Here is a 57671-nt window from a genome sequence, read left to right as displayed (position 1 = left end):
GCAAGCTTCGCTCCAACAACGGGGCCAGAGGAAGTATCCGTTTGAATCAAATATCTCCTCTGGCCCTGAGGTTTCACCGATTCGCTGGAAGAGCGGAAATTTCGCAATGTGAGTGAATATCGGGCGATATTCGGTTGCAATGCCATTCCATCGACCACTATTGATGAGGTGCTCCATGCTGCCTGCCGCATTGCCGTCCGTGTCGCCTAGAGCGAGAACGCAGGAGATAGATTTAGAAAGCGGTATTGAGTTGACAGAAAGCAATGACGCGCCTTCGCCGCAACGCGCCGACGCGCCGACGCGCAAATCGATGCGCGCTTGCAAGATCTGCAACAACGGCCAGCTCGTACTGCGCCTCGCAGAGCCCAGCCCGCGTTAACGCGTCAGCGGATTGCAAGCTGTGTAGCAGATGTCGCTGGCGTAACTGCAGCGTTAACTGGAATCGCCTCCGTTGCCCCACCCCTGATCGGATTCTTCGGCTATCTCGGCGAAAACGACCAAATGGCAAAATTTGGTGGAATCGCCACATTGGCAGGGGTCGCCACGACCGGGACACTGTCTGCAATTCAACGTCTGGCGTCCTTATATGCGTATGGACACAACATAACCGATAGGGCGAGCGCGTTGGGAATAAGCGCAGAGAACCTGCGTAGAGCCGTTGACCTGGTGACTATACCTGAGGAGAACGAACGCCACGCCCATCCGATGAGCGAAGAAGAGAGCAACGTGCTGGCCGTTGACCTCATGCATCTGTCAACGACGCCTTTTTTCAGATTGGATACTGATCTTTGGAACGCTGCCCGCAGGGCTGGCGATAGCGCTGACGCGCTGATTGAGGCATTGCTTGCGCTTAGAAGGCAGCCCGCGCCTGATTCGCATGCAGCCGCTGCATCGTCCTCTGCGTAACGGACCTTCAAGAAGGACACGCTGAGGACCGAATGCCCGCATGCGTGGAGTCCCTCGGGTAAGCGTAGCAGTGCACAATGAAGCGCCTCGGTCTGACCGCTATCGCCTGCATCGCTGCGTCGATGTCGCGATGGCGCTATTTGCGTAATGTGCCCCAGGGCTAGTCAACAAGGCACAATCCATGGGCTGTTTCGGCTCTACCAAGAACATGCGCTTACGGCGCCGCGGCGCGCGATCCAGCCTTCATCGCGATTGGTCACCAGTCACAAGACGCTGCCGTGCAACGCGTCAACGGCGCGCCTTGATGCGTTGCTCAACCGCGCGCGGGTTTCGCCGGAAGAGCGGAATTTTCGGGTGTCGGCGCAGCACTCATGATGTTCGGTTGAAATACTGGCGCATCTCCCCCCATGACGAGGTGCTCCATGCGGCCTGCCGCATTGCCGCCCGTGTCGCCTAGAGCGACAGGTCAAGAAACAGATTTGGAAAGCGCCCTTCTGCAGAGAGAACCGGACCGCGCGCCTTCGCCGCGACACGCCAACGCGCAAATCGATGCTCAGTTGCAAGGCCTGCCGCAGCGGCCGGTAGCGCCTCCGCCAGCTGGAGGCCCAACCATGTCGACCGGCCAGCGGATCGCGCACGGTATAGCAGCCGTCGCGGGCGCCGCGGCCACTGCAACTGGAGTCGCCTCCGTTTCCCCGATCATCGTCGGCTCATGCGGCCTTGCGTTCGGGAACGCGGAGATGAAACGATTCGGCGGAATGGCCTCATTGGCAGGGATCGCCACAACCGGGACACTCCTTGCACTCCAACGCCTGGCGTCCGCTTACGCACATGGATCCAACATAGAAGCCAGGGCGAGCGCGCTGGGAACAACTGAAGCGTGCCTGCGTAGAGCCGTTGACCTGGTCACGGTGCCTCAGGAGCACGAACGCAGCAGCCATCTCATGAGTGAAGCGGAGAGTAACGCGCTTGCTGAACAACTCATGCATCTGGCAACGCGAGAACCCTCCATATTGGATCCGAGACTCGTGCAGGTTGTCGGCAATGCTGGCGACAATGCGGAAGCGCTGATTGCAGGATTGCTTGAATTGAATAGGCAGTCTGCGCCTGAGCCGCATGCCGCCGCAGCGTCCTGTGTGTAACGGACCTGCAGGACGGACACGCCGCGGGCCGATGGCCGCCTGCGTGGAATCCCTGCGATAGGTGCCGCAGTGCATACACAATGAAGCGAAACCTCAGGGCCAGAGGAAATATCCATTTCAAGCAGACAGTCCCTCTGCCACGCGACTCCGCATTGCCGGCAGTGCGCCACGCCGGCGCACTGCCGGCAGACGAAGTCCCGCGGCCAAGGCGTCGCTCGCAAATCCACCGATGCTTCGCACAGGCCGATGGCCTGTCAGCGCGTTCCAGCCGGCACCAGATCGATGACCTGTTCGGTCGCTGCGTCGATCGCCGCACGCGTGTACAACAGCGGGAAATACCTGCCCTGCAACCATAATGGTGCAAGATCGCGGTAATGCTGGCCAGCAGGGTCGCCTGACTGGCCTGGATAGTTCACCGCACGCGAGTTGTCCCAATTGCCCAAGTCGATGATCAATCGTGCTGAGGGTCCAATGGTCTGGCGAAAATTCTTGGGGTCGTAACTGGACTGATTGGGCGTGTATGGACTGCCGCCTTTGGCGAATGGGCCGATGTCCAATAGAGCACGGTCGGCGCCAGCCGCCGCACTCAGAGGATGGGCGATGGCGTTGACGTGCAGCTTGCCCCATTGCCATTGGCTGTTGTCAGACCCTTGCAGTTCGGCAAGCGCCTCATACGCTTCCTTCAAGGTCTGCAGCAGCAGTTGGTCCCGTGCAGCAATGGGGTTTTGGCCGAAAGCGGAATCGGGACGTTCCAGCGCGTTCAACACTACTTCCGTGTCGGGCGCCCCAAAACTGGCGGCCTGCGTCGGCGTGAGCACCAACGCCTTGTAGGCATTGCCGAGATATCGACTGAACCAGACTTCTTCGAGCGCGGCGGCGGGCGATGTCGCCGCAACCTTGCCATTCCATGGCTTGAGCAATGCAAGCGCCGCAGCCGTGGTGACGTCCTGCGACTGCAACGGCGCCAGTAGCGCGACCAAGCGCTGTGCCGGCAATGACACCTGATCGTTCTGCAGCGCTTGCGAATCCTCCAACGTCACCTTCGGCAATTGCGCCAATACCTGGGTAATGCGTGCGTGGCGCGCGCCGTTTGCCCACTCAAAACCGATCTTGCGCTCGGCCACCGGATAGCCTGGCGGCAGATTCATGTCATTGGAGGTGGTGATAAAGCCCTGCTGTGGATTCTCCGACGAAGGCAGGACATCGCCATTCCAAAACCCGTGCCATTCGTAGCGACCATCCCCCGGTACCGGCATCAGGCCGTCCCAGTTATCGCGCCTTGGGGTCATGCCAGCCGTAACCCAACCGATATTCCCACTTGTGTCTGCGTACACCTGGTTCACCGATGGCGCCCCCCAGTGGGCGAGTGCGGTCTTGAACTGCGCATACGACGTGGCGGACTGATAGTTCAGCGAACCCATGTAGGGGGCGGTGCCGGGCCGATTCCAGACCGAGCGTACCGCATAGGCCGTGTGGGTACCTGCATCGATGTAGATGACCGGACCATGCCGGGTGAACTGCAACGTCACCGCCTGCGCATCGCCGCCGCGCACAGCGATCTTTTCGCGCTGCGTGGTCATCGGCTCCCAAGCACCGTGGTACCAATACTGTGATGCGTCGTTCGGGTTGAGACGATAGACGTAAAGATCTTCCTGGTCGATATTGAAGATGGTGAGCCCGAACGCGATCTGAGCGTTATGGCCGATTGCCACGCCCGGAGCCGCAGGCTCGCCGGCGCCGATGATGTTCAGGCCAGGGCTATTGAGATGCACGAAATAGCGCAGGCTGGGCACGGTATACGCGCGGTGCGGGTCATCGGCCAGCACCGCGTGACCAGTGGCCGATTTTTTTGGCGCGATCACCCAGTTGTTGCTGCCCTCGGCAAGTGCTTCCTCGCCAGGCGCCAGCGGCGCGGACGTGGCATTGGCCAACGGCTGGCCGGGGGTGAGCTTCGGGCTCTGCGTCGCCAGCTCGTAGACCTTCAACACGTCGTCCGGCAGGCACGGATCCAGGCCGTCCGGCACGACCGTGGTCCACGCAGGTTTCAATTGCAGGCGCAGTGCATCCACACCCAGCGATGCCTTGCACGCCACCTTGGCGCGAGCGACTTCGCTCTTGACGTTTCGGTTCAGCCCCGTGCTGCGGATACGCACGACGTCGTCCGGCGACCAGGACTCCGGTCGATAGCCGAAGGTGCGGAATTCATAAGGAAGCGCGCCTGGGTTGCTCCCCAGCCAAGCGATGTAGGCGTTGATGCCCGCAACGAAACGGGTGACATTGCGTTGCGCCGTCGGTCCGTAGCGGGCCCATTCCTCGCGCATGCTGCCGCGGTAAAGGAACAAGCGCGAGGCGCGATCCTGTTCTACGTACGACGGGCCAAACGCCTCGGCCAGATGTCCCAGTCCTTTGCGATGCAGTAAATCGAGCTGGAACACTCTGTCGCGCGCCACATTGAAGCCTTGCACAAAGAAGACATCGTCATCGCTCTCGGCATAGATGTGTGCAACGCCCCAGTGGTCCACCCGGATCTGTGCCGGCTGTTGCAAACCAGCGACGGTCAGCCTGACATTGCTGGCCTGGGCAGCGATCGCATGAGAGTGAATGAACACGCTCATGGTGAGGCCAAGCAGCAAACGCGTTGTCATCGAGATCACTTGGAACATCCTGTGCTGTGCAATACCTGAGCGTGTCACTCATGGCGAAATCAAATTAGGCGAAAAGCAGACGCGTGAAGCGAATCATTGCTCAAATGTCCGGGATTTCCGCACCGTCGGTGCATGCCATTGCAGCGTTGCCACAAGCACGCGAAGTGCCATCCTAGCCCAAGGGCGGCAGGCCACACGTAGACAACCAAAGCGCTCAGCGACATCGTGTCTGTGCTGCGCACCGGCATCGCGGGAGGATCTGCCGCGGAAGCTGGGCGAAGGCAGCCGCATGACGGATGGTGCCGATCGCGTGACCGGCATGCCGCTGGCGCGTGGCACCGGGACTACCTGAAGCGATGAGCCCCCCGCATCGCCCACAAGGAAGTCGAATGCAACGATCGCCTGGGTCGACACCGCCGGGTGGTTGAGCGCATGCATGTCCGGTTTGCCTGCATGGGTACACGGCGGACCCAGTTCGAATGCCCGCTCGACATCCATCTGGCACTGCCGGCCGCGGCCTACCGGGTCTTCTGCACATGGCGATTTCCCATCGTTTTGCCAGATGCTCTTAGTGCGAGGCAGATTCCCAGCTGCGCGGCGTAGCATTTGTCGTAGACCTCGAGGTCGGCGTTCCTGAGTGCGTGGCGGTCCCAGGGCGACAGGTAGATGCCCAGGCCCTCCTTGCACGCCGCCTCGCTGACCTTCTTCACCAGCTCGCCCTTGCCGCCCAGCCATGGGCTGTTCTTCAGCGAGCACTCGCTCTCGGCAGTCGGCACAGCGAGAAAGCGTCGCGATGTTTTTTGGCGACCCGATCAGGCAGTTGGCGATCGCGGCACTGGAGGCGCGCGTCCGCTACCCGGATTCCACCTGGTCCGGATCGAACACCTTGGGACTGGGGGTGCCGTCGCCCCATTCGCGATGCAGACAGGGAGTGCTGCCGACATGGCCAGCATGTGGTATTTAATTGATAATAAAAAGGTATCTTCCAAACCAGCACAGGACCGGACCACCATGATGCGCCCCTCGCTGCTCCCCCTGCTGTCGCTGTTCGCTGTGCGCGCAATCGCCGCACCGGCACCTGCGCCGGCCATGCCGGCGGCAGGCTTGCCGTCGCCGATCGTCTACAGCGAATTCGTCAACGCCGACGCGCCGACCGCGCAATGCCATGCCTCGACCCTCCTGGAAACCCGCGACGGGCTGCTCGCCGCCTGGTTCGGCGGGCGCCACGAGGGCGCCGACGACGTCGGCATCTGGGTCGCGCGCCGCAGCGCGCACGGCTGGCAACCGGCGCAACGCGTGGCCGACGGCAAGCAGCCGCAGGGCGCGCCGTTGCCGGCCTGGAATCCGGTGCTGTTCCAGCCGGCAAAGGGACCCTTGCGGCTGTTCTACAAGGTCGGCCCGGACCCGAAGCATTGGTGGGGCATGCAGATCACCTCCCGCGATGGCGGCGCGCACTGGTCCGCGCCCGAGCGCCTGCCCGACGGCATCCTCGGCCCGATCAAGAACAAGCCGGTACAACTGGCCGACGGCCGCATCCTCAGCCCCAGCAGCAGCGAGGACGCCGGCTGGGTCGCGCACATGGACTGGTCCGACGACAACGGCGCGCACTGGACCCGCGGCCCGGCATTGAACGACCCGGCGCGGATCGGCGCGATCCAGCCAAGCGTACTGGTGCACACGGACGGCCGCGTGCAGGCGATCGGCCGCAGCCAGCAGAACCACGTGTTCAGCACCTGGTCGCACGACCACGGCCGCAGCTGGGGACCGATGACCTTGCTCGACCTGGCCAACCCCAACTCCGGCACCGACGCCGTAGTGCTGGCCGACGGCCGCTCGCTGCTGGTCTACAACCCCACCGAAGCCGGCAAGGACTGGTGGGACGGCCGCGGCACCCTGGCGGTGGCCCTGTCCGAAGATGGGAGCCACTGGACCCGCGTGCTGACCCTGGAAGACAGCGCCAAGGACGAGTTCTCCTATCCGGCGGTGATCCAGACCCGCGACGGGCTGGTGCACATCAGCTACACCTGGAAGCGCACCCGCATCAAACACGTGGTGCTGAACCCGGCGCGGCTTGGCCGCGGCGCGACCACGCCTGCGGCGCACTGAATGCCGCGACCGGCTGGCGCTGCACGCCACGCTAGACGAGCAAACGGTTCGCCTCGACCATGCAGGCCGCCACAACCGCATCGCCCGCAGCAACTTCTCCGGTGCAACGCGGCGGCGGCGGCCCTTGGCGCTGGAGGCACCAATACCGACGAACAGTCCGTCCGACAGGACCAACGCTTCATTGACCATCAGCCGAATCGGACGCAGCGGATGATCGGCCGGCACGACATCCTCAAGCCGCTTCAGCGAACAACTGCTCCATGAACGCAGCGCTTCCGCGCGGCGAATGGACGCGTCCTCGCCGCCCAACGCTAGCGAGGATGCGGTTCTTCAGCAGCCTGCCAGGCGCCAATGGAAGGGATGTGTTCACTGTACCGAATAGCGCGCGAATGTTGCTTGGCCTTGCTTGATTTACGCGACCCGTTCATCTGTCTAGAAGTCATCGAAACGGTGCGGATCTTCCATCATCGCAGGGAGGTCGTCCGCGGCCGATTGGGGGTTGCTCCTTCCGTCACGCTTGTCCAGTCTGCTGATCGCAGATCCGCCCTGCGGCGACGCAGTTTTCAGGCGGCGTACTGCCTCCGGCGTGAATTGCCCCTCTGAGACGCGCATGGACAGAGGACGCAATGCGTTCGCTGCACGAGGGCGGGAGGGCATCTGCAGGAACCGAAACGGCGCGCGTAACGGCGAGGACGGTCCTGGGCTGAACAGGCTGGCGCCCGATCCGCGTGCTGGCGTGGATGCGCCTGCTACAGCTTGCGTCGTGCGCCGCCGCGCTGGTGCTGGAGGTAAACCCTGCTGAAACCGCGCGTGGCAATGAGACGCTGAAGGGCCGGCCGACGAAGGCTCCTGAGCAATCTTTTGAGCATGTTGAATGGGGCCGGTGTGAGAGCGTCCAAGGGACGCCTTCATCTTCGTCACATTCGCAATCATGTTGGAGCCGGGGACTGGTTCCACCTCGGTCTCGATCGCGCAGACCGGCAATTCGGTTGAAAGCACATCGTTACGGGATCGTGCAATTGGGGATCAGATAAGCGACGTTGATGCGTACCCGGCGAACTGCGCCTACCAGGCCGCACATCGCCACTGAAGCATCCACAGTGTCAGCACTGCCGTGCATATCGCTTGATCAGGTGTCCTGCTTGCGATCGGGCCCGTTGCATCCGGCGCCTGGGCTGGATCCGGCGTGGCGCGAACACGCCCGCCCTGCGCTGCATATCGCCACGGTATGACGCCGCACGCACCTGTCGGCAAACAGACATTTCGCCTACGGCACGAGCAATTCGTCGTAACGCGTGAAAACACCGCGCCGATATCGGATGATCGTGCAATTGCGCTCAGGGAGAACCGCCCATGCACCCCATCAATCGCAACAGCGCGCGCTCGGACAGAGAAGGCAGCAGTGCCGATACCCGCGGATCGGCTACGCCGAGCCGCGCGCCGGCGCCCCCTGCCGAAGCGGCCTCCTATCCTGGGGCAGCCGCAGCGATGCAAAACGCGGGCCTATCCGCGCATGCGCCGAACCGGCAGCAGAGCCAGCCGCACTCCGGCGCTTGGTCCTCGGCCGCGCCAGGTCAGGGTAGAGCGCTGACCAGGATGACGGCCCATATCGACAGGAACCGAATGGTGCGCCTCCCACCCGAGGTGGTGGACTCTGCGTCCGCTGCCGCGCCCTCCCAGCCGAGCCTGAGAGACATCGAACGCGGGCGACTCCATGTCAACGCTGGCGATTCTTCGCATCCGGTGGCAAACCGCTTACTGCATTTACAGCTGGAGCAATGGGTACGTAGGTGCCTGGAACATTCCACCTCATGGCGGCAAGATTGGGAAGATGCCAACAGAAATATTCAGGGTATTGCAAAGGACCCACTCGAGTCTCTGCAGGCTACGGCAAACGCACTCAAAACAGCGGCCAAGCCACACATTCATTCATTGAAAATCGAATCCAGTGGGTTTCCGTATTTTCCCACCGATTTATCCCATTTCACCCACCTGAAGAAGATCGACATCAACGCCGCTGGACTCCAATCGCTACCGGAATCGATTGGAGTAATGCGCGACCTTCAAGAACTGAACATCATCAACAACCCAGTGACGGAGCTGCCTGAGTCGCTTCGCGATCTTAGCCAACTGCAATCCCTCGAAATCGTGGGATGCAAGCGGCTCGAAAGGCTCCCCGCCTCGTTGATAACCCTCGATTACCGTGGATTGAACGGATTGACCGGACTCAAAAATCTGAGCTTGCGCCGGAGCGGCGTGAGGCGCTTTCCCGACTGTGTGACGCACATGTATCAACTTGAGCGACTGGATCTCGGAGGATCGCCTTTAACGGGCCTTCCTGATGAGATAAACAACCTGAAAAAATTGCAGGAACTGAATCTGGAAGGGACCAATATCCAGGAACCGCAATCGACAGTTTGCGAGTTGCGGGGCCTGAAAAAGCTCAAGTTGGCGAACTGCGCGCAGTTGCGTGCGCTTCCACCAAACCTGGGGCAGCTTCAGGAACTGAAGGAACTCGACCTGCGCGGTTGCAACAATCTGCACACGCTTCCTGAATCAATCAGCCAACTGCGCGGTGATTGCACCATCTCGGTCCCGGACCATCTCAAGGCTCGGCTCGCCGCGTTGCGACCACAAGTGACACGCCCAGCAAGGCCGAGGGCACACTATGCCGCATCCTCTTCGACGAGCGCTGCTGGCCCAAGTCGGCCACAAGACCTCGGCCAACAGGCCATAAACAAACTAAAGGAAGAATGAACGCCCATGCACACGCTGCATGTGGGCTAATCGAGGACGACAAGAACCCATTCATAGAGACAAACCCCCCATCGGTCAGAAATCCGAAACCACAGGCGAACGAATGACGCTAGGCGAAATCCCCGCCATCAAGCGGATGCTTAGGAAAGCGGCGATAAAGAAATACAGAAGCCATTCAAAAGACAAGACGAATTTTTCATAAAAAACCATGAAGACATATGATCAAGAAAGTCGTACCACCGTAAACGCTGACAACCTCTACAAAGCCGTGAGCATGTGGCGATCACGCGAGAGAATCGTCGCCGCCGACCCGGGGGCTCGTGACCGCTTCCCAGAGTTGGACCTTCATCTCCCCAAGCAAACGCAAACGGACGCGCATGCCGATCCACAGCAGGCACGGGACTAGATCAGCGCCCGCGACGCGGGCGCTGTTCCGAGGACCGGCCATGGCGGTCCTGCACGGTGCCTGATGTCGGGCATGGCCTCGGAGCGATTTGCCGGCGCCCACCTCGCGGCCCGGCGCCGGGCCGCTACGGTTCCTGCAACGCCGCCACGATGCGGCGCACGCGCGCAACGTCGGTGCGCTGATAATCGCCGCCCAGATCGCGAATGTACGCATGCCGGGTATGCACCTGCGCGACGACCGGACTGCGCGCCGAGGCATGGAACTCACGCGCCCCGGTCCCCACCCGCAAGGCACGCACATTCTGCTCGGACACACCGGCCCCCGGCATCACGCCGATGCGCCCGTCGGCCTGGTGCAGCAGCGCGGCGATGGTGCCGATGCCGTCCAGTGCGGTCGCCCGCGCACCCGAGGTCAGCACCCGCTCGCACCCAAGCGCGATCGCATCCTCCAGCGCCCGCGACGGATCGGCACTGACATCGATCGCCCGATGGAAGGTCACGCCCAAGCCGCCGGCCGCCGCGATCAGCACCCGCATCGTCGCCATATCCACTTCCCCGGCCGGATCCAGCGCGCCCAGCACCACCCCGTCGCAGCCCAGCCGTACGCACTGCTCCACGTCGCGCCGCATCGCCTCCACCTCCGCGGCGTCGAACACGAAATCGCCCACGCGCGGGCGGATCAGCACGTACAGCGGAATGGTCAGGCGATCGCGCAGCACCGCCAGCGTGCCGAACGACGGGGTCAGCCCGCCGCCGTCCAGGCCGCCGCACAGTTCCACCCGCATCGCCCCGCCGGCCTGCGCCGCCAGCGCCGAACCGATCGAATCGGCGGCCACTTCCAGCCCCATCGGCACCACCCGGCTCATGCGGCCGACGTCGCGAAATGGCTCTGCCCCGGCAGCAACAGATCCTGCCGCTGCGCGTCGCAGACCGCGTAACTGAAACCGGGCTGGATCGCGAACGCACCGACCTCGCCGCGCCTGTTCATGGCCAGAAAGCCGACCTGCAGGTCGCGGGTCAACTGCGGCTTGCGTCGCACGATGCGCATCACCACCTCGCGGCAGGCCTCGGCCGGGCTCTTGCCCTGGCGCATCATCTCCACCACCGCGAAACTGCCGACATTGCGGATCACCTCCTCGCCGACGCCGGTGGAGGTCGCCCCGCCGACCTCGTTGTCCACGTAAAGACCGGCGCCGATGATCGGACTGTCGCCCACCCGCCCGTGCATCTTCCACGCCATGCCGCTGGTGGTGCAGGCCCCGGACAGATTGCCGTGCGCGTCCAACGCCAGCATGCCGATGGTGTCGTGGTTGTCCTTCCCCCCGGGCAGCGTGCCCTGCTGGTAGGCGCGGTTCTCGATGTTCGCCTCCGGCGCATACTTGGACGTCTTCAGCCACGCCTTCCACGCCTTTTCCGACGACGGCGTCAGCAACTTGGTGCGCTCGAAGCCCTGCGCCAACGCGAACTGCAGCGCGCCGTCACCGACCAGCATCACGTGCGGCGTCTTCTCCATCACCCGCCGCGCCACCGAGATCGCATGCACGATGTCCTCCAGCGCCGCGACCGACCCGCAGCCGCCGGTGTGATCCATGATGCAGGCATCGAGCGTGACCCGCCCATCGCGATCGGGATAGCCGCCCAGCCCGACGGTGGGATTGTTCGGATCGGCCTCCGGCACCCGCACCCCGGCCTCCACCGCATCCAGCGCGGCGCCACCGCGCGCCAGCACCTGCCACGCCGCCCGGTTGGCCGCGACCCCGAAATCCCAGGTCGAGATCACCCGCGCCGCACCGCGCGGCAGCGGCGCAACCCCGTTGCTGGCCGCGGCCCGGGCGCGCGGCAACGCCGCGGCCAGGCCGGTGGCAAGGGCGCCGAAGGCGGCGGTTTTGAGGAAATGGCGGCGTTCGTGCATGGGTGGGGCTCCGGCGCGGAAGGATGGGTGCCGGGCGAAGTTGCGCGCGGCTAGCCTTGTATCATGCGGCAGAGCGGTGTGGGATTGAAGGCATGCCCCTTGATTGGAGATCTATCGCATCACCCAATGCCATAAGCACATTTTAGTTGTGTACAACACATGCCCAATCTGAATCAGATTGAGAGCAAAGCTCCACACACTTCCCCTTATCCTTATTTAGCGAATGTGCGAACGCCTCACAAATCGAGACAGACTCCTTAAGGTCTGTCTGCCCCAACAAGGCACATCGGCCATCAGTAGGATTTTCAGGAACCCTAGCTTTTACAACAGCTTCATTACCCGCAACAAAAATTACTTCCTTGCCTGCATTTTTTTTAAAAAATTTCATTGAATCCTGATGGCTGCACTCGAACTCAATATCAATCAATCCATTTTTGTAAGGGACAATGCGAAGTGGAGCGTCAATTTTCAAGCCAGAAGAAATAGGCTTCGCACAAACCTGCTTAGCCTTAGATGATTCAAACAAATATTCAGAGACTGGCCATTTTTTTATTTCATCAGAAGCCCCTACCTGTTCACAGCCAGGGACAATATACCCAAGCGACCCCGAGGATCCAGCACTAGCGCTGCAAGCAGTAAGGCCCAAAAAAGATAAAACAATAATAAAAAATTTCATACATTACCTCCTCATCATCTGAAGTTCTCGCAACCTAGCTGCGATCTCCAACGCATCCATAAATTCCGCTTGATCAGGCCCAGTCTTTGGCAACTGATCTCCAAACAGCGCCTTCCTACACTGGCATCCTCGACGCATAACATTTATGAGAGTTTGATAACCACCAATCTGCCCCTCTCTTTCCCATTCATCAGATATAGAACACTGGCCCTCTGACTTTCTACGCATGCACCACACATCAATGCAATACATCGTATAGTCCCACGGAACTAAACTTATTGCAGCAGACTCCCAATAACTTGAAATGGTGTCATGCACTGAAAAGCCCAACGGGATATTTACCCCGGGCGGAGTATATGGGACATCCGACTTGATGTTTGAATAGCCCCCTGAATTTTGCCTCCATGTATGTGAACTCGGAGCTCTAACCTGAAGTCCATATGGATCAATTGAGGTCGTAGGATCAGCATTTGTATACGCATAGATACTGGGACCGGCTCGCAACCCTATTGGGTCGGTCTGCCCATACCGCCCGGTGCCAGGGTCGTAATCTCGGAAATAGTTCTGGTTGAACCCCGTTGCCGCATCGTAGCGCTGCCCCGGGAAGCGCATGTCGAACACGAACGCGGTGCCGTCCTTGTCCGGGTCTTGGTCCGGTGAGGTATTGCCGAAGGCTTCGCCCTTCAGGTCCCATTTCCAGATCGCCACGTCGCGGGTTGGGTCGATCACCGCGCGCGGGGTGCCCAGGTGGTCCGGCTGCACGTAGCGAACGCTGTTCTTGGCCAGCACGCCGACCGGCAGGTCGTCCAGCCAGATCGCCTGCTGCAGCGACGCGCCGTTGGCGTCGTAGTTGCCCAACCAGTGGCCGCTCTCGTCGTACAGCGTGTAGGTGTTGGTCTTGTCCACCCGCCGCACCTGCTCGCCGCGACCGTTGTAGCCGTACTTCATCACGACCGTACCGGCGCGCTTGACCTGGCTCATCCGGCCTGTGGCATCGTAGGCGAACTCCTGTGCGGTGCCGCCGATGGACAGCGTGTTGCCGATCGCGTCGTAGGTGCGGGCGGTGCCGGCCACCGCGCTCAGGCGGTGGTTGGTGGTTGGGTAGGTGTAGCGCTGCGTGACGGTGTTGACCTTGGCGCTGAGCCGGTTGCCGGTGGCGTCGTAGCTGTAGCCGTCAATCACCGTGCCGGTCGGGCCGTCCTTGAACGCGGTCAATCGGCCCAGCGCGTCGTAGTCCAGACTGACCACCGGAGCCGTGTTGCCTGCCGCGGTCAGGGCGCTGAGGTTGCCGGCCGGATCGAACGCGAAACCGGTGCTCAGGCCATCGCTGCGGGTGTCGTTGATCGCCAGTGGGCGGTAGTCCTGGTCCAGCACGCGCTGCATCGGGCGGCCGTTGCCGTAGGACCAGCTCGCCACCGGCCCGAACGGGTAGTAGGTCGTGTTGTTCAACAGCACCTGGCGTGTGCCGCCGGCCGGCGTCACGCCCACTTCCGTGGTCTGGCCTTGGGCATTGCGCACGTAATCCACGGCGGCACCATCTGGATAGGTCAGCCGGCTGAGCTGGCCCGCCTTGGTGTACGCGTAGCGCAGCACGAACACCTTGCCGTTGGTGGTCTGGACCTTGCGCACCAGGTCGCCGAAGCGGTCGTAGCAGTAGTCGGTGCTGCCGCTGCCGTCCTGCATCCGGGCCAGGCGGCCGATGGCGTAGGTCTCGCCGCTGGCGCACGTGGCCTGGCTGACGTCGTAGGTGTAGCTGACGTTGAGGCTGGTGGTCGAATAGGCCAGCTTGGTCAGCCGGTTGAGGGCGTCGTAGCTGTAGGTGGTCTTGATGTTGCGCGCATCGATCTGCGTGGCGCGGTTGCCGGCGCTGTCGTAGGTGTATGTGGTGACGCCGGTGTCCGGGCTGGTGAGCTTGGTCAGGTCGCCCAGGCCGTTGTAGGCGTAGGTGGTGTCCAGGCCCTTGGGGTCGGTGACCTTGGTCAGGTTGTCGAGCGCGTCGTAGCCGAACTTGGTCTCGGCCGCGATGCCGCCCACGTCCTGCAGCGTGCGCGCCAGGCGGTTGAGCGGGTCGTAGTCGTTCTGGGTCTTGTGCCCCAGCGCATTGGTGACCGCCGTGGTGTTGCCGTTGGCGTCGTAGCCGAAGTCGGTCGGGTCGCCGCTGGCGGTGGCCTGCGTGGCGAGTTGGCCGAGCTGGTTGTAGACCCGCGACAGCGTGCGCTTGAGCGTGCCCGAGGCGTCCTTGGTGTCTTCCTTGACCCGGTTGCCGGCGTTGTCCAGCGTGTAGTGCAGCGTGTTGCCGGCGTTGTCGGCGATATCGGTCAGGCGGTGCGCTGCGTCGTAGGTGAAGGCGGTGAAGGCGCCGTCCGGCTGCGTCACTTGCTTGACCAGACCGGTTGGCCAGTAGTCAATCGAGGTGATGCGATCGTCGCTCTCGCTGGTGTCATCGGCGCCGCGGACCTTGCTGGCCGTGAGCCAGCCACGCGGGTGGTAGGTGTAGTCAGTGATGGTGCCGTTGGCGTCCTTGATCGACCGCACGCGGCCGGCGCCGTCGTAGGACAGGTATTCGGTCACTTGGCCCAGGGCGTTGGTGACTTTCCAGAGGTCGCCCTTGCGATGCGAGCATATTATCGAAGAGGACACACATGCAACATCATCGTCTATGCGATATGTGTATAAGGTAATGTCATTCACATCAGCGCGTGGACCATTCACCTCCTTTACCAAGCCCAGTAGCGGACATGATTCAGCAGTGATATCCGCGGCCTCGCAATAGCTCATTTCCATCATGCGCAATACGCCAACCGAGTCTGCACTCTTGACCGTCAGCAACTGTCCACGACTATTGTACTCAAATGAGCGCGCGCTGATTTTTACGCCAGACTTTCCGTAGGAGGACATCAAAATTGGCAATGACAAAACGTCATCCCAAACTGTTTTCGTGACACGCAGCTGCTCTCCACCTACAGTCTCGGATTTCTCAACAACTCTCCCCTTTAAATCTCTCAGATAATTTGTAATTAATCCATCTCTACTGGCACTCGCCAACATACCTTTTTCGTCGTATTTATAGAGCACAGTTTGCACGCTACAGCCATTACAAGCCTCAGTTATTTTGCTCAGCCGCCTACCGTTGTTATAGACATCGAAGTAAAAATCCTTTACAGATCCCAAGGGAGTTTTAACTGCAACATGATTTCCAGCATCGGCGTACGTAACATCATATCGATTTATACCTAATGCGTTCTCAGTCGCCGTTGCTCGGCTAGCTTCATCATAGGAAAAAGTCGATTGCACACGTCCGCTTCCATCAACCTTTTCCACGAGTTGCGTATAATTCGCATCACCGGTGGTCGCATAGCGGTATGACGTAGCTAATCCATTTGCGTTCACATTCACTAGACGATCTTGCTCGTCATAGCTATATGCAATTATGCCTCCATCTGGCAAGTCGATCTGATCGACCCTCATGTAGTGCTCATAGTGCAGGGTCGCCACCCTTCCGTTTGGACTCACCAAGCTTATGGGCTGTCCAACAGAATCACGGATTATGGACACATATAACATTCCGTCTTGCTCAACAGCTATTAGATGCCCCTTGGAATCGAAAACTTCTACTTCTCTTCCAAATTTCAGTCGCCACCCCGCAAAACTACCATTTTCAGCAGCAACCTCTGATAGTTGATACATAGCGAGATCGGACTACTGGCTCGCCCATGTTCCGTCTTCCGCCTTGACGAAGGGCACCACACTTCCATTAGGAAGAAAGGCAAAAACTGCTCCTCCACGCTCTTTATTGCCGAGCACTTCCGCACTCAGAACGCTGCTCCAGTTCTTACCAAATGGCATTGACCCAGAGCGGTTGACGGACGAAAATGTTTGATCAAGCGAAAATCCCGCAAAAATGGGATCCGATCGTCGCTCGATTTTATTTCCACCAGAGCATGAAATTGGATTCCCCACTTCCACGCGAGAAACAGCACATTGCGCTGGCTTGGCGGCGTCCACGATAGTCGACCAACGACCGCAACGCCACTGCTCTGGATCATAGCTCCTTATCAAACTATACCCGGATGGACAGGCGGGGACTTGAATGACCCAATTTTCGCCATAATCCTCAGCTGTCGAACCTATAGGGGCTCCACCAGCATTAGGCCCCACATAAACAACCGTGTGATGACAACCCGGATATTTATCATTGACATAATGAATATTAGTAAATTCCATTCCACCCTTCCCTTGGAATGGCCCTATCGCAAGTTCACATGCCTCATCCCCATCAATCAATGCCGGAAAACTATTTGGGAAATCAGCATCATTGACCTGGATACTGTACTTAGTCATAGCTGGCACACTGATCCATGTTGGGTCAGCAGCGACGGCTGTTGAATTCGCCAAAAGCAAAAAAACATAGATCGGAGCAAAAAATATGGACCTACCCCCCCATCTTCATAAATCGACCCCTGATATGTAAAATTCAAGAAAATCTATATTATATTTTATCCCCCAAAGCTCACTCAATTAATATCCGCACCCCACATAATCATACCGTTCTCGACGCACTCATCACTCAAATTTTGCAACCACTACTCGAATCACAGCATCCCACTTCAAAGTGGTACTAATAAGCCACAGCCGCAAACCGCTCCCCAATCATCCCCTCGATCGCCTCCATATCCGGCAACAACGCACTCTGCTCGCCCAGCAACACGCGCATATGCACGCCAGCAGGCAACGTTTCCTCGGAAGCGTCGGCAAGCAAACCGTCGCGTGGAACCGAAATAAGCTGCGGGAAGGATTGGGTGATCAAGGCGAAGTACGGCAAGTCGGGGTTGCCGCCCAGCGCCTTCAGCACGACGATCTTGTTGTTGGAAGCCACGGTTTCGCTGCCCAGGCCAGTCAGGCGGGCGAACGAGAGCAGCGGCACGTTCCAGCCGTACCAGGCGATCTGGCCGAGTAGCCAGTGTGGGGCGTCGGGCAGCGGTTCGACCGGGACGCGCGACATCACTTCGGCGACGGTGGCGTTGGGCAGCAGCGCGCGCTCGCTGCCGGCCTGGATCAGGACTCCGCGGATTGCGTCGTTGCTGGCGTAGCTGTTCATGGATTACGTCGTCCTGGAACCGGAGAAAACGCGCGGGCGACGGCTCAGCCGCCCCATCGCGCGGACAGGGCCTGCGCCAGCTGCACGGGGTCGCCGCCGGGATGGCCGCGGCCGATCAGCTGTGCGGCGGCGGCCGGGTCGTAGCAGCCGTCGCCGGTCTGGCCGGCGACCCAGGCGCCTTGCGCGGCCAGGGCCAGCACGTCCTCGACCTGGTGCGGGTCGCTGCCGCTGAGCAGCAGCACGGCGCTGTGCGCGGCCGGCAAGCCGCCGACCACCGAGGCACCGGCCTGCTGGGCGACGAAACGCAGGCCGGCGGTGTCGCCGCTGCGCACGCCGACGTCGTCGGGCAGGATGTAGACGTTGCCGACGTCGACCGTCTGGCCGGCTTCGGCCAGCAGCACCGGCAGCGCGGACACGCGCGCGATCTGTTTGACCAGGTTGCCGTAGCGGCCGCCGTCCAGGCGCAACTGCACCAGCAGCGGCTGCGGGAAGTCCGCCGGCAAGGCGGCGAGCAAGCGGCGGATGGCATCGGGACCGCCGATGCCGGCCATGACCAGCACGGCGCCCTGCGCCACCGTGACTGCAGCGGCGGCGGGGTTATCGATGGCGGACTCCTGCTCGGACTCCAGCGCGACCAGCGACAGGCCTTCGGTGGAAATCTGCATCTGGCTCAGCGGCGCGCGCGCCTGCACAAGCAGCGGCGCGTCGTCGTCCACCAGCGACCAGGCACTGGCCGGCAACGGCGGCGGCGTGCTGGCCGGCGCCGCGCTGGCGGCCGGCGCCTGCGCCGGCATGGCCAGCGTCGGCATGGCCGCGGCCTCGCCAGCGGCGGCAGCTTCGGCGCTTGCGAACTGCAGATCCTCGAACCCGGGTGCGACATCGGCCGGCGGCTGCCAGGCGTAGAAGCTGTCGCCGGGTACGGTGGTGGCGAAGCTGGCCGCTTCCTCGACATGGAAGCCGATCGGCGCGCCGGCGTGCAGTTGCGCCGGGGTCGCCGGCAAGCCGGGTTCGGGCTGCAGGCCGGTGTCGGTTTCGCGCCCCGGCGGCAGCACGTCCTGGTGGCCTTGCAGCTTGGCCGCCAGGTGCCGCGCCCAGCGCTGCGCTTCCCAGCCCTCGCGGCGCGCGGCCAGTTCGGCTTCGTCGAAGATCACGGTGAGGCCGGGCAGATCCAGCGCCGCATCCAGCCGCTCCAACGCGTCCTCGATCGCCGGTTCCAGCGCGATCAGCACCGCGTCGGGTGCGGCGTCGGCCAGGGTCTGCGCATCGATCGCGCCGGGGTCGTCCTCCAGCACGATCGAAGCGCCGACCTGGTTCAGCGCCTCGCGCAGGCGCTCGCGCGCCTGGCCGGCGCGGGCCAGCAACGCGACCGCGGTCCCGCTGGCGGTGCCGTCATTCGCGAACACGGGCGATCCCCAGCAGGTCGTACACATTGCGCATCAGATCCAGCTCTTGGTAAGGCTTGCCCAGGTAGCGCTGCACGCCGATCTCGAAGGCGCGCTGGCGGTGCTTTTCGCCGCTGCGCGAGGTGATCATCACGATCGGCACCGCTCTGTAGCGCGGGTCGGCGCGCATCGCGGTCGCCAGTTCGTAGCCATCCATGCGCGGCATCTCGATATCCAGCAGCATCAGGTCGGGAACGCGCTCGTCGAGGCGCTCCAGCGCCTCGATGCCGTCGCGGGCGACGATCACGTCGAAGTTGTGGCGTTCCAGCACGCGGCTGGTGACCTTGCGCATGGTCAGCGAATCGTCGACCACCATCACCAGCGGCGCGCGCCGCTGTTCGGTCGGCGCCGCTTCCACCACCGGCCGCGCCGGTTGCGCCAGGTAGCGGCGCACCAGCGGGGCGATGTCCAGGATCACCACCACGCGGCCATCGCCGGTGATGGTGGCGCCGTAGATGCCGGGTACCGAGGCGATCTGCAGGCCGACCGGCTTGACCACGATTTCGCGGTTGCCGAGCACCTGGTCGATCGCCACTGCGGCGCGCAGGTCGCCGGCGCGCACCAGCAGCAGCGGCACCTGTATCTGCCCTTCGGCCCGTGCCGGCGCCTGGCCGACCAGCGAGCCGAGGTCGTGCAGCGCGAATTGCTCGCCGCTGTAGTGGTAGCCGCCGTCGGCCGCGTCGAAGCGCTCGCGGCTGATGCGGCCGATGCCGCTGACCGAGGCCACCGGCACGGCGAAGGTGGTCTCGCCGATCTGCACGAACACCGCCTGGGTCACCGCCAGCGTCTGCGGCAGGCGCAGGGTGAAGGTGACGCCCTGGCCCCACACCGAGTGGATGTCCACCGAGCCGCCGAGCTGGCGCACTTCGTTGCGCACCACGTCCATGCCCACGCCGCGGCCGGCCAGCTGGCTGACCTGGTCGTAGGTGCTGAAGCCGGGAGCGAAGATCAGCGAATCCAGTTCTTCCTCGGACAGCGCGGCGCCGCTCGCAATCAAGCCGCGCTGTTCGGCACGGTGGCGGATCGCGTCGCGGTTGAGGCCGGCGCCGTCGTCGGCCACTTCCAGCACGATTTCCGAGCCTTCGCGGCGCAGGCGGATGGCGATGCTGCCCTCCTCCGGCTTGCCGGCGGCGCGGCGCTGCTCGGGCGTTTCCAGCCCGTGCGCGACCGAGTTGCGCAGCATGTGTTCCAGCGGCGCGATCATCCGGTCGAGGACGTTGCGGTCGAGTTCGCCGTGGGTGCCTTCCAGGGTCAGGTGCACCTGCTTGCCGGTTTCGCTGGCGGCCTGGCGCACCACGCGGCGCAGCCGCGGCACCAGCCCGTCGAACGGCACCATGCGCGCGCGCATGAGGCCGTCCTGCAGTTCCGAGCTGACCCGCGACTGCTGCTGCAGCAGGCCGTCGTACTGGCGTGCCAGGTCGTCGAGCACGCCTTGCAGGCCGCCCAGGTCGGCCGCCGATTCGTTCAGCGCGCGGCTGAGCTGCTGCAGCGTGGAGAAGCGGTCCAGTTCCAGCGGATCGAAGTTCTGCTGGGTCTGGTCCTGTTCGCGCTGGTAGCGGGCGACGATCTGCGCTTCGGTTTCCAGGTCCAGGCGCCGCAGCTGGTCGCGCAGTCGCGCGTTGGTGCGGTCCAGTTCGGACATCGCGCCACGGAACGCGCCAAGCTGCTGTTCCAGGCGCGAGCGGTAGATCGCCACTTCGCCGGCGTGGTTGACCAGGCGGTCCAGCAGGTCGGCGCGCACGCGCACCTGTTCCTGCATCGGCCGCGCGATCATCGACTCCTCGTCGAGCGTGCCATCCACCGGCAGCGGTGCCGACAGCGGCGCCGGCGCGGCCGTGGGGATCGACTCCGCAGCGACGGCGGCCTGGAGCGTCGCCGCGCCGTCGGCATCGGCCTGCGTCGCGGCGGCGGTGCCTGCCTCCAGCGGCAGGCTGCGGCCATGCGTGCGCGCGTCGAAACGGCCGATCAGGTCGGCCGGCATCGCCACCGCACGGTGGTTGCCAGTGAGGGTGAGCAACTGGTGCAGGCGGTCGAAGCCGCGTTCGAGCAATTGCACGTCGCGGCGATCGAGTTCGGTGCGGTTGGCGGCCACCGCCTCCAGCAGCGATTCGATGCCGTGGCCGAGGTCGCCGATCGGATTGACCCCGGCCATGCGCGCGCCGCCCTTCAGCGTGTGCAGGTCGCGCTGCAGGCCGGCGAGCGCGTCGCGGTCCTGCGGCGCCGCGCGCAGTTCGGCGACCAGACGGTCGCAATGGTCGAGCAGGTCCTTGCCTTCCTCGACGAAGATATCGACCAGCTCGCGGTCGAGGTCGGCGAAGTCCAGCGGGCCGAGATCGACGGCGGCCAGCGCGATGGCGTCGGCCGCGGTGTCGTGCGGGGCGGATTCGGCGAACGACGGCGCGTCGTCGGCGGCATCGGCATCGGCATCGGCGGGCGCATGCTGCGCGTCGCCGCTCGTGGTGTCGGCTGGCGCGTCGGTTTGCGCGTGTGCGGGATGCTCGGCATCCGAGTCCGCAGGGTGCACGAAGTCGCTCGGATGTTCGGCGTTGTCCGGGGTGACGTCGGCGATGTCGCTGGCTTGCGTTTCGTCGGCGGGCGTCGCATGGGCAGACGGCGCTTCGACCGGTGCCGGATCGGAACCGGCATCGCCCTCGTGCCCGGCGTGGTGCTCTGGCGCATCGGCCGTGTCGGCCGAATGCGTCTGTTCGAGGTCAGCTGTTGCGCCGAGCGCTGCGTCCGCATCGGCATCGGCAGGTTCGGGTTCGGCAGGCATGCCGTCTTCGGCGTGCGGCGTCGGCACGTGATCGTGCGCTTCGATCGCTTCGACTGCTGCGGCGTCGGCCGGATGCGTTTCGATGTCGGTCTGCGCGGCGTGGGCAGCGACGTCGTGGTCAACGGCATCGTGCTGCGATTGCGCTGCGGCCTCCGCGTCGTCGTGCGCGTGCGGGGCGGTGTCGGCATGCGCCGCCGCGTCGTCCGCCACGGGCAGCGGTTCGGCATCGTCATTCGCCGAGACCGGCTCGCTGCCGTGCCACTGCGTGGACGGCGGCACCGGCTCGGCGTTGAATGCATAGCCGTGCGAATCGCGCCCCTGGTCGTGGTCGTGCTGGTCGTGTTCGTGCTGCTGGTCGTGCCCGCTCCCGGCGTGCTCGCTCTCGGCGTGGCCGCTTTCGGTGTGCTTGTCCTGGTCGTGCGCGTCCCGCTGCGATGCTTCCTGGTCGCCGTCCTGATGATGCGGTTCGCCGTGCGTCGCGCCATCGACGGCGGTCGCATCCTGCTGCTGCGCTGCGAGCAGCTCTTCCGCTGGCGGCGGCAGTTCGCTGTCGGCGGGCGCACCTTCATCGGCCAGCGGCGCATCGACGGTCAATTCGTCGCGCTTGCCGTCCTGGGCCAGCAGTGCCTGCGTGTCGGCGTCGATCGCGGCGGACGCGCTGTCGCTATCGGCCGGCGGCGCAATGGGCGCGCTCGCGTGTTCTGCCTCATCATCGCCCTGCGCGACGTTGGCGTCGGCGCTGGCGTGTTCGGCGTCGAACGCCGCAGCGCTGCCGTCCAGCGCAGGCATCGCCGCGGCGGCGGCGTCGGCAGCGGCGTCGCTCGGCACCGGCATGTGGGCGTCGTCTGCTAGCGGCGGCGGTTCCGGCGCATCGCTCGCCTGCGCCGCGGATGGGTCGGCAGCGGCGTTCTCGGCAACATGCGCCGCGTCGGCATGCTCGACATCCGCGCCGGCCGCGTCGAGATGCCTGGCGTCGCCCAGGTACGCCGACAGGTCGTCGGCTGCGGTGAGTTCGACCGCCTGCAGCAACTGCGGGTCCAGCGCCGCATCGGCGTGCGCCTGCGGTGCCTCGTCTTCTTCGTCTTCGTCGTGCGCGAGCGCGGACCACTGCACGTCCGGCAGCGTGGCGACCAGCGCCTGCAGGCGCTGCGCCAGCGCGGTGAACGGCGGGATCACCGGCGACGGTGCCTGCAGTTCCTCGATGGTGGCGGCGATCGCCTGCGCGGCATCGTCGAGCGCGCGCACGCCGTCGGCGCCGGGCACCACGGCAGCGGCCAGCAGGCGTTTGACGTAGCTCTCCGCCGGGCCGGTGACGTCGGTGATTTCCGGCACGTCGGTCATCGCGAACGCACCGCTCATGGTGTGCACCGCGCGCAGCAGCGCCTCGGTGGCCGGCTGCGGCGCATGCTGCAGCCAGTCGCGGACGGTCTCCAGGTGGGTACCGACCTCGGCTTCGAGGATCTCGCGCAGCACGCTGTCCACCGACGCCGGCGTGCCGGCGCGCGGCGCGGCCCCGGCAACGGCGGGTGCGGCGGCGAAATAGTAGGCGTCCTCGCCGGCGGCGACGCGGTCGGCGACCGCCTGGATCGCGTCCAGGTCGGCGCGGATGACGCCATGCCCGCGCAGCGCGGCGTTGAGCTGCGGCAACACCTCGTAGGCCAGTTCGACCATGGTCACCACCGCCGGGCTGGCCGCGCGGGTGCCGTCGAGCACGCGATTGAGCATGCCCTCGATCTTCCAGCTGAACTCGCCGAGCACGCGTGCGCCGACCAGGCGGCCGCTACCCTTCAAGGTGTGGAACACGCGGCGGATCGGGCGCAGGCTTTCCAGCTGGTTCGGCGCGGCGCGCCACGCCGGCAGCAGGTTCCCGAGGTTGACCAGTTCCTCGTCGAATTCCTCGAGAAACACCTCGCGGATGTCGGCGTCGATGTCGCCGCCGTCGTCGACGAAGCCGCCATCGATGGCGACGACGGGCGCAGGCACTTCGACGTCTTCGCCGGCATCGGGGGCGGCTGCCGCATGGTCGTCGCCGGCATCGGTTGCGCTGGGTGCGTCGGCCATGGCACGCGCGGCGGCGACATCGAATTGGCTGGCGGCGGCATCGAGTTCGGCGAGGAACGCCGCCGAGGCGGGATCCAGCGCGATCGGCTGGATGCTGGCCTGGTGCACGCCGGGCACCCGCGCTTCCGGCGCCGGAGTCGGCTGCGGCCAGGTCAGGTCGACGAACGGACTGTGTTCGGCGCCTGCATCGGTGTCGGCATGCCCCGCCTCGCCGGCAGGCGCGTGCGGCGCGTGGCCGCGATCGGCCTCGGGCTCGGCCACGAACACGGTATCGCTGGACGAGAGGTCGATGGTGGGCGTGTTGGGTTCGGCGGCGAAGTCGTCGTCGCTGTCGTCGTCGGCCAGGGTCGCCGGCGTATCGTTCCAGACGATGCTGTGGACCTCGTCGGACGCGGTATCGGCGAAGGCCGGCGCATCCTCCAGTTCCATCACCAGCACCTCGTCGTGGGCGTTGTTGGTGGGCGCGGCGGCCGGGGCGTCGACGATGACCGGGGCCGGGTCGTCGTGCCCGGCAGCGGCGTCGCGTTCGGCATATTCGGCGGCCACCGGGTCGAAACCGTAGTTGGCCGGCGCCGCTTCGCCGGGCGCGGGCGCGGCAGCGGCCGGCGCGTCGGTCTGGTCGGGCGCGACAGCGGCGGGCCTGGTCCGGAACGCATCGCCTTCCAGCGCCAGGGTGTCGGTCGTGATCTGCAGCGGCTCGGCGGCGGCCGACCATTCTTCCTGTTCGGCGGCGACGGGATCGAAACTGATCGGCGACGACACGACGACGGACGCAGCCTCGTTGCCGGCAGCGCTGACTGTCGCGGCGGACGGCTCGGCGGCGTCGGCGTCGGCATCGATGCGCTCGGCAGCCTCGGCGTTCGCGACGCCGTCGGTGTCTTCGTGCAACGTCCACTGCGGCGCCTGCGGGGTCTCGCCCGGCAGCGGCGGCGGCATGCGGGCAGCGATCAGCGCGTCCGCGACCGGCGCCAGATCCCAGGAGGGTGCCAGCGGCGGCGCGACCACCGCGCTCGGTGCGGCGGCGACGCCGTCGGCAGACGCAGCACCCGGCTCGTCGAGCAAAGCCGCGGCGGCGCCACCGTTCGGCACCGCGCCCTGCGGCGCCGGCACAGCGCTGGGCAGCGGCCAGTAACGCAGCGTTTCCAGGCTGGTGCGGGTGATGTCGAGGATTTCCTCGCGGCCCGGGCGGCGCTCGCGCAGCGCTTCCAGGTAGTACTCCAGGCTGGCCATCGCATCGGCCAGGGTGTCGAGCTGGCGCCCGCTGGGCACGCGGCGCTTGCCGATCAATTCGGTGGCGACGTAGCGGCGCACGCCTTCCAGGTAATCGGCCGGCTGCGGCAGTTCCAGCATGCGCAGTGCACCGGCGACCTCGCCGAGCAGGCGCGGCACCTCGCTCAGGCGCTCGTGTTCCCAATTGGTCTCGATGAAGGCGACGAAATGCTCGCGCGCGGCGGCGAAATTGGCGATCGCCTCGTGCGCCAGCACTTCCACCGTGCGCCGCGCCTCGGCGGCGCTGGCATCGTCGTGGATGCCGGCGCTGGCGCCGAGATAGGCGACCTGATCGTCGAGCGAGGCGTCCACGTACAGCAGCGCGCCGGCGATATCCAGCAACAGACCCTCGTCGGCCTGGCGCTCGCCGTCGACGATGCTGCGCAGCGCATCGCGCTGCTGCACCACCACGCCGCGGGCCACGCCCAGGCCCATCACCCCGAGGGTGTCGGCGACGCTGCCCAGTTCGTCCACCTGGGTCTGCAGCGCGGCGACGTCGCCGCCGGTGCGCAGGTGCAGGTCGAGCGCGTCCTTGACCCGCAGCAGTTCTTCCTTGATCGCGGTGCCGACGGTGTCGAGCAGTTCGCGGTTGCGGCCGCTGAGGCTGCCGCGGGCATGGTCCAGCTCGGCCTCGGTGGCGGCGCTGGCGTCGGGCGACAGTGCGAACAGCGCGCCTTCGCTCAGGCCGGGCTCGCCGCGCGAGGCGCGGATCTCGTTGAGCAGCGGCAGCAGCACGATGGGGATGTCGCGGTGGCCATCCTGCAGGCGTTCCAGGTAGTCGGGCAACAGCACGGTGCCGCGCATCAGCGTGGCGCAGGCTTCGTCGCGATCGGGCACCTGAGCGTTCTGCACGGCGATGGCCAGCAGTTCCAGTTCCTCGGCGACCATCGCCGGGGCGTACAGCTCGACCATGCGCAAGGTGCCCTGCACCTGGTGCAGGTAACCGGCGCAGAAGCGCATGCGGCTGGTGTCGGCCGGGTCCTCGACGAAGGATTCGATCTCCCCGCGCACCTGGCGCAGGGTCTCGTCCAGCTCCGGCTTGACCCAGCCCAGCGCGGCATGGCTCATCGCATCGCGCAGCGCGCTCATCGCCGCGTCTCCGCGGACGGCCGCGCACCGTGCCGCGCCAGCGTGGCGGCGGTGTGCAGGGAGTTTTCACGGTACGTCATGTGCGCTGTCCTTCCACCCTGTTCCGATCCGCTCACGCCGGCAGCTTGAAGTCGGCGACCGAGCGCCGCAGGTCCGCTGCCAGTTGCGCCAGGCGGCCGATCGATTCGGCGGTCTGCTCGGCGCCCTGCGAGGTCTGTCCGGTGATGCGGCGGATCACGTCCATGGTCTGGGTGATGTCGGTCGCCGCGGCGGACTGCTGGTGCGCGGCGATGGAGATGTTCTTGATCAGGTTGTTGAGCGCGTTGGAGACGCGCTCGATCTCGGTCAGCGCGGTGCCGGCGTCTTCGGCCAGGCGCGCGCCGGACACCACTTCGGACGTCGTCTGCTCCATCGAGCTGACCGCTTCGTTGGTATCGGCCTGAATGGTCTGCACCAGGCCTTCGATGCGGCGCGTGGCGCCAGAGGTGCGTTCGGCCAGGCGCTGCACTTCGTCGGCGACCAGCGCGAAGCCTCGGCCGGCCTCGCCCGCCGAGGCCGCCTGCACCGCGGCGTTGAGCGCCAGGATGTTGGTCTGCTCGGAAATGTCGTTGATCAGTTCGACGATCGAGCCGATTTCCTGGGTCGATTCGCCCAGGCGCTTGATGCGCTTGGAGGTTTCCTGGATCTGGTCGCGGATCTGGTCCATGCCCTGGATGGTCTCGCGGACCACGCCGGCGCCCTCGGCGGCGATCACCACCGAACGCTGCGCCACTTCGGCCGATTCGCTGGAGTTGCGCGAGACCTGTTCGATGCTGGCGGCGATTTCGTTGATGCGCTCGGACGCCGAACCGATCTGCTCGGCCTGGTGGCCGGCGGCCTCGGCCAGCTGCAGCGCGGTGGCCTGGGTTTCCTCGGTGGAGATGGCGACCTTGGCCGAGGTGTCGTTGATCGTGGTGACCAGGTGGCGCAGCTCGTCGACCGCGTAGTTGATCGCGTCGGCGATGGCGCCGGTCATGTCCTCGGTGACCGAGGCCTTGACCGTCAGGTCGCCTTCGCCGAGCGAACTGATTTCGTCGAGCAGGCGCATGATCGCCTGCTGGTTGCGGCTGTTGTATTCGACCTGGGTCTGGTAGCGGATTTCCTGGTCGCGGGTGCGGCTGCGCACCGAGGTCCAGACGAAGCCGATGATCGACAGCAGCGCCAGCAGGCCGGACACCACGCCCAGCCAGAAGTTCGGGAACAGGCGGGTGTCGCGGGTGGAACCGAACGCGGAGAACGCGTCGAACAGCTTCTTGCTGTCGTCGAGCATCTGGTCCGAGCCGGCGGTCAGCGCCGCGGCCGAGGACTGCGCGGCGAACAGGCTGCGCGAACTAGCCAGCAGCGCGTCCAGGTCCTTCTTCATCGCCGCCCATTGCGCCTGCGACTGCTCCAGCGCGGCCAGCGCGGCGGCGTTGCGCACCGGCGCGATGCCCAGTTCCTGGTTGCCGTTGCGCAAGCCTTCGAGCATCTGCCCGAACACCACCGAGTCGCGCGCCAGCGCATCGCCGGCGCTGGCCGCGCCGCTGCCGCCGGCGCGCATCTCGGTGACGCGGCGGGCCATGGTGCCGGCCACCACTACCTGCTGCAGGGTGTTGTAGATCTGCGCGGCGGGGGCGCCGCCGACGGTCATCGCGCGCACCACCTCGTTCAACTGCGCCTGCAGCTGCGGCACGCCGCCGACGAAGCGCTCGGCGTTGCCGGCCAGCGCCAGCACCGCCGGTTCGCTGTCCACCACCTGCTGCGCGTTCTTGCCCAGCGGGGTCCAGGTGCGGTTGAGCTCGGCCAGCGGGCCGGCGATGCCGGTTTCGTTGGCGTAGCGCGCGTTGAGCGCGGCGACGGTGCTCTCCACCCGCGCCTTGGTCTGCTTGAATTCCTTGTAGGTGGCCGCGTTGCCGGAGACCGCATCGCGGCCCTGGTTGGCCAGCTGCTGCGACAGCACCTGCAGGTCGGCCGCGCCGGTGCTGGCGCCGGCCAGGCGGTTGCCCTGCCAGGTGGCCACGCCGGTATTGGCGCCGAACACGATCAGCGACAGCGCCAACAGGCCCAGCCAGAAACTCGTCCCCACGCTGCCAAGCTTGCTGGCCTTGGGGGCGTCCGCTGCAGTACTCATGATTCGACCTCGATCTTCGATGCGGAGGCAGGCCGCGCGCTCAGGCGGCGGCTTGACGGAATTCGGGTGTACGCGACAGCAGCGACAGCGAGAACACGCCCCAGTCGTGGGTGTCGCCGCGGAACGCGCGGTCGACGAAGTGCGCATAGCGGCCCTGCGCCAAGTCGCCGGGTTGCACCGCCTGCGACTCGGCGAAGCTGCGCTGGCCGAACAGTTCGTCGATGGTCAGCGCCACGTCGCCGCCGCTCTGGCGCATGATCAGCACGCGCTGGCCTTCCAGCAGCGAGGTGCGCTGGCCTTCCATGAACTGCTTCAAATCGACCACCGGGAACAGGTTGCCGCGCAGGTTGCCCACGCCCAGCAGCCATGGCTGCGCGCCCGGCACCGGGATGATCGGCGGCATGCGCACGATTTCCACCACTTCGCGGAAATCGGACACCAGGTGCCGGTCGCCGACGCGGAAGCCGACCCCGCGCCAGATGTTCTCGTCGAATTCGCGCTCGGGCATCCGCACCGCATGCGCCAGGCTGCGCCGCTCGTAGGCCTCGAGGATGTCGAAGGGCGAACGCACGTCAGCCGACCAGTTGGTTGATGCGGGCGATCAGCTCGTCTTCGCGCGGCGGCTTGACGATGTAGTCGGTGGCGCCCTGGCGCATGCCCCAGACCTTGTCGGTCTCCATGCTCTTGGTGCTGATGATCAGCACCGGGATGTGCCGGGTGGCTTCGTCGCGCGACAGCGCGCGGGTGGCCTGGAAGCCGCTCATCCCCGGCAGCACCACGTCCATCAACACCAGGCTGGGCGCCTGCTCGCGCACGAGCTTCAGCCCGTCCTCGGCGTTGTCGGTGGCGAGCACCTCGTGCCCGGCTTTTTCCAGCCACTGGGTGAACACCGCCCGGTCGGTCAGTGAGTCCTCGATCAACAAAATTCGAGCCATGGTGCCTTTACCCCGGTCAGGCGTTGACGTATGTGCGGATCGCGCCCAGCAGCTCTTCGCGTGTGAAAGGTTTGGTGAGGTACTGCTCGGAACCGACGATACGCCCGCGCGCCTTGTCGAACAGGCCGTCCTTGGAAGACAGCATGATCACCGGCGTGGCCTTGAACAGCTGGTTGCCCTTGATCAGCGCGCAGGTCTGATATCCGTCAAGGCGCGGCATCATGATATCCACGAAGATGATCTGCGGTTGCTGATCGGCGATCTTGGCCAGGGCCTCGAAGCCGTCGGTGGCGGTGACCACCTCGCAGCCTTCGCGCTTCAACAGCGTTTCGGCGGTGCGGCGGATCGTCTTCGAGTCATCGATCACCATCACTCTCAGCCCTGCGAGTTCCCCACCCGCAGTCGTGTTTTCACTCATTCACTTGCCCCCAGGCGCGCGACGCTTCATCGGTTCCGACGCCGCTGCTAAACGACATGTATCCCAAGACCCGCTCGGGCTGTCAAGGCCGCCGCCACGGCTCTGCAGTGGATCACTTTTCAACGCTAACTATGTCACAGTTTGATTGCCGCCGCAGGGTGGCGGACGGCCGCGCGCCACGGCCCTTGCGCACCCCTGCCGCCGACCCGCTACCATCTTCCGTTCAGTCCCCCGGGTAACGCCATGTCGTTCGATGTCATCGTGGTGATGGATCCCATCGCCAGCATCAAGATTGCCAAAGACACTACCTTCGCGATGTTGCTGGAAGCGCAGCGCCGCGGTCACCGATTGCACTACGTGCGCCCCGGCGGGCTGTCGCTGCGCGAAGGCCGCGCGCTGGCCCAGGCGGCACCGCTGCAGGTGCGCGACGACAAGACCGGCTGGTTCGAGCTGGGCGCGTTCGCCGAGCTGGCGTTCGGCAGCGGGCAGGTGGTGCTGATGCGCAAGGACCCGCCGTTCGATGCGGAATTCCTGTACGACACCCACGTGCTGAGCGTGGCCCAGCGCGCCGGCGCGCAGGTGGTCAACGACCCGCAGGGCCTGCGCGATTTCAACGAGAAGCTGGCCGCGCAGTTGTTCCCGCACTGCTGCCCGCCGACCCTGGTCAGCCGCGACGCGGCCGCGCTGAAGACGTTCGTGCTCGAACACGGCCAGGCGGTGCTGAAGCCGCTGGACGGCATGGGCGGGCGCTCGATCTTCCGCAGCGGCACCGGCGACCCCAACCTCAACGTGATCCTGGAGACGCTGACCGACGGCGGCCGCACGCTGGCCCTGGCGCAGCGGTTCATTCCCGACATCCGCGCCGGCGACAAGCGCATCCTGCTGGTCGATGGCGTGCCGGTGGACTACTGCCTGGCGCGGATCCCGCAGGGCGACGAATTCCGCGGCAACCTGGCGGCCGGCGGCCGCGGCGAAGGCCGCCCGCTGAGCGAGCGCGACCGCTGGATCGCCGCGCAGGTCGGCCCGGAGATGAAACGGCGCGGCATGCGCTTCGTCGGCCTGGACGTGATCGGCGATTTCCTGACCGAGGTCAACGTCACCAGCCCGACCTGCGTGCGCGAACTGGACGCGCAGTTCGGGCTGAACATCGCCGGGCTGCTGTTCGACGCCATCGAGGCCTACCCGGCGCGATGAACGCAGCCGCCGCGACGCCCGCGCCGCGCATCGGCGAGCGCGAACGGCTCAGCGCCACCCTGGTGCTGTCGCTGATCGTGCACGGCCTGCTGATCCTGGGGGTGGGCTTCGCGATCGACGACGACGCGCCGCTGGTGCCGACCCTGGACGTGATCTTCAGCCAGACCAGCACCCCGCTGATGCCGAAGCAGGCCGATTTCCTGGCCCAGGCCAACCAGCAGGGCGGCGGCGACCACGACAAGCCGCAGCGCCCGCGCGACAGCCAGCCCGGCATCGTGCCGCAGCAGCACGACGGCCTGGCGCCGCAGGCGCTGCGTGCGCAGACCGCGGCGGCGGCGCCGGAGCCGACCCCGCGCGTGGTCAGCAGCGCGCGCGGCGAGCAGCCGCAGCCCGCGCCGCAGACCCAGCCGCGCACCGAGCAACCGACCCAGCCGGTGGATGCGCAGCGCGAGCAGCGCGATGCGGAGATGGCGCGCCTGGCCGCCGAAGTGCACCTGCGGTCGGAGCAGTACGCCAAGCGTCCGAACCGCAAGTTCGTTTCCGCCAGCACCCGCGAGTACGCCTACGCCAATTATTTGCGTGCCTGGGTCGACCGCGCCGAGCGCGTCGGCAACCTCAACTACCCCGACGAAGCGCGCCGGCAGCGGCTGGGCGGCCAGGTGGTGATCAGCGTCGGCGTGCGCCGCGACGGCAGCATCGAGAGCAGCCGCATCCTGCGCTCCAGCGGCGTGCCGATGCTCGACGCCGCGGCGATGCGGGTGGTGCAGTTGGCGCAACCGTTCCCACCGTTGCCGCAGACCGAAGACAACATCGACATCCTGCAGGTCACCCGCACCTGGGTGTTCCTGCCCGGCGGCACGCTGCGCGACGACCGCTGAGCGCCGCGCCGCACAAGCCCCTGTCCCGCCGGGAGAGGGGTTGTGGGGTGAGGGTACGGCCGCCACGGATCGCCTGGCGGCACCGAACGTTTCCGGGCGTCGCCCGTCCCTCATCCGCCCCTGCGAGGCACCTTCTCCCGAAAGGGGACCATGGTCCCGACGGGAGAAGGACATCGCGTGACGCCGCATGCACCCACACGGCAACCACCCAGATAACCATTGGTGCCGGCGACATAACCACGCGGCATTTCTGAATAGGCGTCACATTAAGGTTAATGGTAGCGGGGAACGTTACCGCGCACAGCGCATCGCCGAGAACGCGTGACTCGGAGGCCCGCGCGGCGCATCCCCGCCCCCACCACCCGAGCCGCCTCCTTCATGAAAAAGCCTCCCCTCCTTCGCAGGCCCGGCCTGCTCGCGCTGGCGCTGAGCGCCGCCCTCGCTGCGCCGCCCGCCCTGGCCCAGTCCACCACCGGCGCCGTCGCCGGCCAGGCGCCGGCCAACGCGCAACGCGTGCAGGTGCGCAGCGACAGCGGCCTCAGCCGCGAAGGCGCGGTCGATGCGCGCGGCCACTACAGCATCGGCCAGCTGCCGCTGGGCACCTACACCGTCGTCGCCAAGGGCGCCGACGACGCCGTGCTCGGCAGCCGCGAGGGCGTGGGCCTGACCGTCGGCGCGGTCACCGACGTCTCCTTCGCCGCGGTCACCCGCCTGACCGGGGTCACCGTCAGCGCCGACCGCGCCGCGGCGGCGATCGACGTGAGCAGCGTGGACTCGCGCACGGTGATCAACGCCGAACAGTTGCAGCGGCTGCCGCTGGGACGCTCGGCCGAAGCGATCGCGCAGCTGGCGCCCGGCGTGGCCGGCAACAGCGGCAGCGGCACCTATATCGGCCCGACCGGCGCGCAACTGCTCAGTTTCGGCGGCTCCTCGGCCGCGGAGAACGCCTATTACATCAACGGCTTCAACACCACCGACCCGCTGCGCGGACTGGGCGGACTGACCCTGCCCTACGGCAGCATCGACCAGTTGCAGGTCTATACCGGCGGCTACAGCGCCAAGTACGGGCGTTCCGACGGTGGCGTGATCAACGCGGTCGGCAAGCGCGGCAGCAACGCATGGCATTTCGGCGGCCAGGCGACCTGGCAACCGGACGGCCTGCGCTCCTCGCAGAAGGACGTCTACGCACCTGGCGACGGCAGTCTGTACCGGCCGGACGGCAAGAGCAGTTCCACGCTCAGCACCCAGAGCCTCTACGCGGGCGGGCCACTGATCCAGGACAAGCTGTTCTTCTTCGGCTCCTACGAACTGCAGCGCCAAGAAGGCGACAGGTTCTACGGCGCACGCGAAACCACCCCGGGCGAGTATTACTACGACTATCGCTACCGCCGGCCGAGTTGGTACGCCAAGCTCGACTGGAACATCAGTGACAACCAGCTGCTGGAAATCACCGGCGCCTCGAGCCGCTACATCACCCGCGGCAAGTATTACGAGTACAGCGGCGACGACATCGGCGCGCTGCGCGGCAATGCCGACACCACCAAGACCGGCGGCGGCCTGTGGACCGCCAAGTACACCGGCTACCTCACCGACCGCCTGACCTTCAGCGCCCAGTACGGCAAGCAGCGCAGCGACGACTACACCGGCAACCCCAGCTACAACCGTGCGCTGACCTACCTCAGCGGCACATCGTTCCAGAACCCGGCCTACACCGGCGGTACCCCGATCACCAATGCGCAGACCACGTCCTTGCTGGTCGATCCCGACCGCGGCAACCGCACCGACAACCTGCGGCTGGACCTGAACTACGTCATCGGCGAGCACAGCATCACCGTCGGCATCGACAACCAGAACGCACGCGCGCTCAATCGCGGCTCGGTGGCCTCGGGCGATGGGTACCAGTGGATCTACGGCCAGTCCAAGCCGGACGTGCCGATCAACACCGGCCTCGGCGTGCCGGCCACCGGCGGCTACGCCCACGGCGAGGACGGCTACTACGTGCGCCGGTACGTCTACAGCGCCCTGGCCTCGGTGCGCGCGGTGCAGCGCGCGCAGTACATCGAGGACAACTGGCAGGTCAGCGACCGCTTCCTGCTCAGCCTCGGCCTGCGCCTGGACCAGTTCACCAACTACAACCGCGACGGCGACGCCTACATCAAGCAGAGCAGCGGGCAGTGGGCGCCGCGCCTGGGCTTCAGCTGGGACGTCGACGGCGACGCGCGCTTCAAGGTCTACGGCAACGCCGGCCGCTACTACCTGGCGCTGCCGCTGAATCCGGCATTCAATGCCGCCGGCGCGACGCTGGCGACCTCGACCTACTACACCTATGGCGGCATCGACGGCAACGGCTACCCCACCGACCTGACCCAGATCTCCAGTGCGGTCTCGGCCAACAACTACTACGGCATCCTGCCCGATGCCAGGACCGTGGCCACGCAGGGCATCAAGCCCTCGTTCCAGGACGAGTTCATCCTCGGCTTCAGCAAGGCCTGGGGCGACAGTTGGGTCTACGGCGCCAAAGGCACCTACCGCGTCCTGCGCAGCGGCGTGGACGACTACTGCGACAGCGGCACGGTGTTCGCGGCGGCGGCGGCGCACGGGCAGACGGTGACCCTGGCCAGCAATCCGGTCAGCTGCTGGCTGATCAATCCGGGCAGGACCAACACCTTCACCCTGGTGGACACCTCGGGCAACTACGTCAGCGTGCCGCTGACCAATGCCCAGTTCGGCTTTCCCGAGCTCAAGCGCAATTACTACGGCCTCAACCTGTCGCTGGAGCACCCGTTCGACCAGCGCTGGTATGGGCGCCTCGACTACACCTGGTCGCGCAGCTACGGCACCACCGAAGGCCAGCTGCTGTCGGGCATCGGCCAGACCGCGGTGTCCACCACCCAGGCCTGGGACTACGCGCAGCTGATGGAACACACCAACGGCCCGCAGAGCAACGACCACACCCACCAGTTCAGGTTCTACGGCTATTACCAGATCACCCCCGACTGGCTGGTGTCGGCCAACGTCAAGCTGCAGTCCGGCACGCCATTCAGTGCGCTCGGCTCGTACGGCGCCGACCAGAGCGACCCCTCCGGCTACGGCATCGCCTACCACTACTATCAGGGCCAAGCGGCGCCTCCGGGCAGCCAGGGCCGCCTGCCGTGGCTGAAGCAGCTCGATCTCGGGGTGTCGTGGCGGCCGGCCTACGCCGAGCACAGGCTGGCCTTCAACCTGGACGTGTTCAACGCCTTCAACGGCCAGGCCACGCTGTGGAAGTATCCGTATTCGGAAACCGACCCGGGCGTGAGCGATCCCGTCTATGGCGCGGCGTTGTTGCGCCAGGCGCCGCGCGCGCTGCGCTTGAGCGTCAGCTACGACTACTGAGCGCAGTTGCGGTCTGCGGTGCGCCGGCCCGGGACGGCCGGCCAGCCCGGATTATCGTGCGGCGCGCTGCGCCTGCTGCTCGACCAGGGTCAGCGCGACGTTGTCGCGCAGGTAGGCCGGCTCGGCGCGTTCCGGCGCGATCGCTTCGCCGCGCGCATGGGCGGCCAGCGCCAGGGTTAGCACGTCGGCGGCATGCGGCACGGCCTGCGCATCGACGCTGTGCAGCTGCGCGTGCAGGCGCCGCTGCAGCGTCGCGTCGATGGCGGCGAAGCCAGTGCCGACGCCGTGCCAGGGCGCATCCGTCTGCGGCAGCACGAACGTATCCGGGGTCAACACCTGCTCGGGGGTCAGCGCATGCAGGCCATCGGCATCGCGCACGAAGGCCGCCGCATAGATTTCGCCCATGCGCGCATCGATCGCGGCCAGCACCTGCGGCGCGTCGGCCGGCGCGCGCAAGGCCAGCGCCTGCAGCGTGGACACCGGCAACACCGGCAGGTCCAGCGCCAGCGCGATGCCCTGCGCCAGCGCGATCGCCAGGCGCACACCGGTGAACGCGCCGGGGCCGCGGCCGAAGGCGATGGCATCGAGCTGGCGGCGCGCGATGCCGGCCTCGGCCAGCAACTGCTCGGCCCACGGCAGCGCCAGCTCGGCATGCCGGCGCGGCGCGAGTTCGAAGCGCTCGCGCACCGCGCCGTCGACATGCACGGCGACGGAGAGGGCTTCTGTGGAGGTTTCGAAGGCGAGAATGTTCATGAAAAATCGGGACTCGGGACTCGGGACCCGGAAAGGCGAAAAGCCTAGCATCCTTCGCCTCATCAGCACCCGGACGAGCGCACATACGGAGGCTCACGGACCGAAGGCCGTGGCGGCGAGCGAACATCAGTGCGCTCCCGCTTCTTCGAGTCCCGAGTCCCCGGTCCCGAGTCCCGCTTCTTCGAGTCCCGAGTCCCCAGTCCCGAGTCCCGTCGCAAAAAACGCCCGCACATCCTCCACATCGCGCGTCCGCGCGAACGGCGGCAGCGACTCCAGGAAGGTGCGGCCGTAGGATTTGGACAGCAGCCGCGGATCGCACAGCACCAGCACGCCGCGGTCGGTCTCGCTGCGGATCAGCCGGCCCACGCCCTGCTTCAGCGCGATCACCGCCTGCGGCAGCTGTTCGTCGCGGAACGGGTTGCCGCCGTCGCGGCGGATCGCGTCCAGCCGCGCCTCGAACACCGGATCGTCCGGCGCAGCGAACGGCAGCTTGTCGATCACCACCACGCTCAGCGCATCGCCAACCACGTCCACGCCTTCGCGGAAGCTGGCCGAGCCGAGCAGCACGCCGTTGCCGGACTCGCGGAAGCGCTGCAGCAAGCTCGCGCGCGGCGCCTCGCCCTGCACGAACAGCGGCCACGGCCCGTCGCGCAGCGCCTCGGCGGCCTCGCGCAGCGCGCGGTGCGAGGCGAACAACAGGAACGCGCGGCCCTGCGAGGCCTGCAGCACCGGATGCAGCGCGGCGATCAAGGCGGTGCCGAAGCCGCGCGCGTTCGGATCCGGCAGCGCCGGCAGATAACACAGCGCCTGCCGCGCCCAGTCGAACGGGCTGGGCTGCAGCAGGGTCATCGGATCGCTCAGGCCCAGGCGCGTGGCGATGTGCTCGAAATCGCCCTTCACCGCCAGCGTCGCCGAGGTGAATACCCAGGCCGCGTGCGACTTCTCGCGGTGCAGGCGCAGCGGGCCGGACACGTCCAGTGGCGTACGCTGGCAACGGAAGCCGCGCGCGCTCAGTTCGTACCACAGCACATCGTTGGACGGCGGTGCCGGCTCGGCGTCGAAATCGGCGATCGGCGCGTCGTCGCCGAGCCAGTGGCCCAGGCGCGCGCGCAGGTCCTGCGCGCGCGCGGCGCACGCGTCGAAACCGGGCGAGGCCTCGCGCAATGCCGCCAGGCTCTCCTGCAGCCGCGCCAGTTCCGCCAGCAGCGCATCGAAGCCGTCGCGCACCTGCGGCTTGGCCAGCAGCCGCCATTGCGTGCCGCGGGTGGGCACGCCTTCCATCGCCGCGCGCAGTTCGCGCAAGGCCTGCTCCAACGCCTGCACCGGCGCCTGCAGGCTGGCCAGCGCGCCGGCGACGTGGCGGCTCTCGGCCAGGCAGTCGCGCGCCAGCTCCTGCAGCGGGCGCATGCCGAAGCTTTCGCCGAAGAAGTTCGCCGCCAGTTCCGGCAGCTGGTGCGCCTCGTCGATGACGAAGACCTGCGCGCCGGGCAGGATCTCGCCGAAGCCTTCCTGCTTCAGCGCCAGGTCGGCCAGCAGCAGGTGATGGTTGACCACCACCACGTCGGCGGCCTGCGCGCGCTGCCGCGCCTGCACCACGAAGCACTCGCCCCAGAACGGGCATTCGCTGCCCAGGCAGTTGTCCATGGTCGAGGTGACCATCGGCAGCAGCGGCGAATCGTCGGGCAGCGCCTCCAGCTCGGCGATGTCGCCGAAGCGGGTGCGCCCGCCCCAGGCGACGATGCGCTGGAACTGCGCGATCTGCTCGCGCGAAGTGAAGCGCGGCTCGCCCTTGGCCTGCTCCAGCCGGTATTTGCACAGATAGTTGGCGCGGCCCTTCAGCAACGCGCTGTTGAGGCCCACGCCCAGCGCCGCGCGCACCCGCGGCAGATCGCGGTGGTAGAGCTGGTCCTGCAGCGCGCGGGTGCCGGTGGAGACGATGGTCTTCAATCCCGACAGCAGCGCCGGCACCAGGTACGCATAGGTCTTGCCGGTGCCGGTGCCGGCCTCGGCGAGCAGCACGTCGCGCTGCTCGAACGCCTCGGCAATGGCCGCGGTCAGCCGCAGCTGCGCCGCCCGCGGCACGAACGCATCGAGCTGGCGGGCGAGCGCACCGCCTTCGCTGAGGGCTTCGGTGCTGGCGTGGCTGAGGGACATTTCGGGACTCGGGACTCGGGACTGGGGACTCGGGACCCGGAACAGCGGTTTGCCTGGATCCGATGATGTATCAGCGATCGGCCGGCGGAACGCGCCGTTGCCATGGCAATGAATCAACCAGCCCTGCGCTCTTCCGGGTCCCGGGTCCCGATCACCACCTCAATAGCGCTTGATCCCCGCCACCGTACAACCCTCGATATGCGCCTGCGCGGACGCCGCGTTCTCCTTCTGCCCGCGGGCCAGCCGCGACTGCTCGATGGTGGCCCAGTGGCGACGGCACAGCGGGCCGGTCTGCGAGCCCAGGTCGATGGCGCGCTTGGCGAAGGCCTCGGCGCCCGCGTCGTCCTTCAGCAGCAAGGCCAGTTCGGCGCGGTCCTGCAGCAGCGCCGGATCTTCCGGCACCAGTTGCAGGGCCTGGTCCAGCGCCGCCGCCGCGCCGGCCAGGTCGCCGGCCGCGCGCTTGCGCTTGGCGCTGTCGCGCAGGTCCTGGACCTGCGGATCGCGCAAGGGCTGCACGCTCAGTTCGGTGTCGTCGGCGCCGCCGCTGGCGTCGATCGCGGCCAGCCGCTGCGCCGGCGTGGTGGTGTCCACCGGCGGCGGCGGCGGCGGCGGCGGGGCGCTGACGCAGGAGGACAGCAGCAGGCTGAGCGCGGCGATGGCGATGGTGGGGGGGTATCGGGTCATGGCAGGCATCCGTGGATCATTGCGCCGGAGGGGTGGACGCCGCGTCGGCGGGCGGCGTTTGTTTCTTCTTGTCCAGGCCGAACCAGCTGCGCCAGCCGCCGCCATGGCGCTCCTCGCCGTCGGCGGGGGCGGGCAGCGCCTGCCCTTCTTCGGGCAGCGCCTGCGGCGGCGCGCACGGCGCAAACGCCGGGGCGAAGCCGACCACGAACGGGAACTGGCGCGCGCCGGGGCAGCTGGGATCGGTGCTGTTGCTGCCGGCGGGGTCCATCCATTGCCAGTCGATGCCCTTGCCCTGCACCTTCAGCGGCGAACTCGGCAGCCGCGCGAAGATGCCCGACCACACCCGCATCGCGCCAGTGGCGCCGTACAGGCCGGTCTGCTTGTTCTGGTCGTTGCCGATCCAGATCACCGCCAGATGATCGCCGGTATAGCCGGCGTACCAGCTGTCCACGCCGTCGTTGCTGGTGCCGGTCTTGCCGGCCGGGGACAGCTTGCCCAGGCCGTCGCCGAGCAGTTGCCGCGCGGTGCCGTTGCTGACCACCTGCTGCAGCGCCAGCCCGACCAGGTTGGCCGCGACCGAATCGCCTTCCTGCGCCGGCGCCGGGGCCTTGTCGTAGCGCTTGAGCAGCTTGCCCTGCGGGTCGAGCACGCCGCGCACCGCGTGCAGCGGCTGGATCTCGCCGCCGGAGGCCAGGAACTGGTACAGCTGGGTCATCGCGTACGGGCTCTGGTCGGTCGCGCCCAGGATCAGCGACGGATTGTTCTCGGCCTCGAGCCCGGCCAGCACCTTGATCAGCTGCGCCACCCGCTCCGGCCCGACCTGCATGCCGATCCGCACCGTGGCCTGGTTGTACGAATGCGCCAGCGCATCGACCACGCGCACCATGCCATGGCTGCGGTTGTCGGAATTGCCCGGGGTCCAGCGCTTGCCGCGGCCAAGCTGCACCGTCACCGGCGCATCGTCGACCCAACTGGCCAGCGAGTAATGGTCCGGCTGCGCCAGCGCCAGCAGGTACACGAACGGCTTGAGCAGCGAGCCGACCTGGCGCTGCGCCTCGATCGCGCGGTTGAAACCGGGCTGCGCCACGTCGCGGCTACCGACCACCGCCAGCACGTCGCCGTTGTGGGTATCGGTCAGCACCAGCCCGGCCTGCAGCGGCGGGCGCTTCTTGTTGGTCTCCAGCGCGGTGAGGGTGCGGGTCACCGCGCCTTCGGCATAGGCCTGCGCCGACGGCGACATGCCGGTCATCACGCTCAATCCGGCGCCCTGCAGCGCGCTTTCCGGGTAGTCGCGCGCCAGCTGGCGGCGCACCAGGTCCACGTAGGCCGGGAAGCGGTTGGCCGCGACCAGACCCGGATTGGCCGGCACCCCCAACGGCGCGGCCAGCGCCTTGCGGTAGGTGGGTTCGTCGATCAGCTCGCTCTCGCGCAGCTTGCCGAGCACGAAGTTGCGCCGGTCCAGCGCGCGCTCCGGGAAGCGCCGCGGATCGTAGTAGGACGGGCCCTTGACCAGGCCGATCAGCAACGCCACCTGTTCCGGGGGCAGCGAATCCAGCTCGCGCCCGAACCAGAACTCCGCGCCCGAGGCCACGCCGTGGATCGCCTGGCTGCCGCGCTGGCCCAGGTAGACCTGGTTCAGATAGGCCTCCAGGATGGTGCGCTTGTCGTAGCGCGCTTCCATGAGCAGCGCGTACAGGATTTCGTTGAACTTGCGGGTGAGCGTCTGCTCCTTGCCGATGCCGAGCAGGCCGCTGCGCGCCAGCTGCTGGGTCAGGGTGCTGGCGCCCTGCCGGCTCTTGCCGCCGGAGCGCACCATCACCCACGCCGCGCGCACCATGCCGCTGAGGTCGACGCCGTGGTGATAGTTGAAGTCGCGGTCTTCCACCGCCTGCAGGCCGGTGACCAGCAGTTCGGGCACTTCGTCCACCCGCACCAGCCGCCGCTCTTCCTGTTTCTGCCCGTACAAGGTGGCGATGCGCGCCGGATCCAGCCGCGCGGCGGTCAGCGCCTTGCGCGTCTGCGCATCGCGCAGCGCCACCACGCGGCCGCCGGCCAGGCTCACTTCCACCCGCCTGGGCGCGACCCGGCCATCCACGTCGTTATAGCCACGGCTGGCGATGACGAAGCGGCTGCCGTCCTGCTGATAGGTGCCGGGACGCTGCGCGCCGGCGTCCTCGCGGTAGCTGGCCGCGTCCAGTTCGGTCTTCAGCGTCTGCGCGTCCATCGCCGTGTCCGCCGCCAGCCCCAGCGGGCGGGCGTAAACCCGGGTCGGGATCTGCCAGCGCAGTTCGCCGAAGCGCTGCGTCACCTGCTTGTTCAGATAGACCGTGTAGGGGATCAGGAAGCCCAGGCCCAGCGCGGTGGCGGCCAGGCCCCAGGTGAGCAGGCGCCGGCGCCAGGGCGAGGCGCCGCTGTCGAGATCGTCGGTGGCCTGATCGTCGGTGTCGTTGTCGTCGTAGCGTCGTGGCACGGGGATGCGAGAATGTAAATTCCGGCGAGTCTAGCGCAGGCCAGCAGGCAGCGCGGCGCAGGGGTCCCTTTGTTTAAGCTGGAGTTGCAACGGATGTCGATGTCCTGGGCGAACCTGCGCTACGCCCTGAACCGTTTTGCCGGCCTGCTGCGGCGCGGCCTGGCCAGCCTGCGTTCGCGCGGCTGGCGCAGCACCTGGCAGCGGCTGCGGGTGCATGCGCAGCCGCTGCCGCCGCCGCGGCGCACGCTGTTCACGGTCGCACCGCAGCCGTTCGCCGCCTTCGCGGTGCCGGCCAGCGACGCGCCGCTGGCGAGCATCGTGATCCCGGTCTACAACCACGTCGCGCATACCCTCGCCTGCCTGCGTGCGTTGGCTGCGCACCCGCCGGCGGCGGCCTGCGAGATCCTGGTGATCGACGACGGCAGCAGCGACGAGACCGTGCAGTGGATGCCGCAACTTCAGGGCCTGCACTACCACGTGCGCAGCCGCAACGGCGGCTTCATCGCCAGCTGCAACGACGGCGCGGCGCGCGCGCGCGGGCGCTACCTAGTGTTCCTCAACAACGACACGGTGCCGCAACCGGGCTGGCTGGACGCGCTGCTGGACACCTTCGCGCAGGTGCCGCAGGCCGGCCTGGTCACCGCGCAACTGCTGTACCCGGACGGGCGCCTGCAGGAAGCCGGCGGCGTGGTCTTCGCCGACGGCAGCGCCTGGAGCTACGGCCGCTTCGAATCGCCGGACGATCCGCGCTACGCCTACCTGCGCGACATCGACTACGGCGCCGGCGCGGCGCTGGCGATCGAGCGCGAACGCTTCCTGGCGCTGGGCGGCTTCGACACGCGCTACATGCCGGCCTACTACGAAGACACCGATCTCGCCTTCGCCGTGCGCCAGGCCGGACTGCGCACCCTGCTGCAGCCGGCGAGCCAGGTGGTGCACGACGAGGGCACCAGCAACGGCACCGATACCGACAGCGGCATCAAGGCCTACCAGGTGCGCAACCGCGGCGTGTTCGCGGCCAAATGGGCCGACGTGCTGGCGCGGCAGTTGCCGCCGGGGACCACGCCGACCCCAGCGCAGTTGCACCGGCAGCAACGCCAGGTGCTGATCCTCGACGAGGCGCTGCCGCAGCCGGACCGCGACTCGGCCTCGCTGCGCCAGTTCAACCTGATCCGCCTGCTGCTGCAGGAAGGCGCGCATGTGGTGTTCGTGCCCAGCGGCCGCGAATACGCCAGCCGCCACAGCGAGGCGCTGCAGCGGCTCGGCGTGGAGGTGTGGTATGCGCCGTACCTGAAGAGCGTGAGCGGGTTCCTGCAGCAGCACGGCGCGCGCTTCCACGCGGTGCTGATGGTGCGCCACCACGTCGCCCACGCCTGCCTGCCGCTGCTGCGCCGCTTCGCGCCGCAGGCGCGGCGGCTGTTCGATACCGTGGACCTGCACTATCTGCGCGAGCGCCGCGGCGCCGAGCTGGCCGGCGACGCACGGCTGCTGCGCGAGGCCGAGCGCACCCGCGCGCGCGAGCTGGAGGTGATGGCCCAGGTCGATATCACCGTGCTGGTCAGCGGGGTCGAGCGCGCGCAATTGCAGCGCGAGGCGCCGCAGGTGCGCACCGCGTTGATCTCCAATCTGCACGAAGTGGCCGGACCGGGCCTGCCGTGGGCGCAGCGCCGCGATCTGGTATTCGTCGGCGGCTTCCGCCATGCGCCCAACGTGGATGCGGTGCGCTGGTTCCTGCAGGAGGTGTTCCCGCCGCTGCGCGAGTTGCTGCCGGAGCTGCGCTTCCACTGCATCGGCGCCGACATGCTCGACGACATCCGCCGTCTCGGTGCCGCCACGCCCGGGGTGGACTTGCTCGGCTACGTGCCGGACATCGTCGCCTACATGGACGAGATCCGCATCGCGGTGGCGCCGCTGCGTTTCGGCGCCGGGGTCAAGGGCAAGGTCAACCTGAGCATGGCGCACGGACAGCCGGTGGTGGCCACGCCGTGCGCGGTGGAAGGCATGCACCTGCGCCATGGCGAGGACGTGCTGATCGCCGAGACCGCGCCGCAGTTCGTCGCCGCGCTGGCGCAGCTGTACACCGACGAGGCGCTGTGGAACACGCTGGCCGGCAACGGCCTGCGCAACATCGCCACGCACTTCTCGCTGGACGCGGCGCGCGCCACGGTGCGGCAGGTGTTTCTGGACTAGTACGAAGTGCTGCGACCCGTTGGCGCCCGGCAGCTTCGGACAGAAGCGGCTGTGGCTGGCGTCGGGCCATGGACGCGATGCGTTACCGGTAAAGCGTCGCGGCTGAAGCCGCTCCTACACCGCCTGCGGATCGCCTGCTGGGTGCACTGTAGGAGCAACTTCAGCCGCGACAACGTCCGACGCCGGAAGGCCCGCCGCTGCGTTCGTCGCGACTGAAGTCGCTCCCACAGGGTCTCCACCGCCGCCGCGGAGCGACGAGACCTCTTGTGGGAGGGACTTCAGTCCCGACTGCATGCCAGTTCGGAACATTCACCACTCCGCTCGTCGCGGCTGAAGCCGCTCCTACAGAGGAGCATCACGCTGCCGCTGCGCGCTCCTAGGCCTGCGAACGCGGCGTGGGCGGCTTGGCGGCGTCGCTCGCATCGGCGATCTTCCACAGGTAGAAGCTGGCATAGCTGCGATACGGCCCCCAACGCTCGCCGCGCTCGGCCAGCGACTGCGGCGCGGGCATCTGCTGTAGCTGGTCCACCCGCTGCGCGCCCTTGCGCACGCCCAGGTCGTCCACCGGCAGCAGGTCGGGGCGGCCCAGGCGGAACAGCAGCATCATCTCCACCGTCCAGCGGCCGATGCCGCGGACCGGCAGCAGCGCCTGCACGATCGCCTCGTCGTCCATGAAGGCCAGCTTGCGTAACGAGGGAATCTCGCCGGCCGCCTCGCGCCGCGCCAGATCGCGCAGCGCCAGCGCCTTGTTGGCGGACACGCCGCAGGCACGCAGGCCGGGATCGTCGATCCGCGCCAGCGTGTCGGCATGCAACCGGGCGCTGCCGATCGCCGCCTCGACGCGGCCGACGATGGTCGCCGCGGCCTTGCCGCTGAGTTGCTGGAACAGGATCGCGCGCGCCAGCGCATCGACCGGGTCGAACGGCCTGGCCCAGCCCGGTTGCGGCGCGATCGGGCCGATCCGGCGCATCCACGCGCCGAGCTTGCGGTCGCGCCGGCTCAGGTGGTCGTAGGCGGCCTGGGTGTCGAATCCGCGCGCGTAACGGGGCATCTCAACGCCTCAGCGCATCCAGCGCGTACAGCAGCCAGCCCAGCATCAGCGTGGTGCCGCCGACCGGGGCCAGCCGCGTCGGCCATTGCGCCAGCGCGTTGCCGGCCAGGCTGCCGGAAAACAGCAGCGTGCCGAGCAGCAGCAGCGCCAGCGCGGCGCGCGCGAGCAGGCGTTCGCTGCTGCGGGCCAGCGCCGCCAGCGCCAGCCCGTGACCGAAGGCATACAGCGCCGCGGTCTGCAGATGCGATTGCGCCAGCGGCTCGCTGACGCCGTGCGAGGCATAGGCGGACAGGCCGATCGCGGCGGCCGCCAACAGGCCGCCGGCGCAGGCCAGCCAGGAGCGTTTGCGCGAACGCCGATCGAGATTCAGCATGACGATGCTCCGTTGCGGCCGGCGTTGCGGCCCCATAAACGAAACGCGCCGCAAGCAGCGGCGCGTTTCGTGTCACCCATCCATGCAGGCGAGGCTTACTTGATCGCCCAGTAGATGTCGTACGTGCCATCCGGCGTGAACGACTTGTCCACCCCACCCTTCCAGGCTTCGTACGGACGGTCGGTCACGTCGTAGCCGCTGGTGGCGGCCCAGGCGCGGACTGCATTGCGTGCCGCATCCAGGCCCGCCATGTGTCCGGTGTAGCTGGCGAACGCGGAACGGTGCGCCTGGGTGCGCAGGTAGGTGACCGGCGCGCCTTGCGGGATGGTCAGCTTCAGCGGCTCGCCGCTGGCGGCAACCGGGGTGGCATCGACCGGAGCGGCCGCCGCAGCCGCGTCGTCCTTCTTGTCGCCCTTCTTGTCTTCCGGCTTGGCCGACGCGTCCGGCTTCGGCGCGCCACCGGCACGCTTGCGCACCGGCTGGGTCACGTCGAAGGCGTACTTGTCGGAACCGAAGTCGGTGGTGACGATGCGCACCGGACCGGCCGCTTCCAGGCCGTTGGCGTCCATCACCCGCTTGATCCACTCCTGGTTGTCCTTGATGGACTTCTTGATGGCCTCGTTGTCGCGGTCGATGTTGCCGGCGTTGACCACCAGCAGATCTTCGGCCGGAACGTCGACGACCTTCAGGTCCTTCAACGGGGTTTCCTCGGCGCGGTAATCGACGTTGGGCACGGTGGCCAGCACGTTGCTCAGCCGCGACAAGCCCAGCTTGATGTCGTCGCCGACATGGCGGCTCACGTACAGGCCGGCATAGCGACCGAACAGGTCCCAACCGTACTTGACCGTGTAGTCCTGGGTGATCTTGACGTTGCGACCGCTCTTGCCGGTCGGCTCGAGCATGAACGCCGTGGTCTTGTCGCGGCCCTTGCTCTCGTCTTCGATGCCGATGACGACCTGCTTGTTCTTCTCGGTCGAGGTGATGGTCCAGCTGCCCTTGCCGATGTAGCCCTCGTTGGAGGCGTAGTCAAGGCGGGCGCCGACGCCGGCTTCAGGGCCGGAGAGCTTCAGCTGGATACGCGGATCGCGCAGCACCAGCGGATTCCAGTCCTTGAAGCGACGCAGGCTGTTCACCGTGTCATAGACGATGGTCATGCGCCGATTGGTTTCGACGCTCTCGGACATGTGACGTTCCGAAGGCAGCACCAGGCCAACGATGACAAACAGGCCAGCCACGATCCCCAGCGCGATCAGGAATTCGATAATACGGGTCATTCAGAAGGTCTCCGGGGCCGATCCCACGGCCGGGTTAATGAAGCGAAGCGCCCATCCTAGCAGGCTTCGCGGCTCGTGGTCAGCAGATGGCGACGCGGAATTCGGCATAGTGGCGAAAACCCTGCGAACGCGCCGTGCACAGCGCCGCCACGCGTGCGGTTCGGGCGACCAGACCATTATCACCCAGGCAGTGGCGGACAGTCAGGCAGCGGCGCCGTGCGGCCGCAGGCAAGCCGGGTCCGGCCAGGCGTTTGCGGCTGCGCGCCTGTACCGCCGGCGGTACAGGCGCGCAGACCACTGCGTCCGGACCGAGGCGGGGCGTGGGGCATCGGCCCAGCACGGCTGAGGGTTCGAAAGGCCCGCCGCTGCGTTCGTCGCGGCTGAAGCCGCTCCTACAGTGCACCCAGCAGGCGATCCGCAGGCCGGGCATCCTGGCCCGTCAGACCAACTGCAACTCGAACGCCTTCAGTACCGCCCGGGTGCGGTCGCGTACGCCGAGCTTGGACAGAATGTTGGACACGTGGTTCTTGATCGTGCCCTCGGCCACACCCAGCGAGTTGGCGATCTCCTTGTTGGAGAAGCCGCTGGCCATCAGCCGCAGGATCTCGGTCTCGCGGTCGGTCAGCGGGTCGGGCCGGTCCAGGCTGACGAAGTCGTTGCGCATGTGCTCCAGGCCCGACAGCAGGCGCTGTGTCACCGCCGGCTGCACCAGCGAGCCGCCGGCGGCCACCGCGCGGATCGCCCCGACCAGCTGTTCCAGCGACACGTCCTTGAGCAGGTAGCCCTTGGCCCCGGCCTTGAGCCCGGCCAGCACCAGTTGGTCGTCGTCGAAGGTGGTCAGGATGATGGTCGGCGGCAGCGTGCCGTTGCGCGACAGCAGTTGCAGCGCCTCCAGCCCGGACATCGCCGGCATGCGCATGTCCATCAGCACCACGTCCGGCTTCACCTGCGGGATCAGCTCCACCGCCTGGCGGCCATCGTTGGCTTCGGCGATCACCTCGATCCCGCCGTCCAACGCCAGCAGCGAGCGGATCCCCTGCCGCACCAGGGTTTGGTCGTCGACCAGGCAGACACGGATCATCGCAGCACTCCTTGTGAAACGGCGGGCGGCAGCAACGCGGCCGCACTCGGGACCGCGGCGCGCAGGCGAAAGCCCGTGCCCTGCGGCGCATCGATCTCCAGGCTGCCACCATACTGGCTCAGCCGCTCGCGCATGCCGCGCAGGCCGTTGCCGGGCAGCAGGGTCTCGCAGCCGCGGCCATCGTCGTGGGCCTGGATCAGCACCAGCGGACCCTCGCGGCGCACCTGGATCCACAGGTTGTCGGCCTGGGCGTGGCGCACCGTATTGGTGATGATTTCCTGGGTGCAGCGCAGCAAGACATGCGCGCGCTCCGGGTCCTCGACGGTCAGCGGCTCGTCCACCTGCAGGTGGATTCGCAGCGATGGCACCCGCTCGACCAGCGGCCGCAGCGCCGCAGCCAGGTCGATCGCGCCGCTGTCGCGCAGATGGCTGACCGCCTCGCGCACGTCGGTCAGCAGCAGCTTGGCCAGGGTATGCGCCTGGTGCACATGCTCCTGCGCGCGGCCCTCGGTGATGTGGCCGGCCACTTCAAGGTTCAGGCTCAGCGCGGTCAGGTGGTGGCCGAGCAGGTCGTGCAGCTCGCGCGAGATGCGGGTGCGCTCGTTGACCCGGGCGCTTTCGGCCAGCAGTGCGCGGGTGGCGCGCAGCTCGGCATTGAGTTGGCGCTGCTCCTCGCGGGCCTGGGCCTGCTGCCGCGCGACCAGGCTGGTGACGAAGATGAACATGGAGAAGCCGCCGTACAGCAGCGACTGCATCAGCGCGTCGAACATCGGAAAGCCGACCAGCAGATAGTAGACCGGCAGCACCGCCAGCTGGCTGAGCACCAGCCACAGCACGCCGATCCGCACCGGCAGCAGCCACGGGATCACCCCCGCCGCCACCATCATCAGGATGCTGCCCAGCCCGCTTCCGGTCAGATAGCTGACCGCCAGCGCGCAGACGGTGAGCAGCAGCAGGATCAGGCGATCGTACCAATGCGCGTGGCCACCGCTGCCGAGCCCGCGGGTCAGCCAGTAGTAGCTGCCGCCGAAGGCGATGAAGAAGCCCGACATCATCGCCGCCTCCCAGCCGCCACGCCGGTTCACGCCCTCTTCCGGGATCCAGTAGGTGTAGACCAGCGGCATGGCGATCATGGCCCAGGTGAACAGGCCGGCGAAGCGCAGGACGCGGGGATGGCTGAGGTTTCCCAACATGCACGCATCTTAGGATGAACGGCGCGCAATGCACTCCCACGGAAGTCATGCATGCGCGGCTCGCCGCCCCGCGCCCCGCGTGCGATAATTCCGCTGGCGGTCCGCATCTGGCCGCGCGCGCATCAGCAACGGAGTCCCAATGTCGATCGTCATCCGCGACGTGCGCGAGCACGAGCTCGATTCGGTCCTGGCCCTGAACAACAACGCCGGACTGGCGATCCTGCCGCTGGATTCGGCCAAGCTGCACCGTTTCTACGAGACCGCAGACTATTTCCGCATCGCCGAGCGCGACGGCAACCTGGCTGGTTTCCTGGTCGGCTTCGGCGCCGGCAGCGACCACGACAGCAGCAATTTCGCCTGGTTCCGCGAGCGTTATCCGGCGTTCTTCTATATCGACCGCATCGTGGTGGCCAGCCGCCGCCGCGGCGGAGGCGTCGGCCGCGCGTTCTATGCCGACGTGCAGAGCTATGCCGAGCTGCGCTATCCGCAGCTGGCGTGCGAGGTTTTCCTGGATCACGGCGCGGACGCGGCGCTGCTGTTCCATGGCAGCTTCGGTTTCCGCGAAGTGGGCCAGAACACGATGAACGAGGTGGAGGTGCGTGCGAGCATGCTGTTGAAGGATTTGTGCAGTTACGCCTGGGTCCGCGAGACCTACGGCGAGCAGTTGCCCGACCTGCCCTGGGCCGGCCATGCCCACCGCCTGCAACGGGCTCCGCGCCCGGCCGGGGACTGAGCGTGTCGTCGGTGAATCTGGATTTCGAGCAGGCAGGCGAACTGAAGATCGGCCAGGTCGGCATCGCCAACCTGCGCATCCGCACCCTGGACGTGGCGCGCCTGGCGCAGGAGATGCGCGAGCGCGTGCAGCGCGCGCCCAAGCTGTTCGGCCGCGCCGCGGTGATCATCGATTTCGGCGGCCTGGCGCAGACGCCCGACACCGCCACCGCGCGCGCGCTGCTGGACGGCCTGCGCGCGGCCGGCGTGCTGCCGGTGGCGCTGGCCTACGGCACCCGCGAGACCGAACAGCTGTCCGAGGCGCTGGGCCTGCCGCTGCTGGCCAAGTTCCGCGCCCAGTACGAACGCATCGACGGCGGCGCCCCCGCCGCCGCGCCGGCCCCGGTCTCGCCGCCGCCCCCGCCGCCGCCCGCCCCTGCGGCGCGCCCGCAGCCGGGCCGCATGCAGAAGACCGCGGTGCGCTCGGGCCAGCAGCTGTATGCCGAGAACTGCGACCTGACCGTGGTGGCCACGGTCGGTGCCGGCGCCGAAGTGATCTCCGACGGCAGCATCCATATCTACGGTAGCCTGCGCGGTCGCGCGCTGGCCGGCGCGCAAGGCAACACCGAGGCGCGGATCTTCTGCCGCGACTTCCACGCCGAACTGGTCGCCATCGCCGGCCACTACAAGGTGCTGGACGATATTCCCAAGGAACTGCGTGGCAAGGCCGTCCAGGTCTGGCTGGAGCAGGACCAGATCAAGATCGCCGCGCAAGATTGACGCGGCCCTATAACCGAACGTATCAGGAGACATTCCTTTGGCTGAAATTATCGTAGTCACCTCCGGCAAGGGCGGCGTCGGCAAGACCACCACCAGCGCGAGCCTGGCCTGCGGGCTGGCGCGACGCGGCAAGAAGGTCGCCGTGATCGACTTCGACGTGGGCCTGCGCAACCTCGACCTGATCATGGGCTGCGAGCGCCGGGTGGTGTACGACTTCGTCAACGTGGTGCACGGCGAGGCCACGCTCAAGCAGTCGCTGATCAAGGACAAGCGCTTCGACAACCTGTACGTGCTGGCCGCCTCGCAGACCCGCGACAAGGACGCGTTGACCCAGGACGGCGTGGAGAAGGTGCTCAAGGACCTGGTCGCCGAAGGCTTCGAATACATCGTCTGCGATTCGCCGGCCGGCATCGAGAAGGGCGCGTTCCTGGCGATGTATTTCGCCGACCGCGCGGTGGTCGTGGTCAATCCGGAAGTCTCTTCGGTACGCGACTCCGACCGCATCATCGGCCTGCTCGACTCCAAGACCCGCAAGGCCGAGCAAGGCCAGACCGTGCCGGCGTTCCTGCTGCTGACCCGCTACAGCCCGGGCCGGGTGGAAGGCGGCGAGATGCTCAGCATCACCGACGTGGAGGAAGTGCTGGGGCTGAAGGCGATCGGCGTGATCCCCGAATCCGGCGACGTGCTCAATGCCTCCAACAAGGGCGAGCCGGTGATCCTGGACGGCGAATCCCCGGCCGGCCAGGCCTACGACGACGCGGTGGCCCGGATCATGGGCGAAGAGCGCCCGATGCGCTTCATCTCCGTGGAGAAGAAGGGCTTCTTCACCAAGTTGTTCGGAGGGTGAGCATGGGACTATTCGACTTTCTCAAGGCCAAGAAGAACACCGCCGAGACGGCCAAGAACCGCCTGCAGATCATCATCGCGCAGGAGCGCAACCATCGCGGCGGCCCGGATTACCTGCCGCTGCTGCAGCGCGAGCTGCTGGAAGTGATCAAGAAGTACGTGAACATCGACGCCGACGCGGTCAAGGTGGACCTGGTCAAGGACGGCGAACACGACGTGCTGGATATCTCGGTGGCATTGCCGGAAGGGCCGTCGCCCTGAGCCGTGCAGCGCGCTGCGGTCGTAGATAGCGACCGTGGCGCGCAGCCTGCGCCGCATTGTTCGGTGGTGTGTTCGACGTAACGTCCCCACGAAGATGCACTGCGGCGCCCGAATGCGCCGTGATTGCGTGCACAACCTGAGCAGCGCTCACCGAACGCACGAGTTCGCGCGGCAAGGTAAGTCGAGCTGCCGGCCTGTCCAACCGCCGCCACTACCTTGCCGATTGCGTCTCGCGCCGCCCCTCCTTCCCGACCTCCCGATGCAGACCGACGACTCCCGTTCCGCACCCGCTGCCCAGGTCCTGACCGTCGGCGCCATTGGCCTGGACGCGCCGCGCGCGCTGCTGGCCCGGCATGGGCTGAGGCTGCACCGGGTCGCCGACGGCGCCAGGATTCCCGGCAGCTACTGGGGCGAACCGGAAGCCGGCGTGATCGCCAGCGACGTGTACGTGCGCGACGACACGCCGGTGCACTCGCTGCTGCACGAAGCTTGCCACCTGATCGTGCTGCCGCCGGAACGGCGCGCGCGGGTGCATACCGACGCCACCGACTCGGACGAGGAAGAGGACGCCACCTGCTACCTGCAAATCGTGCTGGCCGACGCGCTGCCCGGCGTCGGCAGCGCGCGGCTGATGGCCGACATGGACGCGTGGGGCTATACCTACCGGCTGGGTTCGACCCGCGCCTGGTTCGAACAGGACGCCGAAGACGCGCGCGCCTGGCTGCTGCAGCGCGGACTGTTGCCGCAGCAGGCCTGAGGCCCGCGCACGCAAGCTCCTCAGCGCTCTGAACGCCGATGGAGCGGCTTCAGGAGCGGCGGGCCTGACGGCGATGGAGACTGTCGCGGCTGAAGCCGCTCCTACAGTTCAGCCAGCCCGCTCCACGCAAGCCCCTGTAGACGCGCGCGCCTGGCTGCTGCAGCGCGGACTGTTGCCGCAGCAGGACTGAGGCCCGCGCATGCAAGCTCCTCAGCGCTCTGAACGCCGATGGAGCGGCTTCAGGAGCGGCGGGCCTGACGGCGATGGAGACTGTCGCGGCTGAAGCCGCTCCTACAGTTCAGCCAGCCCGCTCCACGCAAGCCCCTGTAGACGCGCGCGCCTGGCTGCTGCAGCGCGGACTGTTGCCGCAGCAGGCCTGAGGCCCGCGCACGCAAGCTCCTCAGCGCTCTGAACGCCGATGGAGCGGCTTCAGGAGCGGCGGGCCTGACGGCGATGGAGACTGTCGCGGCTGAAGCCGCTCCTACAGTTCAGCCAGCCCGCTCCACGCGAGCCCCTGTAGGAGCGGCTTCAGCCGCGACGAACGGAGCTGGATAGCGCCAAGGCTGCGAATGCCGTCTGGGCACGGAGGCCAACCCGGCTGCGGACGCAGTCGCGGCTGAAGCCGCCTACAGGATTGCGCCGCCAGCGCCGCGCTGCCGATGCCGCTTCGGTGCAAGCGCGGCAACGCGCTACGCCGCGCCTCCGTCCTTCAATGCCGGACGCAGATCCAATGTGGCCCGCGTGCCCTGCCCGGCATCCGAATCCAGGTGCAGCGACCAGCCCAGGTGCTCGCACAGGCGCGCGATCAGGTCCAGGCCGATGCCGCTGCCCTCGCGGCCGCCGCCGCGGGCCATGCGCATGTAGATGGCGCTGATCTCTTCCGGCGCCATGCCATGGCCGGGGTCGTCGATGCGCACCACGCCCGGCGCCGGCATCGCGATGTGGATGACGCCCTGGTCGCTGTTCTCGATCGCGTTGCGCAGCAGGTTGCCGATCGCCGCCTGCACGATCGCCAGCGGCGCCAGCACCTCGCACGGCGGCAACGGCGCCAGCGCCAGTTCCAGTCGCTTGTCGGCGCACAGGTGGCGATGGTCCTCGACGATGTCCGGCAACAGCTGGTCCAGCCGCACCAGGTCGCTGCCGCGCGCCAGCCGCGCCGGATCCTTGGCCAGCACCAGCAGCAGCGAGATCAGTTGGCCGACGCCGCTGGCGGTGCGGCGGATGCGCAGTAGCTGGTTGCGCGCGCTGGGCGGGATGTCGCTCTGCTCCAGCGCCAGTTCGGCGGCGCCGCCGATCACCGCCACCGGCGTGCGCAATTCATGGCTGGTGCTGTCGATGAAGGCGCGCTCGCGCTCGACGAACAGGTCGTTGCGCAGCAGGTAGTCGTTCAGCGCATCGGCGATCACCACCTGTTCGGCGCTGGCGCGCGGATGCACGTCGATGCGCTGGCCCGGCCGGTCCGGGCGCAGGCTGCCGATGCGTTGCGCCATGTCGGTGAGCGGCTGCACCACCCGGCCCAGGCCCCAGGCCACCAGCGCGCCGAGCAGCAGCACCGCGATCACATTGGACAGCAGCATCCACAGCGCCAGGTTCTCCTCGTGCTTCTGCAGCTCGGTGATGTCCAGCGCCAGCGCCAGGCGGCGGCCGCGCACGTCCTGCACCAGCACCACCTTGTCGCGGCCTTCCAGCGGCACGTCGTCGTGCAGGCCCGGCGCCAGCGCCGCCACCGCCGGCGGCAGCGGCTCGCCGCCTGCGTCGCCGTACAGGCTCACGGTGCGGGTGTCGATCCAGCGGTAGTCCGGATCGACCGCGCTGCGCGCCAGGAAATGTTCCAGTTCGGAGCTGAGCAGCGAACGCCAGGTCAGCTGCTCGGCCTGGTCGTTGACGATGTAGCCGTGCACGAACACCGCCAGCGACAGCAGCGCCGCATAGCCGACCAGCCACAGGGTGATGCGTTGCCGCAGCCCGGTCCTACGCGGCATGCTCTTGCTCGTGCGGGTCCACCAGCGCAAGCCGGTAGCCGATCCGCGGCAGGGTGTGGATCAGCTTGGCCGCGAACGGGCCGTCCACGCTGCGCCGCAGGTCGTAGATATGCGAGCGCAGCATGTCGCCGTCCGGCGGCTCGTCGCCCCACAGCGCCTGCTCCAGGCGGTCGCGGGTGACCGCGGCCGGGCTGGCCTGCATCAGCACTTCCAGCAGCTTGCGGCAGGCCGGATACAGGTGCAGGGCGCGGCCGCCGCGGGTCGCCTCCAGCGTCCCCAGGTCCAGTTGCAGGTCGCCCACGCGCAGCAGCTTGCTGCGGCCGCGGCCGTTGGCGCGCAGCAGCAGCGCTTCCAGCCGCACTTCCAGTTCCGGCAGCGCGAACGGCTTGGTCAGGTAGTCGTCGGCACCGGCGCGGAAACCGGCGATCTTGTCCGGCAGTTCGTCGCGCGCGGTGAGCATGATCACCGGCACTTCGGCGTGGTGCCGCTCGCGCATCGCGCGCAGCACCTGCGGCCCGTCCAGGCGCGGCAGCATCCAGTCCAGGATCACCGCGTCGTAGTGCTGGGTGGTGGCCAGGTGCAGCCCGGTGACGCCGTCCGGCGCCGCGTCCAGGGTGTGGCCGCGCACCTCGAAGTAGTCGAACAGGTTCGCGACCAGGTTCCGGTTGTCTTCTATCACCAACAGCCGCATGGCACTCGCTCGCATTCCGGGACGACGGGGGATGACGCCATGCTAGCGGATGCGCGTCGGAACACGGTCGGAACGCGGCGTCTTGATCGAATCTCGATGAAACCTGGACGCCACCCGCATACCGCAACGGCAACCTGGGCTGAAGCGCTGCAGCGGTGGCGCCCCAATCCGACCGGTCTCCGACAAGCAGCACAACACCATGACGCCCGCCACCGTTCGCGCGTCCAGCCCGCCTGCCTCCATGCACAGCCCGTCCCTGCCCCTGCACGCCGCCTCCGTCCTGCCTGCGCCGTCGGCGTTCTATCGCCAGCATCTATGGCTGCCGCTGGCCGCGGCGCTGCTGGCCAGCAGCGTGCTGATGGGCCTGGGCGGCGACTTCTGGTTCGCCGACCTGCTGTACCGCTGGGAAGGCGGCCACTGGGCGCTGCAGAACGCAACGCTGACCCGCAGCCTGATCCATCACGACGGCAAGCTGCTCAGCACCGCGGCGTGGGTGGCGACGGCCGGCCTGGCGGCGTGGGCGTGGCGCCGTGCCGACGGCCAGCGCTACCGGCTGCCGCTGCTGTACCTGGCGCTGGCGGTGGCCTTGAGCACCGGCGTGGTGTCGCTGCTGAAGTCGCTGACCCATATGGACTGCCCCTGGGACCTGAGCCGCTACGGCGGCCACCTGCCCTACATCGGCCTGTTCGAGCCGCGGCCGGCCGGCATGCCGCATGCGGCCTGCTTCCCGGCCGGGCATTCCAGCGCCGGCTACGCCTGGGTGGCACTGTATTTCGTCGCGCTGGCGCTGAAGCCGGCCTGGCGTTGGCCGGCGCTGGCGGTCGGGCTCGGCGCCGGGCTACTGTTCGGCCTCGGCCAGCAGCTGCGCGGCGCGCACTTCCTGTCCCACGACCTGTGGACGCTGTCCCTGAGTTGGGGCGTGGCCTTGGGCCTGTACCGCGCATTGCTGTGGCGGCCGCAGGTTTCGGCCCGATCCATGCATGTCGCCTTGCCTGTCGTGAAGGAAAGCCGCACATGAGCATGTCGTTGCCGCATTCGAGCAGCCAGTCCCGGACCCGCTGGTGGCGCTACCGCCCGCTGCTGAGCAACGAAGCGCTGGCGCTGGCGGCCAGCGCGTTCTTCGCCCTGGTCTGCAACGGCATGTTCTGGCGCAGCGCGATGAGCGGCCACCCCGGCGACCTGAAGCTGGGCCTGTCGCTGTTCCTGTTGCTGCTGTCGGTGCACGGCCTGCTGCTGGGCCTGCTGCTGTGGCGCGGCGTGGCCAAGCCGCTGCTGACCGTGCTGCTGCTCACCACCGCGTTCGCCACGCACTACATGAACAGCTACAGCGTCTACCTGGACGCGGACATGCTGCGCAACGTGCTGGCCACCGACCACAAGGAATCGCGCGAACTGATGACCCCGGCGCTGATCGCGCCGCTGCTGTTCTACGCCGCGCTGCCGATCCTGGCGCTGTGGCGGCTGCGCCTGATCCGGCGTCCGCCGGGCAAGGCGCTGGCGATCCGCGCCGGCTTCCTGCTGGCGATGCTGGCGCTGGGCGGCGTTGGCGCGATGCTGTCGTTCCAGGACCTGTCGGCGATGATGCGCAACCATCGCGAGATCCGCTACCTGGCCACGCCGATCAACTACCTGGTCGCGTTGCGGCAGGACCTGAAGTCCGACAGCCCCACGCACAAGGCGCCGAAGCTGCCGATCGAGCACGACGCGATCGCCACCGCGCGCGCGCCGGGCAGCAAGCCGCGGCTGCTGGTGGTGGTGCTGGGCGAGACCGCACGCGCGCAGAACTGGGGCTTGAACGGCTACGTGCGCCAGACCACGCCGCAGCTGGCGCAGCTGGGCGTGATCAACTTCCCCGACATGCATTCGTGCGGCACCAGCACCGAGGTCTCGGTGCCGTGCATGTTCTCCCCGTTCGGCCGCCACGACTACAACGAAGGCAACATCCGCAAGCACCAGTCGCTGCTGCACGTGCTCGAGCACGCCGGCATCGCCACGCTGTGGCGCGACAACCAGTCAGGCTGCAAGGGCGTGTGCGACGGCCTGGCGCTCCAGCGCCTGGACGACGCCAAGGACCCGCAGCTGTGCAAGGACGGCCGCTGCATGGACGAGATCCTGTTGCAGGACCTGGCCACCCAGGTGCGCGCCAAGCCCGGCGACCGCGTGGTCGTGCTGCACCAGCTCGGCAGCCACGGCCCCAGCTATTTCGAACGTTATCCGGCCGGCTTCCGCCGCTTCACGCCCACCTGCGACAGCGCCGACCTGGGCAACTGCGAGCGCGAGCTGATCGCCAATGCCTACGACAACTCGCTGCTGTACACCGACCACCTGCTGGCGCGCACCGTGTCCACGCTGCAAGCGATGCCCGACTACGACACCGCGATGATCTACTTGTCCGACCACGGCGAGTCGCTGGGCGAGAAGGGCCTGTACCTGCACGGCGTGCCGTATGCGATCGCCCCGCAGGAGCAAACCCACGTACCGATGGTGATGTGGTTCTCGCCCGGCTTCGCCAGCGACCGCGGCCTGGACCTGGCCTGCGTGCGCGCGCGTTCGCGCCAGTACGCCGACCAGGACAACCTGTTCCCCTCGGTGCTGGGGCTGATGCAGGTCAAGACCGGGGTCTACGACCGCACCCGCGACCTGTTCGCGCAGTGCGCCGGTAGCGGCAGCGCAATCGCCGCCGGCGCAGCGAGCCGCTGAGCGGCGGCGGCGGTCCGCCGCCTGCGCCAGCGGCGCGGCGGCGCTGGCCCTTGCGGCGGAAGGGGCGGACCACTAGCCTCGTCGCATTCGCCACCGAAGGATGCGCCGTGAACCACCGCCCTCTGCTGCTTGCGCTGTGCATCGGCGCGAGCGTGCTTGCGCTGTCCGCGTGCCGCAAGGAAGCGACCACCGAGACCGGCACCGCGCCGGCGCCGGCCCCACCCGGCGAGAGCGCCGACCAGTTCGTCGCCCGCATCAACGAGGAGTACCGCGCGCTGCTGCCGGAGCTGACCTCGGCGCAGTGGCTGTCGATCACCTACATCAACGGCGACTCGGAACGGCTGGTGTCCAAGGCCAACGCGCGCTGGCTGACCACGCTCAACGGCTGGATCGCGCAGGCCAAGCGCTACGAGGGCAAGCCGATGTCCGCCGACAGCGCGCGTGCGCTGCAGTTACTGAAGCAGATGACCGCGATGCCGGCGCCGCGCGA

The 57671-nt window shown here is 67.1% G+C and carries 42 protein-coding genes and 3 pseudogenes (2 of these 45 only partly in view); 17 read left to right on the top strand and 28 right to left on the bottom strand.

Features of this window, described 5'->3' with window-relative positions; translation table 11 throughout:
• Positions 1-336 carry the 5' portion of a hypothetical protein gene (locus KHF85_RS05720; RefSeq protein ID WP_284568846.1) on the bottom strand. Its footprint begins 126 nt before the window's first position, so only the first 336 of its 462 coding nucleotides appear in the window; it begins with the start codon at positions 334-336; the stop codon falls past the left edge of the window.
• Between the two features lie 369 nt (positions 337-705).
• On the opposite strand from KHF85_RS05720, the gene KHF85_RS05715 reads away from it, so the two are divergent.
• The gene (locus KHF85_RS05715) at positions 706-906 is read left to right on the top strand and encodes a hypothetical protein (RefSeq protein ID WP_284568845.1); all 201 of its coding nucleotides are present in this window, start codon (positions 706-708) and stop codon (positions 904-906) included.
• A gap of 611 nt (positions 907-1517) precedes the next feature.
• On the top strand, positions 1518-2048 hold the full coding sequence (locus tag KHF85_RS05710; protein WP_284568844.1) for a hypothetical protein: 531 nt from the start codon (positions 1518-1520) through the stop codon (positions 2046-2048).
• A gap of 254 nt (positions 2049-2302) precedes the next feature.
• On the opposite strand, the gene KHF85_RS05705 is transcribed toward KHF85_RS05710, so the two are convergent.
• The gene (locus KHF85_RS05705) at positions 2303-4693 is read right to left on the bottom strand and encodes a penicillin acylase family protein (RefSeq protein WP_284568843.1); all 2391 of its coding nucleotides are present in this window, start codon (positions 4691-4693) and stop codon (positions 2303-2305) included.
• Positions 4694-5211: 518 nt separating this feature from the next.
• Positions 5212-5469 carry a hypothetical protein gene (locus KHF85_RS05700; RefSeq protein ID WP_284568842.1) on the bottom strand — a complete coding sequence of 86 codons (258 nt, stop codon included), beginning with the start codon at positions 5467-5469 and terminating at the stop codon, positions 5212-5214.
• Between the two features lie 235 nt (positions 5470-5704).
• On the opposite strand from KHF85_RS05700, the gene KHF85_RS05695 reads away from it, so the two are divergent.
• Positions 5705-6799 carry a sialidase family protein gene (locus tag KHF85_RS05695; RefSeq protein ID WP_284568841.1) on the top strand — a complete coding sequence of 365 codons (1095 nt, stop codon included), beginning with the start codon at positions 5705-5707 and terminating at the stop codon, positions 6797-6799.
• Positions 6800-6871: 72 nt separating this feature from the next.
• On the opposite strand, the pseudogene KHF85_RS05690 reads toward KHF85_RS05695, so the two are convergent.
• Positions 6872-7061: pseudogene (locus KHF85_RS05690) on the bottom strand (IS5/IS1182 family transposase); the annotation flags it as partial.
• A gap of 1091 nt (positions 7062-8152) precedes the next feature.
• On the opposite strand from KHF85_RS05690, the gene KHF85_RS05685 reads away from it, so the two are divergent.
• Both KHF85_RS05685 and KHF85_RS20590 read left to right on the top strand, forming a co-directional pair.
• Positions 8153-9556: a leucine-rich repeat domain-containing protein gene (locus tag KHF85_RS05685; protein ID WP_284568840.1), complete on the top strand. Its 1404-nt coding sequence runs from the start codon at positions 8153-8155 to the stop codon at positions 9554-9556.
• Positions 9557-9764: 208 nt separating this feature from the next.
• Positions 9765-9962, top strand: coding sequence for a hypothetical protein (locus tag KHF85_RS20590; protein ID WP_409976662.1), 198 nt, complete (start codon positions 9765-9767; stop codon positions 9960-9962).
• A gap of 124 nt (positions 9963-10086) precedes the next feature.
• On the opposite strand, the gene KHF85_RS05680 is transcribed toward KHF85_RS20590, so the two are convergent.
• The 13 genes and pseudogenes from KHF85_RS05680 to pilG form a co-directional block, all read right to left on the bottom strand.
• Complete coding sequence (locus tag KHF85_RS05680) at positions 10087-10809, bottom strand: copper homeostasis protein CutC (protein ID WP_284569479.1); 723 nt, start codon at positions 10807-10809, stop codon at positions 10087-10089.
• Between the two features lie 14 nt (positions 10810-10823).
• On the bottom strand, positions 10824-11873 hold the full coding sequence (locus tag KHF85_RS05675; protein ID WP_064538606.1) for a N(4)-(beta-N-acetylglucosaminyl)-L-asparaginase: 1050 nt from the start codon (positions 11871-11873) through the stop codon (positions 10824-10826).
• A 142-nt stretch (positions 11874-12015) separates the two neighbouring features.
• Positions 12016-12549: a hypothetical protein gene (locus KHF85_RS05670; protein WP_284568839.1), complete on the bottom strand. Its 534-nt coding sequence runs from the start codon at positions 12547-12549 to the stop codon at positions 12016-12018.
• Between the two features lie 3 nt (positions 12550-12552).
• Positions 12553-15333, bottom strand: coding sequence for an RHS repeat domain-containing protein (locus tag KHF85_RS05665; protein ID WP_284569478.1), 2781 nt, complete (start codon positions 15331-15333; stop codon positions 12553-12555).
• Positions 15334-16248: 915 nt separating this feature from the next.
• Positions 16249-16890 (bottom strand): hypothetical protein, encoded by a 642-nt coding sequence (locus tag KHF85_RS05660; RefSeq protein WP_284568838.1) that lies wholly within the window; start codon positions 16888-16890, stop codon positions 16249-16251.
• Between the two features lie 277 nt (positions 16891-17167).
• On the bottom strand, positions 17168-17647 hold the full coding sequence (locus tag KHF85_RS05655) for a chemotaxis protein CheW (protein WP_284568837.1): 480 nt from the start codon (positions 17645-17647) through the stop codon (positions 17168-17170).
• 44 nt (positions 17648-17691) lie between these two features.
• Positions 17692-19077 carry a chemotaxis protein CheB gene (locus KHF85_RS05650; protein ID WP_284568836.1) on the bottom strand — a complete coding sequence of 462 codons (1386 nt, stop codon included), beginning with the start codon at positions 19075-19077 and terminating at the stop codon, positions 17692-17694.
• Positions 19037-21913 (bottom strand): annotated as a pseudogene (locus KHF85_RS20710) (response regulator); the annotation flags it as partial. The gene KHF85_RS05650 and the pseudogene KHF85_RS20710, both read right to left, overlap by 41 nt.
• Positions 21914-22564: 651 nt before the next feature.
• Positions 22565-26281, bottom strand: a pseudogene (locus KHF85_RS20705) (Hpt domain-containing protein); the annotation flags it as partial.
• A gap of 112 nt (positions 26282-26393) precedes the next feature.
• Complete coding sequence (locus KHF85_RS05640; RefSeq protein WP_053836553.1) at positions 26394-28430, bottom strand: methyl-accepting chemotaxis protein; 2037 nt, start codon at positions 28428-28430, stop codon at positions 26394-26396.
• A 40-nt stretch (positions 28431-28470) separates the two neighbouring features.
• Complete coding sequence (locus tag KHF85_RS05635; RefSeq protein WP_064538609.1) at positions 28471-29001, bottom strand: chemotaxis protein CheW; 531 nt, start codon at positions 28999-29001, stop codon at positions 28471-28473.
• 1 nt (position 29002) lies between these two features.
• Positions 29003-29365, bottom strand: a complete 363-nt coding sequence (locus tag KHF85_RS05630) for a response regulator (protein ID WP_003472647.1) — start codon at positions 29363-29365, stop codon at positions 29003-29005.
• Between the two features lie 16 nt (positions 29366-29381).
• The gene (pilG, locus tag KHF85_RS05625; RefSeq protein WP_003472648.1) at positions 29382-29783 is read right to left on the bottom strand and encodes a twitching motility response regulator PilG; all 402 of its coding nucleotides are present in this window, start codon (positions 29781-29783) and stop codon (positions 29382-29384) included.
• Between the two features lie 243 nt (positions 29784-30026).
• Between pilG and gshB the strand changes: the two genes are divergently transcribed.
• The 3 genes from gshB (at position 30027) to KHF85_RS05610 (ending at position 35230) form a co-directional block, all read left to right on the top strand.
• Positions 30027-30977, top strand: a complete 951-nt coding sequence (gshB, locus tag KHF85_RS05620; protein WP_284568834.1) for a glutathione synthase — start codon at positions 30027-30029, stop codon at positions 30975-30977.
• On the top strand, positions 30974-31855 hold the full coding sequence (locus KHF85_RS05615; protein ID WP_284568833.1) for an energy transducer TonB family protein: 882 nt from the start codon (positions 30974-30976) through the stop codon (positions 31853-31855). The genes gshB and KHF85_RS05615 overlap by 4 nt, the downstream gene beginning before the upstream one ends.
• 378 nt (positions 31856-32233) lie before the next feature.
• On the top strand, positions 32234-35230 hold the full coding sequence (locus tag KHF85_RS05610) for a TonB-dependent receptor (RefSeq protein WP_284568832.1): 2997 nt from the start codon (positions 32234-32236) through the stop codon (positions 35228-35230).
• 51 nt (positions 35231-35281) lie between these two features.
• Here KHF85_RS05610 and tsaB read toward each other — a convergent pair whose 3' ends face one another.
• The 4 genes from tsaB to mrcB form a co-directional block, all read right to left on the bottom strand.
• Complete coding sequence (tsaB, locus tag KHF85_RS05605) at positions 35282-35983, bottom strand: tRNA (adenosine(37)-N6)-threonylcarbamoyltransferase complex dimerization subunit type 1 TsaB (RefSeq protein ID WP_284568831.1); 702 nt, start codon at positions 35981-35983, stop codon at positions 35282-35284.
• A 126-nt stretch (positions 35984-36109) separates the two neighbouring features.
• Positions 36110-38137, bottom strand: coding sequence for an ATP-dependent DNA helicase (locus tag KHF85_RS05600; RefSeq protein WP_284568830.1), 2028 nt, complete (start codon positions 38135-38137; stop codon positions 36110-36112).
• 159 nt (positions 38138-38296) lie between these two features.
• A complete protein-coding gene (locus KHF85_RS05595; protein ID WP_284568829.1) occupies positions 38297-38821 on the bottom strand; it encodes a hypothetical protein in 525 nt (174 codons plus the stop codon).
• 16 nt (positions 38822-38837) lie between these two features.
• On the bottom strand, positions 38838-41291 hold the full coding sequence (gene mrcB / locus KHF85_RS05590) for a penicillin-binding protein 1B (protein WP_284568828.1): 2454 nt from the start codon (positions 41289-41291) through the stop codon (positions 38838-38840).
• Positions 41292-41384: 93 nt separating this feature from the next.
• Here mrcB and KHF85_RS05585 point away from each other — a divergent pair, with 93 nt between their 5' ends.
• Positions 41385-43481 carry a glycosyltransferase gene (locus KHF85_RS05585; protein WP_284568827.1) on the top strand — a complete coding sequence of 699 codons (2097 nt, stop codon included), beginning with the start codon at positions 41385-41387 and terminating at the stop codon, positions 43479-43481.
• A 376-nt stretch (positions 43482-43857) separates the two neighbouring features.
• Here KHF85_RS05585 and KHF85_RS05580 read toward each other — a convergent pair whose 3' ends face one another.
• The 5 genes from KHF85_RS05580 to KHF85_RS05560 all read right to left on the bottom strand — a co-directional run bounded on the left by KHF85_RS05580 (position 43858) and on the right by KHF85_RS05560 (position 48453).
• Entirely contained in the window at positions 43858-44532 is a 675-nt protein-coding gene (locus KHF85_RS05580) for a DNA-3-methyladenine glycosylase family protein (protein WP_284568826.1), read from the bottom strand.
• Position 44533: 1 nt separating this feature from the next.
• Positions 44534-44905, bottom strand: a complete 372-nt coding sequence (locus KHF85_RS05575) for a DUF423 domain-containing protein (RefSeq protein ID WP_284568825.1) — start codon at positions 44903-44905, stop codon at positions 44534-44536.
• A gap of 95 nt (positions 44906-45000) precedes the next feature.
• Positions 45001-46179, bottom strand: a complete 1179-nt coding sequence (locus tag KHF85_RS05570; RefSeq protein WP_284568824.1) for a polyketide cyclase — start codon at positions 46177-46179, stop codon at positions 45001-45003.
• 439 nt (positions 46180-46618) lie between these two features.
• Positions 46619-47260 (bottom strand): response regulator, encoded by a 642-nt coding sequence (locus KHF85_RS05565; RefSeq protein WP_145701316.1) that lies wholly within the window; start codon positions 47258-47260, stop codon positions 46619-46621.
• Entirely contained in the window at positions 47257-48453 is a 1197-nt protein-coding gene (locus KHF85_RS05560; RefSeq protein WP_284568823.1) for a sensor histidine kinase, read from the bottom strand. The genes KHF85_RS05565 and KHF85_RS05560 overlap by 4 nt, the downstream gene beginning before the upstream one ends.
• Positions 48454-48592: 139 nt before the next feature.
• On the opposite strand from KHF85_RS05560, the gene KHF85_RS05555 reads away from it, so the two are divergent.
• The 5 genes from KHF85_RS05555 to KHF85_RS05535 all read left to right on the top strand — a co-directional run bounded on the left by KHF85_RS05555 (position 48593) and on the right by KHF85_RS05535 (position 51808).
• Positions 48593-49186: a GNAT family N-acetyltransferase gene (locus KHF85_RS05555; protein ID WP_284568822.1), complete on the top strand. Its 594-nt coding sequence runs from the start codon at positions 48593-48595 to the stop codon at positions 49184-49186.
• A 2-nt stretch (positions 49187-49188) separates the two neighbouring features.
• Positions 49189-49944, top strand: coding sequence for a septum site-determining protein MinC (gene minC / locus KHF85_RS05550; RefSeq protein ID WP_284568821.1), 756 nt, complete (start codon positions 49189-49191; stop codon positions 49942-49944).
• Positions 49945-49981: 37 nt separating this feature from the next.
• Positions 49982-50791 (top strand): septum site-determining protein MinD, encoded by an 810-nt coding sequence (minD, locus tag KHF85_RS05545; protein WP_003465615.1) that lies wholly within the window; start codon positions 49982-49984, stop codon positions 50789-50791.
• A 2-nt stretch (positions 50792-50793) separates the two neighbouring features.
• Entirely contained in the window at positions 50794-51051 is a 258-nt protein-coding gene (gene minE / locus KHF85_RS05540; protein WP_003465613.1) for a cell division topological specificity factor MinE, read from the top strand.
• Positions 51052-51310: 259 nt separating this feature from the next.
• Positions 51311-51808 carry a hypothetical protein gene (locus KHF85_RS05535; protein ID WP_003478838.1) on the top strand — a complete coding sequence of 166 codons (498 nt, stop codon included), beginning with the start codon at positions 51311-51313 and terminating at the stop codon, positions 51806-51808.
• Between the two features lie 689 nt (positions 51809-52497).
• On the opposite strand, the gene KHF85_RS05530 is transcribed toward KHF85_RS05535, so the two are convergent.
• Together KHF85_RS05530 and KHF85_RS05525 are read right to left on the bottom strand one after the other, a co-directional pair.
• The gene (locus KHF85_RS05530) at positions 52498-53790 is read right to left on the bottom strand and encodes a sensor histidine kinase (RefSeq protein ID WP_284568820.1); all 1293 of its coding nucleotides are present in this window, start codon (positions 53788-53790) and stop codon (positions 52498-52500) included.
• Entirely contained in the window at positions 53780-54481 is a 702-nt protein-coding gene (locus KHF85_RS05525; RefSeq protein ID WP_284568819.1) for a response regulator transcription factor, read from the bottom strand. Before KHF85_RS05525 ends, KHF85_RS05530 begins: the two co-directional genes overlap by 11 nt.
• A 241-nt stretch (positions 54482-54722) precedes the next feature.
• On the opposite strand from KHF85_RS05525, the gene KHF85_RS05520 reads away from it, so the two are divergent.
• From KHF85_RS05520 to KHF85_RS05510, 3 genes are all read left to right on the top strand, one after another.
• Positions 54723-55499, top strand: coding sequence for a phosphatase PAP2 family protein (locus KHF85_RS05520; protein ID WP_409976660.1), 777 nt, complete (start codon positions 54723-54725; stop codon positions 55497-55499).
• Complete coding sequence (locus tag KHF85_RS05515) at positions 55496-57181, top strand: phosphoethanolamine transferase (protein ID WP_284568817.1); 1686 nt, start codon at positions 55496-55498, stop codon at positions 57179-57181. Before KHF85_RS05520 ends, KHF85_RS05515 begins: the two co-directional genes overlap by 4 nt.
• Before the next feature lie 107 nt (positions 57182-57288).
• Positions 57289-57671: the 5' portion of a M2 family metallopeptidase gene (locus tag KHF85_RS05510; protein ID WP_284568816.1), read on the top strand. Its footprint extends 1621 nt past the window's final position; the window shows 383 of its 2004 coding nt (coding positions 1-383); its start codon is at positions 57289-57291; its stop codon lies off the right edge, out of view.

The organism is Xanthomonas graminis pv. graminis, assembly GCF_030168915.1.
Lineage (GTDB): Bacteria > Pseudomonadota > Gammaproteobacteria > Xanthomonadales > Xanthomonadaceae > Xanthomonas_A > Xanthomonas_A translucens.
This window is presented reverse-complemented; position numbering and strand designations above follow the sequence as displayed.

Excerpts from the sequence above, each read along its gene's own strand:
- KHF85_RS05695 (WP_284568841.1), top strand. The coding sequence starts at position 5,705 with ATGATGCGCCCCTCGCTGCTCCCCCTGCTGTCGCTGTTCGCTGTGCGC.
- KHF85_RS05610 (WP_284568832.1), top strand. The coding sequence starts at position 32,234 with ATGAAAAAGCCTCCCCTCCTTCGCAGGCCCGGCCTGCTCGCGCTGGCG.
- KHF85_RS05600 (WP_284568830.1), bottom strand. The coding sequence starts at position 38,137 with ATGTCCCTCAGCCACGCCAGCACCGAAGCCCTCAGCGAAGGCGGTGCG.
- pilG (WP_003472648.1), bottom strand. The coding sequence starts at position 29,783 with ATGAGTGAAAACACGACTGCGGGTGGGGAACTCGCAGGGCTGAGAGTG.
- KHF85_RS05665 (WP_284569478.1), bottom strand. The coding sequence starts at position 15,333 with ATGGAAATGAGCTATTGCGAGGCCGCGGATATCACTGCTGAATCATGT.
- KHF85_RS05555 (WP_284568822.1), top strand. The coding sequence starts at position 48,593 with ATGTCGATCGTCATCCGCGACGTGCGCGAGCACGAGCTCGATTCGGTC.
- KHF85_RS05515 (WP_284568817.1), top strand. The coding sequence starts at position 55,496 with ATGAGCATGTCGTTGCCGCATTCGAGCAGCCAGTCCCGGACCCGCTGG.
- KHF85_RS05660 (WP_284568838.1), bottom strand. The coding sequence starts at position 16,890 with ATGACTAAGTACAGTATCCAGGTCAATGATGCTGATTTCCCAAATAGT.
- KHF85_RS05710 (WP_284568844.1), top strand. The coding sequence starts at position 1,518 with ATGTCGACCGGCCAGCGGATCGCGCACGGTATAGCAGCCGTCGCGGGC.
- KHF85_RS05680 (WP_284569479.1), bottom strand. The coding sequence starts at position 10,809 with ATGGGGCTGGAAGTGGCCGCCGATTCGATCGGTTCGGCGCTGGCGGCG.
- KHF85_RS05580 (WP_284568826.1), bottom strand. The coding sequence starts at position 44,532 with ATGCCCCGTTACGCGCGCGGATTCGACACCCAGGCCGCCTACGACCAC.
- KHF85_RS05675 (WP_064538606.1), bottom strand. The coding sequence starts at position 11,873 with ATGCACGAACGCCGCCATTTCCTCAAAACCGCCGCCTTCGGCGCCCTT.
- KHF85_RS05560 (WP_284568823.1), bottom strand. The coding sequence starts at position 48,453 with ATGTTGGGAAACCTCAGCCATCCCCGCGTCCTGCGCTTCGCCGGCCTG.
- KHF85_RS05715 (WP_284568845.1), top strand. The coding sequence starts at position 706 with ATGAGCGAAGAAGAGAGCAACGTGCTGGCCGTTGACCTCATGCATCTG.
- KHF85_RS05530 (WP_284568820.1), bottom strand. The coding sequence starts at position 53,790 with ATGCCGCGTAGGACCGGGCTGCGGCAACGCATCACCCTGTGGCTGGTC.
- KHF85_RS05525 (WP_284568819.1), bottom strand. The coding sequence starts at position 54,481 with ATGCGGCTGTTGGTGATAGAAGACAACCGGAACCTGGTCGCGAACCTG.
- KHF85_RS05705 (WP_284568843.1), bottom strand. The coding sequence starts at position 4,693 with ATGACAACGCGTTTGCTGCTTGGCCTCACCATGAGCGTGTTCATTCAC.
- KHF85_RS05650 (WP_284568836.1), bottom strand. The coding sequence starts at position 19,077 with ATGTGTACGACCTGCTGGGGATCGCCCGTGTTCGCGAATGACGGCACC.
- gshB (WP_284568834.1), top strand. The coding sequence starts at position 30,027 with ATGTCGTTCGATGTCATCGTGGTGATGGATCCCATCGCCAGCATCAAG.
- KHF85_RS05565 (WP_145701316.1), bottom strand. The coding sequence starts at position 47,260 with ATGATCCGTGTCTGCCTGGTCGACGACCAAACCCTGGTGCGGCAGGGG.
- KHF85_RS05655 (WP_284568837.1), bottom strand. The coding sequence starts at position 17,647 with ATGAACAGCTACGCCAGCAACGACGCAATCCGCGGAGTCCTGATCCAG.
- KHF85_RS05535 (WP_003478838.1), top strand. The coding sequence starts at position 51,311 with ATGCAGACCGACGACTCCCGTTCCGCACCCGCTGCCCAGGTCCTGACC.
- tsaB (WP_284568831.1), bottom strand. The coding sequence starts at position 35,983 with ATGAACATTCTCGCCTTCGAAACCTCCACAGAAGCCCTCTCCGTCGCC.
- KHF85_RS05640 (WP_053836553.1), bottom strand. The coding sequence starts at position 28,430 with ATGAGTACTGCAGCGGACGCCCCCAAGGCCAGCAAGCTTGGCAGCGTG.
- KHF85_RS20590 (WP_409976662.1), top strand. The coding sequence starts at position 9,765 with ATGAAGACATATGATCAAGAAAGTCGTACCACCGTAAACGCTGACAAC.
- KHF85_RS05520 (WP_409976660.1), top strand. The coding sequence starts at position 54,723 with ATGCACAGCCCGTCCCTGCCCCTGCACGCCGCCTCCGTCCTGCCTGCG.
- KHF85_RS05670 (WP_284568839.1), bottom strand. The coding sequence starts at position 12,549 with ATGAAATTTTTTATTATTGTTTTATCTTTTTTGGGCCTTACTGCTTGC.
- KHF85_RS05570 (WP_284568824.1), bottom strand. The coding sequence starts at position 46,179 with ATGACCCGTATTATCGAATTCCTGATCGCGCTGGGGATCGTGGCTGGC.
- KHF85_RS05575 (WP_284568825.1), bottom strand. The coding sequence starts at position 44,905 with ATGCTGAATCTCGATCGGCGTTCGCGCAAACGCTCCTGGCTGGCCTGC.
- KHF85_RS05615 (WP_284568833.1), top strand. The coding sequence starts at position 30,974 with ATGAACGCAGCCGCCGCGACGCCCGCGCCGCGCATCGGCGAGCGCGAA.
- minE (WP_003465613.1), top strand. The coding sequence starts at position 50,794 with ATGGGACTATTCGACTTTCTCAAGGCCAAGAAGAACACCGCCGAGACG.
- KHF85_RS05595 (WP_284568829.1), bottom strand. The coding sequence starts at position 38,821 with ATGACCCGATACCCCCCCACCATCGCCATCGCCGCGCTCAGCCTGCTG.
- KHF85_RS05585 (WP_284568827.1), top strand. The coding sequence starts at position 41,385 with ATGTCGATGTCCTGGGCGAACCTGCGCTACGCCCTGAACCGTTTTGCC.
- KHF85_RS05685 (WP_284568840.1), top strand. The coding sequence starts at position 8,153 with ATGCACCCCATCAATCGCAACAGCGCGCGCTCGGACAGAGAAGGCAGC.
- KHF85_RS05630 (WP_003472647.1), bottom strand. The coding sequence starts at position 29,365 with ATGGCTCGAATTTTGTTGATCGAGGACTCACTGACCGACCGGGCGGTG.